At 68.2% G+C, this 57,364-nt stretch carries 56 protein-coding genes and 1 tRNA gene (2 of these 57 cut by a window edge); 30 read left to right on the top strand and 27 right to left on the bottom strand.

All coding sequences use genetic code 11. The features are described 5' to 3' along the window. Positions 1-189: the final stretch of a hypothetical protein gene (locus G6N31_RS27700; protein WP_163722398.1), read on the top strand. 3,297 nt of this gene lie to the left of the window's left edge; only the last 189 of its 3,486 coding nucleotides appear in the window; its start codon lies beyond the left edge, outside the window; it ends in the stop codon at positions 187-189. A 49-nt stretch (positions 190-238) separates the two neighbouring features. Here G6N31_RS27700 and G6N31_RS26465 read toward each other — a convergent pair whose 3' ends face one another. The 5 genes from G6N31_RS26465 to G6N31_RS26445 form a co-directional block, all read right to left on the bottom strand. Beyond that, positions 239-1,873 (bottom strand): fatty acyl-AMP ligase, encoded by a 1,635-nt coding sequence (locus G6N31_RS26465; protein ID WP_098002844.1) that lies wholly within the window; start codon positions 1,871-1,873, stop codon positions 239-241. A 320-nt stretch (positions 1,874-2,193) separates the two neighbouring features. Further along, positions 2,194-3,156, bottom strand: a complete 963-nt coding sequence (locus tag G6N31_RS26460) for a 4-(cytidine 5'-diphospho)-2-C-methyl-D-erythritol kinase (protein ID WP_420090436.1) — start codon at positions 3,154-3,156, stop codon at positions 2,194-2,196. Positions 3,157-3,239: 83 nt separating this feature from the next. Then, positions 3,240-4,181 (bottom strand): 16S rRNA (adenine(1518)-N(6)/adenine(1519)-N(6))-dimethyltransferase RsmA, encoded by a 942-nt coding sequence (rsmA, locus tag G6N31_RS26455; RefSeq protein WP_098002740.1) that lies wholly within the window; start codon positions 4,179-4,181, stop codon positions 3,240-3,242. Beyond that, a complete protein-coding gene (locus G6N31_RS26450; RefSeq protein ID WP_098002739.1) occupies positions 4,178-5,305 on the bottom strand; it encodes a resuscitation-promoting factor in 1,128 nt (375 codons plus the stop codon). Before G6N31_RS26450 ends, rsmA begins: the two co-directional genes overlap by 4 nt. A gap of 78 nt (positions 5,306-5,383) precedes the next feature. Next, positions 5,384-6,247 carry a TatD family hydrolase gene (locus G6N31_RS26445; protein ID WP_179964243.1) on the bottom strand — a complete coding sequence of 288 codons (864 nt, stop codon included), beginning with the start codon at positions 6,245-6,247 and terminating at the stop codon, positions 5,384-5,386. Positions 6,248-6,264: 17 nt separating this feature from the next. Between G6N31_RS26445 and metG the strand changes: the two genes are divergently transcribed. The 7 genes from metG (at position 6,265) to G6N31_RS26410 (ending at position 14,720) form a co-directional block, all read left to right on the top strand. After that, positions 6,265-7,800 carry a methionine--tRNA ligase gene (gene metG, locus G6N31_RS26440; RefSeq protein ID WP_098002843.1) on the top strand — a complete coding sequence of 512 codons (1,536 nt, stop codon included), beginning with the start codon at positions 6,265-6,267 and terminating at the stop codon, positions 7,798-7,800. Position 7,801: 1 nt separating this feature from the next. Next, complete coding sequence (gdhA, locus tag G6N31_RS26435) at positions 7,802-9,151, top strand: NADP-specific glutamate dehydrogenase (RefSeq protein ID WP_098002737.1); 1,350 nt, start codon at positions 7,802-7,804, stop codon at positions 9,149-9,151. 53 nt (positions 9,152-9,204) lie between these two features. After that, entirely contained in the window at positions 9,205-10,362 is a 1,158-nt protein-coding gene (locus G6N31_RS26430; protein WP_098002736.1) for an NAD(P)/FAD-dependent oxidoreductase, read from the top strand. Then, complete coding sequence (gene sigJ, locus G6N31_RS26425) at positions 10,359-11,261, top strand: RNA polymerase sigma factor SigJ (RefSeq protein WP_098002735.1); 903 nt, start codon at positions 10,359-10,361, stop codon at positions 11,259-11,261. The genes G6N31_RS26430 and sigJ overlap by 4 nt, the downstream gene beginning before the upstream one ends. A 101-nt stretch (positions 11,262-11,362) precedes the next feature. After that, positions 11,363-12,511 carry an NAD(P)/FAD-dependent oxidoreductase gene (locus G6N31_RS26420; protein ID WP_098002734.1) on the top strand — a complete coding sequence of 383 codons (1,149 nt, stop codon included), beginning with the start codon at positions 11,363-11,365 and terminating at the stop codon, positions 12,509-12,511. After that, positions 12,508-13,404, top strand: a complete 897-nt coding sequence (locus G6N31_RS26415; RefSeq protein ID WP_098002733.1) for an RNA polymerase sigma-70 factor — start codon at positions 12,508-12,510, stop codon at positions 13,402-13,404. Before G6N31_RS26420 ends, G6N31_RS26415 begins: the two co-directional genes overlap by 4 nt. 62 nt (positions 13,405-13,466) lie before the next feature. After that, positions 13,467-14,720, top strand: a complete 1,254-nt coding sequence (locus G6N31_RS26410) for an aminodeoxychorismate synthase component I (RefSeq protein WP_098002732.1) — start codon at positions 13,467-13,469, stop codon at positions 14,718-14,720. Here the strand turns inward: G6N31_RS26410 and rsmI are convergent. Then, positions 14,690-15,526 carry a 16S rRNA (cytidine(1402)-2'-O)-methyltransferase gene (rsmI, locus tag G6N31_RS26405; protein WP_098002731.1) on the bottom strand — a complete coding sequence of 279 codons (837 nt, stop codon included), beginning with the start codon at positions 15,524-15,526 and terminating at the stop codon, positions 14,690-14,692. The genes G6N31_RS26410 and rsmI overlap by 31 nt on opposite strands. Before the next feature lie 24 nt (positions 15,527-15,550). Between rsmI and G6N31_RS26400 the strand changes: the two genes are divergently transcribed. After that, complete coding sequence (locus G6N31_RS26400; protein ID WP_098002730.1) at positions 15,551-17,092, top strand: dolichyl-phosphate-mannose--protein mannosyltransferase; 1,542 nt, start codon at positions 15,551-15,553, stop codon at positions 17,090-17,092. Positions 17,093-17,170: 78 nt separating this feature from the next. On the opposite strand, the gene arcA is transcribed toward G6N31_RS26400, so the two are convergent. After that, on the bottom strand, positions 17,171-18,379 hold the full coding sequence (gene arcA, locus G6N31_RS26395) for an arginine deiminase (RefSeq protein ID WP_098002729.1): 1,209 nt from the start codon (positions 18,377-18,379) through the stop codon (positions 17,171-17,173). 57 nt (positions 18,380-18,436) lie between these two features. On the opposite strand from arcA, the gene soxR reads away from it, so the two are divergent. Together soxR and G6N31_RS26385 are read left to right on the top strand one after the other, a co-directional pair. Next, positions 18,437-18,871, top strand: coding sequence for a redox-sensitive transcriptional activator SoxR (soxR, locus tag G6N31_RS26390; protein ID WP_098002728.1), 435 nt, complete (start codon positions 18,437-18,439; stop codon positions 18,869-18,871). A 31-nt stretch (positions 18,872-18,902) separates the two neighbouring features. Beyond that, positions 18,903-19,520 (top strand): alpha-ketoglutarate-dependent dioxygenase AlkB, encoded by a 618-nt coding sequence (locus G6N31_RS26385; protein WP_098002727.1) that lies wholly within the window; start codon positions 18,903-18,905, stop codon positions 19,518-19,520. A gap of 1 nt (position 19,521) precedes the next feature. Here the strand turns inward: G6N31_RS26385 and G6N31_RS26380 are convergent, their stop codons facing one another. Together G6N31_RS26380 and G6N31_RS26375 are read right to left on the bottom strand one after the other, a co-directional pair. Further along, positions 19,522-20,187, bottom strand: a complete 666-nt coding sequence (locus G6N31_RS26380) for a DUF5642 family protein (protein WP_098002842.1) — start codon at positions 20,185-20,187, stop codon at positions 19,522-19,524. Positions 20,188-20,215: 28 nt separating this feature from the next. Next, positions 20,216-20,866, bottom strand: coding sequence for a DUF5642 family protein (locus tag G6N31_RS26375; protein WP_098002726.1), 651 nt, complete (start codon positions 20,864-20,866; stop codon positions 20,216-20,218). A gap of 133 nt (positions 20,867-20,999) precedes the next feature. On the opposite strand from G6N31_RS26375, the gene G6N31_RS26370 reads away from it, so the two are divergent. Further along, complete coding sequence (locus tag G6N31_RS26370) at positions 21,000-21,698, top strand: LpqN/LpqT family lipoprotein (RefSeq protein WP_098002725.1); 699 nt, start codon at positions 21,000-21,002, stop codon at positions 21,696-21,698. A gap of 9 nt (positions 21,699-21,707) precedes the next feature. Here G6N31_RS26370 and pat read toward each other — a convergent pair whose 3' ends face one another. After that, entirely contained in the window at positions 21,708-22,706 is a 999-nt protein-coding gene (gene pat, locus G6N31_RS26365; protein ID WP_098002724.1) for an acetyltransferase Pat, read from the bottom strand. 129 nt (positions 22,707-22,835) lie between these two features. On the opposite strand from pat, the gene G6N31_RS26360 reads away from it, so the two are divergent. The 4 genes from G6N31_RS26360 (at position 22,836) to G6N31_RS26345 (ending at position 25,414) form a co-directional block, all read left to right on the top strand. Further along, on the top strand, positions 22,836-23,930 hold the full coding sequence (locus G6N31_RS26360; protein WP_098002723.1) for a GGDEF domain-containing protein: 1,095 nt from the start codon (positions 22,836-22,838) through the stop codon (positions 23,928-23,930). 77 nt (positions 23,931-24,007) lie between these two features. Then, the gene (locus G6N31_RS26355; RefSeq protein ID WP_098002722.1) at positions 24,008-24,433 is read left to right on the top strand and encodes a cupin domain-containing protein; all 426 of its coding nucleotides are present in this window, start codon (positions 24,008-24,010) and stop codon (positions 24,431-24,433) included. Positions 24,434-24,488: 55 nt separating this feature from the next. Continuing rightward, on the top strand, positions 24,489-24,974 hold the full coding sequence (locus G6N31_RS26350; protein ID WP_098002721.1) for a MarR family winged helix-turn-helix transcriptional regulator: 486 nt from the start codon (positions 24,489-24,491) through the stop codon (positions 24,972-24,974). A 20-nt stretch (positions 24,975-24,994) separates the two neighbouring features. Then, positions 24,995-25,414, top strand: coding sequence for a DUF5313 domain-containing protein (locus G6N31_RS26345; protein WP_098002841.1), 420 nt, complete (start codon positions 24,995-24,997; stop codon positions 25,412-25,414). 39 nt (positions 25,415-25,453) lie between these two features. Here G6N31_RS26345 and G6N31_RS26340 read toward each other — a convergent pair whose 3' ends face one another. Next, positions 25,454-26,674 carry a cytochrome P450 gene (locus G6N31_RS26340; protein ID WP_098002720.1) on the bottom strand — a complete coding sequence of 407 codons (1,221 nt, stop codon included), beginning with the start codon at positions 26,672-26,674 and terminating at the stop codon, positions 25,454-25,456. A gap of 188 nt (positions 26,675-26,862) precedes the next feature. Here G6N31_RS26340 and G6N31_RS26335 point away from each other — a divergent pair, with 188 nt between their 5' ends. The 3 genes from G6N31_RS26335 (at position 26,863) to G6N31_RS26325 (ending at position 33,411) form a co-directional block, all read left to right on the top strand. Further along, positions 26,863-27,414: a TetR/AcrR family transcriptional regulator gene (locus tag G6N31_RS26335; protein WP_098002719.1), complete on the top strand. Its 552-nt coding sequence runs from the start codon at positions 26,863-26,865 to the stop codon at positions 27,412-27,414. A gap of 60 nt (positions 27,415-27,474) precedes the next feature. After that, positions 27,475-29,010: an HNH endonuclease signature motif containing protein gene (locus G6N31_RS26330; RefSeq protein ID WP_098002718.1), complete on the top strand. Its 1,536-nt coding sequence runs from the start codon at positions 27,475-27,477 to the stop codon at positions 29,008-29,010. A 705-nt stretch (positions 29,011-29,715) separates the two neighbouring features. Beyond that, positions 29,716-33,411 (top strand): beta-propeller fold lactonase family protein, encoded by a 3,696-nt coding sequence (locus tag G6N31_RS26325; protein WP_098002716.1) that lies wholly within the window; start codon positions 29,716-29,718, stop codon positions 33,409-33,411. Between the two features lie 100 nt (positions 33,412-33,511). On the opposite strand, the gene G6N31_RS26320 is transcribed toward G6N31_RS26325, so the two are convergent. The 5 genes from G6N31_RS26320 to G6N31_RS26300 form a co-directional block, all read right to left on the bottom strand. Next, positions 33,512-33,587: transfer RNA gene (locus G6N31_RS26320), tRNA-Ala, on the bottom strand. Positions 33,588-33,640: 53 nt separating this feature from the next. Further along, positions 33,641-34,678, bottom strand: coding sequence for a divisome protein SepX/GlpR (sepX, locus tag G6N31_RS26315; RefSeq protein ID WP_098002715.1), 1,038 nt, complete (start codon positions 34,676-34,678; stop codon positions 33,641-33,643). A gap of 154 nt (positions 34,679-34,832) precedes the next feature. Next, positions 34,833-35,486, bottom strand: a complete 654-nt coding sequence (locus G6N31_RS26310; RefSeq protein ID WP_098002714.1) for a GNAT family N-acetyltransferase — start codon at positions 35,484-35,486, stop codon at positions 34,833-34,835. A gap of 6 nt (positions 35,487-35,492) precedes the next feature. Then, positions 35,493-36,767 carry a molybdotransferase-like divisome protein Glp gene (gene glp / locus G6N31_RS26305; RefSeq protein ID WP_098002713.1) on the bottom strand — a complete coding sequence of 425 codons (1,275 nt, stop codon included), beginning with the start codon at positions 36,765-36,767 and terminating at the stop codon, positions 35,493-35,495. A gap of 72 nt (positions 36,768-36,839) precedes the next feature. Continuing rightward, the gene (locus tag G6N31_RS26300) at positions 36,840-37,763 is read right to left on the bottom strand and encodes a UTP--glucose-1-phosphate uridylyltransferase (RefSeq protein WP_098002712.1); all 924 of its coding nucleotides are present in this window, start codon (positions 37,761-37,763) and stop codon (positions 36,840-36,842) included. A gap of 65 nt (positions 37,764-37,828) precedes the next feature. On the opposite strand from G6N31_RS26300, the gene G6N31_RS26295 reads away from it, so the two are divergent. From G6N31_RS26295 to G6N31_RS26285, 3 genes are all read left to right on the top strand, one after another. After that, on the top strand, positions 37,829-38,419 hold the full coding sequence (locus G6N31_RS26295) for a 5-formyltetrahydrofolate cyclo-ligase (protein WP_098002711.1): 591 nt from the start codon (positions 37,829-37,831) through the stop codon (positions 38,417-38,419). 72 nt (positions 38,420-38,491) lie between these two features. Beyond that, positions 38,492-38,821 carry an FmdB family zinc ribbon protein gene (locus tag G6N31_RS26290; protein WP_098002710.1) on the top strand — a complete coding sequence of 110 codons (330 nt, stop codon included), beginning with the start codon at positions 38,492-38,494 and terminating at the stop codon, positions 38,819-38,821. A gap of 61 nt (positions 38,822-38,882) precedes the next feature. After that, positions 38,883-39,542, top strand: a complete 660-nt coding sequence (locus tag G6N31_RS26285; protein WP_098002709.1) for an SAF domain-containing protein — start codon at positions 38,883-38,885, stop codon at positions 39,540-39,542. A gap of 51 nt (positions 39,543-39,593) precedes the next feature. Here G6N31_RS26285 and G6N31_RS26280 read toward each other — a convergent pair whose 3' ends face one another. Both G6N31_RS26280 and G6N31_RS26275 read right to left on the bottom strand, forming a co-directional pair. Beyond that, a complete protein-coding gene (locus G6N31_RS26280) occupies positions 39,594-40,013 on the bottom strand; it encodes a hypothetical protein (RefSeq protein ID WP_133117668.1) in 420 nt (139 codons plus the stop codon). A 166-nt stretch (positions 40,014-40,179) separates the two neighbouring features. Beyond that, positions 40,180-40,512 carry a hypothetical protein gene (locus tag G6N31_RS26275; protein WP_133117667.1) on the bottom strand — a complete coding sequence of 111 codons (333 nt, stop codon included), beginning with the start codon at positions 40,510-40,512 and terminating at the stop codon, positions 40,180-40,182. Between the two features lie 214 nt (positions 40,513-40,726). Between G6N31_RS26275 and mscL the strand changes: the two genes are divergently transcribed. After that, complete coding sequence (gene mscL, locus G6N31_RS26270; RefSeq protein WP_098002706.1) at positions 40,727-41,149, top strand: large-conductance mechanosensitive channel protein MscL; 423 nt, start codon at positions 40,727-40,729, stop codon at positions 41,147-41,149. A gap of 66 nt (positions 41,150-41,215) precedes the next feature. Here mscL and mspA (G6N31_RS26265) read toward each other — a convergent pair whose 3' ends face one another. From mspA (G6N31_RS26265) to rpmF, 8 genes are all read right to left on the bottom strand, one after another. After that, positions 41,216-41,866, bottom strand: a complete 651-nt coding sequence (mspA, locus tag G6N31_RS26265) for a porin MspA (RefSeq protein ID WP_098002705.1) — start codon at positions 41,864-41,866, stop codon at positions 41,216-41,218. A 230-nt stretch (positions 41,867-42,096) separates the two neighbouring features. Continuing rightward, positions 42,097-42,747 (bottom strand): porin MspA, encoded by a 651-nt coding sequence (mspA, locus tag G6N31_RS26260; protein WP_163722396.1) that lies wholly within the window; start codon positions 42,745-42,747, stop codon positions 42,097-42,099. Between the two features lie 391 nt (positions 42,748-43,138). After that, on the bottom strand, positions 43,139-43,297 hold the full coding sequence (locus G6N31_RS27105) for a hypothetical protein (protein WP_098006011.1): 159 nt from the start codon (positions 43,295-43,297) through the stop codon (positions 43,139-43,141). A 101-nt stretch (positions 43,298-43,398) separates the two neighbouring features. After that, on the bottom strand, positions 43,399-43,896 hold the full coding sequence (locus G6N31_RS26255) for a MogA/MoaB family molybdenum cofactor biosynthesis protein (RefSeq protein ID WP_098006009.1): 498 nt from the start codon (positions 43,894-43,896) through the stop codon (positions 43,399-43,401). A 77-nt stretch (positions 43,897-43,973) separates the two neighbouring features. After that, positions 43,974-45,329, bottom strand: coding sequence for a S1C family serine protease (locus tag G6N31_RS26250; RefSeq protein ID WP_098006007.1), 1,356 nt, complete (start codon positions 45,327-45,329; stop codon positions 43,974-43,976). Positions 45,330-45,497: 168 nt separating this feature from the next. Next, positions 45,498-46,967: a sensor histidine kinase gene (locus G6N31_RS26245; protein WP_098006005.1), complete on the bottom strand. Its 1,470-nt coding sequence runs from the start codon at positions 46,965-46,967 to the stop codon at positions 45,498-45,500. Beyond that, complete coding sequence (locus tag G6N31_RS26240) at positions 46,967-47,656, bottom strand: response regulator transcription factor (protein ID WP_098006003.1); 690 nt, start codon at positions 47,654-47,656, stop codon at positions 46,967-46,969. Before G6N31_RS26240 ends, G6N31_RS26245 begins: the two co-directional genes overlap by 1 nt. A 72-nt stretch (positions 47,657-47,728) precedes the next feature. Then, positions 47,729-47,902 (bottom strand): 50S ribosomal protein L32, encoded by a 174-nt coding sequence (rpmF, locus tag G6N31_RS26235; RefSeq protein ID WP_098006017.1) that lies wholly within the window; start codon positions 47,900-47,902, stop codon positions 47,729-47,731. Positions 47,903-48,233: 331 nt separating this feature from the next. On the opposite strand from rpmF, the gene G6N31_RS26230 reads away from it, so the two are divergent. The 7 genes from G6N31_RS26230 (at position 48,234) to G6N31_RS26200 (ending at position 57,301) form a co-directional block, all read left to right on the top strand. Next, the gene (locus tag G6N31_RS26230; protein WP_098006015.1) at positions 48,234-49,871 is read left to right on the top strand and encodes an acyclic terpene utilization AtuA family protein; all 1,638 of its coding nucleotides are present in this window, start codon (positions 48,234-48,236) and stop codon (positions 49,869-49,871) included. After that, a complete protein-coding gene (locus G6N31_RS26225) occupies positions 49,868-51,016 on the top strand; it encodes an acyl-CoA dehydrogenase family protein (RefSeq protein WP_098006001.1) in 1,149 nt (382 codons plus the stop codon). Before G6N31_RS26230 ends, G6N31_RS26225 begins: the two co-directional genes overlap by 4 nt. Beyond that, positions 51,013-52,626 carry an acyl-CoA carboxylase subunit beta gene (locus tag G6N31_RS26220; protein WP_098005998.1) on the top strand — a complete coding sequence of 538 codons (1,614 nt, stop codon included), beginning with the start codon at positions 51,013-51,015 and terminating at the stop codon, positions 52,624-52,626. The genes G6N31_RS26225 and G6N31_RS26220 overlap by 4 nt, the downstream gene beginning before the upstream one ends. A 79-nt stretch (positions 52,627-52,705) precedes the next feature. After that, complete coding sequence (locus G6N31_RS26215; protein ID WP_098005995.1) at positions 52,706-54,661, top strand: acetyl/propionyl/methylcrotonyl-CoA carboxylase subunit alpha; 1,956 nt, start codon at positions 52,706-52,708, stop codon at positions 54,659-54,661. A gap of 12 nt (positions 54,662-54,673) precedes the next feature. Beyond that, the gene (locus tag G6N31_RS26210) at positions 54,674-55,834 is read left to right on the top strand and encodes an acyl-CoA dehydrogenase family protein (protein ID WP_098005993.1); all 1,161 of its coding nucleotides are present in this window, start codon (positions 54,674-54,676) and stop codon (positions 55,832-55,834) included. Next, a complete protein-coding gene (locus G6N31_RS26205; protein ID WP_098005991.1) occupies positions 55,834-56,601 on the top strand; it encodes an enoyl-CoA hydratase family protein in 768 nt (255 codons plus the stop codon). Before G6N31_RS26210 ends, G6N31_RS26205 begins: the two co-directional genes overlap by 1 nt. Positions 56,602-56,722: 121 nt before the next feature. Next, the gene (locus G6N31_RS26200) at positions 56,723-57,301 is read left to right on the top strand and encodes a DUF1707 domain-containing protein (protein WP_098005989.1); all 579 of its coding nucleotides are present in this window, start codon (positions 56,723-56,725) and stop codon (positions 57,299-57,301) included. A 6-nt stretch (positions 57,302-57,307) separates the two neighbouring features. On the opposite strand, the gene G6N31_RS26195 is transcribed toward G6N31_RS26200, so the two are convergent. Then, positions 57,308-57,364 carry the 3' end of a VWA domain-containing protein gene (locus tag G6N31_RS26195; RefSeq protein WP_098005987.1) on the bottom strand. The gene runs 1,923 nt beyond the window's last position, so 57 of the gene's 1,980 nt are visible here — the last part of the coding sequence; its start codon lies off the right edge, out of view; the stop codon is at positions 57,308-57,310.

Raw genomic sequence — 57,364 nt, 5'->3', positions numbered from 1 at the left:
GTCACCCAGGTCGACCTCCGACGCAAGATCGTCTACGTCAACGACAGCTCGATGACCAACGACAACAAGAGCGTGGGCCAGGGCAAGGCGATTCCGATCGGCGTCTTCATGGCCGGGTGGCAGGTAGCTGACTACGAGCTGATCACCGTGAAGGCGAAAAGCCCGGTATCGCCGAGCATCGCCGCCTGACGACCGAGTCCCGGACGGCCCCTCCGGGGGGCCGCCGGGGTTCGGCGGGCTAGGTGACCAGCGACACCGAGGTCGAGCGGCGCAGCTTGCCCGAGGAGGTCTTCGGGATGCTGCCCGGGCCGAGCACCACGACATTGCGCGGCCGCACGTCGACCTCGGCGACCACCTCGTGCGCCACCTGATGCTCGATGCGGCGTACCTCGACCGGGTCCTGCCAGTTGTTGGACTCGACAGCGACGGCGAAGGTCTCCCGCGAATGTCCGGCGTCCAGCCGCACCGCGACGGCGCAGCCCTGCCGCACCCCCTCGACGCGGCCCGCAGCACGCTCGATGTCGGTGGGATAGATGTTGCGGCCGGCCATGATGATGACGTCCTTGACGCGACCGCACACCACCACGTGCCCGGACTCGGTGACGTAACCGAGGTCGCCGGTGTCGTACCAGCCGTGCTCGTCCTGGGCCGGGATGAACCCGCCCATGGTCATGTAGCCGGGCGACACGCACTCACCGCGCAGCTCGATCACGCCGACGCCGCGGGGCGGCATCACGTTGCCGTGGTCGTCGATGACGCGCGCTTCGAGATCCTTGAGCAGCGGGCCCAGGGTGGCCAGCCGCTTGGTGTGTCCCTTGGTGGCGGGTACGGCGCGGCGCAGCGCGGCCAGCAGGTCGGCGTCCACCTCGTCGACCACCAGACCGGCGCCGCACGGCGAGAACGACACGGCCAGGGTCGTCTCGGCCATGCCGTAGGCGGGCAGGATCGCTTCGGGGCGCAACCCGAACGGCTTGCCGGCGTCGATCAGATCGTCGACGTCGGCCGGCTCGACCGGCTCGGCGCCCGACAGCGCGAACCGCAGCGTGGACAGGTCGAACTCGCCCGGCTTGGCCTGGCGGCGCAGCCGCTTGGCGAACAGCGCGTAGGCGAAGTTCGGGGCCGCGGTCATCGTGCCCTTGTACTTGTCGATCAGTCGGGCCCACAGCAGTGTGTCGCGCAGGAAGTCCACCGGCGTGACCTTGACCAGTTCGGCGCCGAAATACATCGGGATGGTCAGGAAGCCGACCATGCCCATGTCGTGGAAGCAGGGCAGCCAGCTGACCATCACGTCTTTGTCGACGTCGTACTCGGCGCCGATGAACATCGCCTCGGCGTTGGACCGGATGTTGCGATGGGTGATCTGCACTGCCTTGGGGGACCCGGTGGACCCCGACGTCAGCTGCATCAGCGCCAGATCGTCCTCGCCGACGTCGATCGGGTCGATCGGCTCGGACGCCAACAGCTGATCGACCGTCAGCACCGTGATGCCCTTTTCCTCCAGCACGGGAATGGCCACGGTGAAAGGCTCTGACACGATGACGGCCTTGGCCTCGATCATGCCGATCACGGTCAGGGTGTCCTCGGCCCACAACGCCAGATCGGTGCGCGGGGTGGGCTGGTGCAGCATCGTCAGACTGGCGCCGCGCATCCACAGACCCTGGGCGGTCGGGGCGATCTCGACCGGGAACCCGGCCAGGACGCCGACGGCGTCGCCCAGCCCCACTCCAGCCGCAGCCAGTCCACCGGCGATGCACCGGGCGCGCTCGTGCACCTCGGCCCAGGTGTGCCGCACCGGGGTGTGCGGCTCCCCTGTCACCATGCCCCGCGAACTGTTCCGGGCACTGGCGTACATCTTCTCGGTGAACCTGCTCACGACGACCTCCTCGTCGACATCTGCCCCGGTGCACATGCCCATTTGCCATGCTCCGCCTGACCAGCGGTCTTGTCGCGACGGCGCGCAAACAATTGGGGAGCGGTTGTGTCTCGAATCGGTGATATCCCGAAGGCCAGGTCAGATGAAGGGGAGCCGTCAGCACGCCGCCCACCGTCACCGACGGCGGGCAAGCTGACTGCGTCCACTGCTCGACCGCTGGCACTCACCGTCGATCATCTTAGGCAACTCTTAAGTAGCTGCCAAACGCAAGCGATTTTTGAGTTGCGTGTCACACCGTCGCCGGTACCGCTCAGGCGCCGTCAGGCCACCGGCGATGTCCCCGGCACCACCCTCGCCCCGGGTACCGGACCGCTGGCCACGCGGACGGTGCGGCACACCCCCGCGCCGGCCAGTTCAGCCCCGACCCGCACTGCCGCGTCGGCCGACGCGCACAGGAATGCGCACGTCGGACCGGAGCCCGACACCAGGCCCGCCAGAGCGCCGGCGTCGACGCCCGCGCGCAACGTGCGCCGCAGCGACGCATCGAGATTCAGTGCCGCGGGTTGCAGGTCGTTGCCCAGCAGCGCAGCCAGCTGCGCGGGATCGCCGGACGCCAACGCCGAGAGCACCGGCTCCGGCGACTCCAGCCGCGCCGGCAGGTGCCGCTGCTCCTGCGCGCGCAGCCGGTCGATCTCGGCGAAGACCTCGGCGGTCGACAACCCGCCCGGCGCGAAGGCCAGCACCCAGTGAAAGGTGTCCCGGGCCAGCACCGTGGTGAGATTCTCCCCGCGGCCGGTCCCCAGCGCGGTCCCGCCGTGCAGCGCGAACGGCACGTCGCTGCCCAGCCGCGCGGCCAGGGTGTGCAGGTCGCGACGCGCTACCCCCAGCTCCCAGAGTTCGTTCATCGCCACCAGCACCGCCGCGGCGTCCGCGCTGCCGCCGGCCATGCCACCGGCGACCGGGATGGCCTTCTGGATCGCGATCGCGACGTCGGGTGCCCGGCCGACGTGTTCGGCCATCAGCACAGCGGCCTGCCAGGCCAGGTTGCTCTCGTCGGTGGGCAGTTCGTCGGCGCCCTCCCCCGTCACCTCCAGCGACAGCAGGTCCGCGGTGGTCACCGTGACTTCATCGAACAGCGACACCGCATGAAAGACGGTGGCCAACTCGTGATAGCCGTCGTCGCGGCGGTCACCGACCTCGAGATACAGATTGACCTTGCCCGGGACGCGGACCGTCACCGACCCGGTGGTCACCCAGTCGGTTGCCGTACTGCCCTCACCCACGGTCACGGCACGACACTAACGCCACCGGTGTGCACGCGTGCGCGCCGCAAGGTCGGGTTCAGCACTTGCCCGCGTCGACGGGTTCAGTGCGACGAAACCTGCGCGTCCTCGCCGTCGGCGACCGTCTCGGCGGGGGCTGCGGGCTCGGGCTTGGGGACGATGTGCCAGTCCTCGGAGCGCTGCAGCAGGCGCACGAAGTCGTTGATGGCCAACGTCTCCGGACGACGGGCGGGGTCGATGCTCGCCGCCAACAGCCGGCTGGCGGACTCGTTGCCGGAGCCGGCCCACTCGGCGAACGCGTTGCGGGCGGTCTTGCGCCGCTGCGCGAAGCCCATGTCGATGAGCTCGAACACCTGATCGCGGAACTCGGTGTCGGCCGGCCACGGCGAGGTCTCGAACCGATCGATGCGGACCAGACCGGAGTAGACCCGCGGGATCGGCCAGAACACCGTCGGCGAGACCATCCCGTACCGGCGCACGTTGCCGTAGAAACGCACCTTGGCACTGGGCACGCCATAGTCCTTGCCGCCGGGCTCGGCGGCGAGGCGCTCAGCGACCTCGGCCTGCACCATGACCATGACGGTGCGGATGGAGGGGAACTCGGCGAGCAGATGCAGCAGCGCGGGCACGGCGACGTTGTACGGGAGGTTGGCCACCAGCGCGGTCGGCTCCTCGGTCATCTCCGAACGCTCGAACGTCAGGATGTCGCGATTGAGCACGGTGAGCCGGTTGATCTCGCTGTGCGAGTGGTCGCCGACGGTGATGGGCAGCTGACGCGCCAGCACCGGGTCGATCTCCACGGCGGTGACCTTCGCGCCGCGGTCGAGCAGCGCCAAGGTCAGCGAGCCGAGCCCGGGGCCGACCTCCAGGACGTGATCATTTCGGTTCACGCCGGAGGCGGAGACGATGCGACGCACGGTGTTTGCGTCGTGAACGAAATTCTGGCCGAACGATTTTCGCGGCCTGAAGTCAATCGACTTTGCCAGATGCCGAATCTCAGTTCGCCCGAGCAGCCGTATGGTCACGACGCACCGATCCTCCCGCTACATGTCGGCCACGCCCCCCAGCCCTGGCGCGCCCTGGTTACTTCAGCTATCGCGATCTGCTCTTCTCGAGTTGCCAGATCCGCTCGCTGAGCATACCTCAGACCACCGTTGCGCTCCCAGGTGTTTTGATCAAATTGCACGCCACCGAAATAACCGTTGCCAGTATTGATGGCCCAGTTACCTCCTGCTTCGCAGCCCGCCAGCGCGTCCCAGACCGCCCCGTTGGTCACCGGCGGCACCTCGGTACCCGGCTTCGCACCGATCCTCAGCACACCATCGCGGGCCGGAGTGACGACGACATTGGCTACTGGCAACCTGCCGGTCTCGACGCCGTTGACCGTGGCCACGGAGAACGTCACGTCCTGCACGCCGGCAGCACCGGGATCCTCCACGATCTGACGGCTCTTGTTCAGGGTCTCGTCCTCGATACGGTGGTGGTTCGGCTCCAGCGGCAGACGCTCGGTGACCTTCGCGACGCGCACCCGGGTGACCTTGATGTGCATGCCTTCGACGATCGGCGACGCGGGTGCCGGCTCGACGGTGTCGCTTTGCTGGAGTGGCGCCCCCGCAGCTTCCAGCAAGGCCGCGACGTTGGGGGCGGCGAGTCGCACCGAACGGACCTGGCCGGCGTCGTCGAGGTGCACATTCTTGGCGCTGACCACGGGAAGTGCCATTCCGGCCAGCGGAACGCGGCTGCCGCGGGACGCGGCCAGCGGAGCTTTGTCGGTCATCCGGAGTTGCGCCAGAGCCTCGTCGACCGTCGCCGCGGTGGTCCACACCTGCTCGCTGCCACCGCCGTCGGTGGAGATTTCCAGCGGCCGGCTGCGCTGCAGAACGATGGTGTCGGACTGGTTCACCGGGGTGTCGGCCGCCGGGTACAGGTCGTCACGCTCACCCACCTCGAAGCCGTTCTCGGTGACGACGTCGATGACGCGCGACTTCATCGTCGGTACGGTCATCGACGCGCCGTCAACGGTCAGTGTGACCGTTTTGTGGGACGTCACCGCAGTGGCACCAGCGAATGCCAGTGCGAGCAGAAGCGCTGCAATCACCGTTCTCAGCAACGGCGAGCGGGAGTGGTGCAGTTTGGTCAAAGCATTCACAATGTCGTCTATCCCCGACCAGCGCACAGAGGCGGCGACGGCCAGTCATTTTCGGTCACAGGACCGTAACGAAAAGGTCTACGTTCGGCAACTCGCCAGACCGTAGACCCGCTCCGCGGTTGCGGAGCTCTCTTCGGCGATCGCCTGCGCGGGCCGGTTCAGCAGCTCGGCCAGCGCTCGAACAGTGTAGGGCAGACAGTAGGGCTCGTTTTTCGCACCGCGGTAGGGGTGCGGCGTCAGGAACGGCGCGTCGGTTTCGACCAGCAACTGCTGCGGCGGGATCAGCGGCACCGCTTCACGCAGCTCACGGGCATTCCGGAAGCTGACAGTCCCGGACAGGCTGAGCAGCCAGCCGGCGTCGACGCACGAGCGGGCCATCCCCGGACCGGACGAGAAACAGTGAAAGATCACATTCTCCGGCGCACCCTCGGCGCGCAGCACGTCCAGCACTGCGTCGTCGGCGTCCCGGTTGTGGATCATCAGCGGCTTGCCGGTGCGTTTGGCCAGGTCGATGTGCCACGCGAACGCCTCCCGCTGCTGGGCCGGATCAGCGCAGCCCTCGAGGCGCCCCGGCCAGTACAGGTCCATGCCGGTCTCGCCGATCGCGACCACCCGGGGGTGCGCGGCCAGCCGCTCGATCTCGCCGCGGGCCTCGTCGGTCAGCGCGCCGGCGCGGGTGGGGTGCAGCGCGACCGCGGCGTAGACCCGCTCGTCCCAGTCGGCGGCCGCGGCGACCCAGCGCGCCGAGTCCAGGTCGTCGGCGATGGTGACCACCGCGCACACGCCGGCGGCCGCGGCGCGGTCCAGGATCGCCCGTACATCGGCAGCGTCGACGGCACCGCACGCGTCGAGATGGGTGTGGGCGTCGATCAGGGGTGTGAGGGGTTCCGGCAGAGGCGGCGGCTCGCGCCGCTGCTGTTTAGGGGAGCTCACGGCCCACACTCTAGGGTGAGGTGGTCATGAGCGAGCCCTACTACATCACCACGGCCATCGCCTACCCCAACGGCGACCCGCACGTCGGACACGCCTACGAGTACATCGCCACCGACGCGATCGCACGGTTCAAGCGGCTCGACGGCTACGACGTGCGCTTCCTGACCGGCACCGACGTACACGGGCTCAAGATGGCCGAGACGGCGACCAAACTGGGCGTGCCGACCGCCGAGCTGGCCCGCGCCAACTCCGATGTCTTCCAGCGGCTGCAGGAGAAGCTCGGCATCTCGTTCGACCGCTTCATCCGGACCAGCGATGCCGACCACTACGCGGCGTCCACAGCGATCTGGAGCCGGATGGTCGACGCCGGCGACGTCTACCTCGACAAGTACTCCGGCTGGTACTCGGTGCGCGACGAACGGTTCTTCACCGAGGCGGAGACCACCGTCGGCGACGACGGCGTCCGCGTCGCCACCGAGACCGGCACCCCGGTGACCTGGACCGAGGAGGAAACCTACTTCTTCAAGCTGTCGGCCTACACCGACCGCCTGCTCGCCCACTACGCCGCACATCCCGAGTTCATCGAGCCCGAGGTGCGGCGCAACGAGGTGATCAGCTTCGTCTCCGGCGGGCTGCGCGATCTGTCGATCTCGCGCACCACGTTCGACTGGGGCGTGCCCGTCCCCGACCACCCCGACCACGTGATGTACGTGTGGGTGGACGCGCTGACCAACTATCTGACCGGCGTGGGTTTCCCCGATACCGATTCTGAGGTCTTCCAACGCTATTGGCCGGCCGACCTGCACATGATCGGCAAGGACATCATCCGCTTCCACACCGTCTACTGGCCCGCCTTCTTGATGTCGGCCGGCATCGAACTGCCGAAAAAGGTGTTCGCCCATGGCTTCGTGTTCAACCGGGGCGAGAAGATGAGCAAATCGGTCGGGAACGTGGTGGACCCCAACGATCTGGTGGACACCTTCGGCGTCGACCAGCTGCGCTACTTCCTGCTGCGCGAGGTGCCGTTCGGTCAGGACGGCAGCTACAGCGAGGACGGCATCATCGGGCGCATCAACGCCGATCTGGCCAACGAGTTCGGCAACCTCGCACAGCGCTCGCTGTCGATGGTGGCCAAGAACCTCGAGGGCGTCGTACCCGAACCCGGCGAGTTCAGCGCCGACGACCTGACGCTTCTCGCCCAGGCCGACGCGCTGCTGGACCGGGTCCGCGCCCACTATGCCGCGACCGCGATGCACCTTGCGCTCGAAGCGATCTGGGCGGTGCTCGGCTCGGCGAACCGCTACTTCTCCGCGCAGGAGCCCTGGGTGCTGCGCAAGAGCGATCCGGCCCGGTTCGCCACGGTGCTGTACACGACACTGGAGGTGGTGCGCATCGCCGCGCTGCTCAGCCAGCCGGTGATGCCGGAGTCGATGACCAAGATGCTCGACCTGCTGGGCCAGTCCACGGACCAGCGCACCTTCACCGCGGTGGCCACCCGGCTCATCCCCGGTATCGAACTGCCGGCACCATCCGGCGTATTTCCCCGCTATCAAACGACATGAGATGACTGACCTCCACACAAAACTCCAATACGTCTATGACGAAGTCGCCCATCGCAATCCGGGCGAGGCCGAATTCCACCAGGCCGTCTACGAGGTGCTCAGCAGCCTCGGCCCGGTGGTCGAGAAGCACTCGGACTACGTCGATTCCGCGGTGATCCGGCGACTGTGCGAGCCGGAGCGCCAGATCATCTTCCGGGTGCCCTGGATCGACGACAACGGCGTCGTCCAGATCAACCGGGGCTTCCGGGTGGAGTTCAACTCCGCACTCGGACCGTTCAAGGGCGGCCTGCGATTCCACCCGTCGGTGTATCTGGGCATCGTGAAGTTCCTCGGCTTCGAGCAGATCTTCAAGAACTCGCTGACCGGCATGCCCATCGGCGGCGGCAAAGGCGGCTCGGACTTCGACCCCAAAGGCCGCAGCGACGGCGAGGTCATGCGGTTCTGTCAGTCGTTCATGACCGAGCTCTACCGGCACCTCGGCGAGTACACCGATGTGCCTGCCGGCGATACCGGCGTGGGCACGCGGGAGATCGGTTACCTGTTCGGCCAGTACAAACGCATCACCAACCGCTACGAGTCCGGTGTGTTCACCGGCAAGGGCATGACGTGGGGCGGGTCCCAGGTGCGCACCGAGGCCACCGGCTACGGCACGGTGTTCTTCGTCAACGAGATCCTCAACGCGTCCGGGGACAGCTTCGAGGACAAGAAGGTCGTGGTGTCCGGGTCGGGCAACGTCGCGATCTACGCGATCGAGAAGATCCACGAACTCGGCGGCAGAGTGGTGGCCTGCTCGGACTCCAGCGGTTACGTGGTCGACGAGAACGGCATCGACCTGACGCTGCTCAAGGAGATCAAAGAGGTGCGCCGGGGCCGGATGTCGGACTACGCCGACATGCGCGGCAGCACCGCGTCGCTGGTCGAGAACCGCAACGTCTGGGAAGTCCCGTGCGACATCGCGATTCCGTGCGCCACGCAGAACGAGATCAACGGTGACGAAGCCGCCGCGCTGATCAAGAACGGGTGCCGCGTCGTTGCCGAGGGCGCGAACATGCCGTGCTCGCCGAACGCGATCAAGCAGTTCTCCGATGCCGGGGTGATCTTCGCGCCGGGCAAGGCCGCCAACGCCGGTGGCGTGGCGACCAGTGCGCTGGAGATGCAGCAGAACGCCTCGCGCGACTCGTGGACCTTCGCCGACACCGAGATGCGCCTCGAGCAGATCATGCGCCGCATCCACAACCGCTGCCTGGTCACCGCCGACGAGTACGGCCAGCCCGGCAACTATGTGGTCGGCGCCAACATCGCCGGGTTCATCCGGGTGGCCGACGCGATGCTGGCGCTCGGCGTAGTGTAGTGACCTAGCTCACAATCTGTCACGATCGGTGGGCGGTCGGTGTCCAAGAGGGCATGACCGAGAACAACACCCCTCCCAAGGTCGTCGTCATCGGCGGCGGCTATTCCGGAACTCTGGCGGCCAATCGACTGCGGATGCGCGGCGACTGGCCGATGCCCGACGTCACGCTGCTCAACGCCCGCCCCGCATTCGTCGAGCGGATCCGGCTGCACCAGGTGGCGGCCGGCGAATATGACGCCGCCGTCGACTACCGGACCCTGCTGAGCGAGGGCGTCCGACTGGTCGTCGACACCGCGACGCGCATCGACTGGCGGGCGCGCGCGGTGCACCTGGCGTCGGGCCCTGCCCTGGATTACGACTATCTCGTCTATGCGGTCGGCAGTACCGCAGCGGCACCGCCGTCGGTGCCCGGCGTCGGTGAATTCGCTTACCCGGTCGCGGAACTGGAGCACGCGCAGCGGCTGCGCGAGCGGCTCGACACGCTGGGTCCGGACGCACCGGTGACCGTCGTCGGCGGCGGGCTGACCGGCATCGAGGTCGCTGCCGAGCTGGCCGAGCAGGGCCGTCACGTGACGTTGGTGTGCGGTGGGCAACTCGGCCCGGCATTGTCGGAGCGCGGGCGACGCTCGGTCGGTAGGGCGTTGGCGCGGCTCGGCGTGGTGGTGCTCGCCGCTGACACAGTCGTCGCGGTCCGTCCCGACGCGGTGGTGTTCGCCGATGGAGCCGTACGTCCGACCGCCGTCACCGTGTGGGCCGCCGGCTTCGCGGTCCCCCAACTGGCCGCGGCCAGCGGATTGTCCACCGACACTATCGGTCGCCTCCGCACAGATGAGACCCTGACCAGCGTGGACGATTGCCGCATCGTCGCGGCCGGTGACTGCGCCGCGCCGTCGACCGGGCCGCTGCGCATGTGTTGCGCATCGGCGTCGCAACTGGGCCCGCAGGCCGCCGACACCGTGTTGCGGCGGATCGCGGGGACCCAACCGGTAGCGGCGAGGAGCAGGTTCCTCGGCAACTCGTGCACCAGTGTGGGCCGCCGCGGCGGCATCCTGCAGTTCGGTCGCAGCGACGAGACCCCACTCAATCTGTACCTCGGCGGTCGTCTCGCGGCGGCGTTCAAAGAAGCGGTGTGCAAGGGCACGCTCTGGGGGCTGCGTCAGCAGGCCCGCAGGCCCGAGTCCGCCGACTGGGTCACCGCGGGCAGCTCGTGACGTCCCCGCAGGACCCACGTGCCGAGCACTTCACCTACCTGCGGCCGCTGCTGTTCACGATCGCCTACGAGATCCTCGGATCGGCAACAGAATCCGACGACGTGCTGCAGGACAGCTATCTGCGCTGGGCCGACGTGGACCTGTCGACGGTGCGTGACAGCAAGTCCTATCTGTCGCAGCTGGTGACCCGCGAGGCACTCAATGCGTTGCGCGCCCGAACCCGGCGCCGCGAGCAGTACGTGGGCCCATGGCTGCCCGAGCCGTTGCAGCTCGACGACACGGACGCCGCGAGCGACGTGGTGTTGGCCGAGTCGGTGTCGATCGCGATGCTGGTGGTTTTGGAGACGCTGACGCCCGACGAGCGCGCGGTGTTCGTGTTGCGCGAGGTCTTCGACTTCGACCACGATGAGATCGCCGGTGCGGTGGGCAAGTCCGTGGCGGCGGTGCGCCAACTGGCCCACCGCGCCCGGGGACATGTGCACGCGCGACGCCGACGCTTCGGACCCGCCGACGGCGCGTGGACCACCCAGGTCACCGACCAGTTCCTGCGCGCCGCGCGGACCGGCGAGGTGGAGGGTTTGGTCTCGATGCTGGCACCCGACGTCACGTTCACCGCCGACAGCGGCGGCAAGGCCACCGCAGCGCGCCGGCCGATCGTCGGTGACCGGAAGGTGGCGGCGCTGTTGCGGAAGTTCTTCCATTTCGTCGGCCATACGCCCGACGCCCGTCTCGAGGTCACGACATGCAACTTTATGCCCGCGCTCGCCATTCATCGCGGTAACGCGTTCGAGGGTCTTCTCCTGATCGAGTGCGACGGGCACATCACCAACCTCTACGGCGTGCGCAATCCGGACAAGCTGACCGCATTCTCGGTTCCGCGCACCCTCAGTCGGCAGTGACCTGCGACACAATCGACGGCGAGGTGTCACACTCTGGACGTGCGCGGTGTCTTGGGGGCAGACCGGCGGATCAGCCCGCCGGATGACCCGAGGAGATCGCCATGAACCACCAGCCCCGCGTCGTCGTCGTCGGCGGCGGTTATGCCGGCGTGATGGCCGCCAACCGGCTCGCCCCGCACGCGGACGTCACCCTGGTCAATCCCCGCCGGCAGTTCGTCGAACGAATCCGGCTGCACCAGTTGGCGGCGGGCAACGACGACGCCGTCGCCGACTTCGGGACCGTCCTGCACCCGGCCGTCACCCTGGTGGTCGACACGGCCACCGCGATCGACGCGCCCAACCGGCGGGTCGAGCTGGCCTCCGGCGACGCTGTCGCCTACGACTACCTGCTGTACGCGATCGGCAGCACCGGCGCGGTGGCCCAGTCGCTCCCGGGCGGTGAATTCGTCTATCCGATCAGTGAATTGGAGCAGGCGCAGCGGCTGCGGGCGCGGCTGGACGACGTCGCCGACACCGCGCCGATGGTGGTGGTGGGCGGTGGCTTGACCGGCATCGAGGCCGCCGCGGAGTTCGCCGGGGCAGGGCGCGAGGTCACCCTCGTCGCCACCGCGGTCGGCCCGTCGCTGAGCGCACCGGGCCGGCGTTCGGTAGTCAGGCAACTGCGCAAGCTCGGTGTCCGGATGATCGAACAGACCGTCGCATCGGTGAGCGACGACCACGTGACGCTGGCCGACGGCCGCCGCCTGCCCAGTGCCGTGACCGTGTGGACCGCGGGCTTCGGCGTGCCGGGGCTGGCGGCCGCAAGCGGCCTGACCACCGATGCGCTCGGCCGACTCGTCACCGACGAGACGTTGACCAGTGTCGATGACGACCACATCGTCGCTGCCGGCGACGCCGCCGCCCCGTCGGCACTGCCGTACCGGATGAGCTGCCAGGCCAGTCTGCCGCTGGGGGCGCACGCCGCCGAGACCGTGCTGGCCCGTATCGCCGGAACGCGGCCGGCCGAGGCCTCGGTGCCCATGTCGGCACAGTGCATCAGCGTGGGCCGGCGCGGCGGCACCCTGCAGATCCAGCGCAAGGACGACACCCCGCTGCCGCTCTACATCGGCGGCCGCGCCGGGGCGCTGATCAAGGAACAGGTGTGCCGGTACACGCTGAAATGGCTGGCTGCCGAGGCCGAACAGCCGGGCACCTACGCGCTGCGGCCCGGACCGGACCGGGCCGGGCAGGTCGCGGCGGCCGTCTCATGAGCCTGCCGCGCGACGACGAACACGCTGAGCGGTTCACCCATCTGCGTCCTCTGCTGTTCACGATCGCCTACGAAATCCTGGGCAGCGCGACTGAATCCGACGATGTGTTGCAGGACAGCTACCTGCGCTGGGCCGAGGTGGATCTGTCGACGGTCGCCGACACCAAGGCCTACCTGGCCCGGCTGGTCACCCGCCAGTCCCTCAACGCGCTACGCGCACAGTCGCGCCGGCGGGAGGAGTACGTCGGGCCGTGGCTGCCCGAACCATTGCTCACCGACCACGACCCGTCGGCCGATGTGCTGCTGGCGGAGTCGGTGTCGATGGCGATGCTGGTGGTGCTCGAGACGCTGAGCCCGGACGAGCGAGCGGTGTTCGTGTTGCGAGAGGTGTTCGGATTCGGCTACGACGAGATCGGGTCGACCATCGGCAAGTCCAGCGCCGCGGTCCGCCAGCTCGCCCACCGTGCCCGCGAACACGTCCAGGCGCGCCGCAGACGGTTCGAGCCCGTGGACGCGAAGGTCTCCACCGAGATCACCACGCAGTTCTTCACCGCGGCCGCGACCGGCGACCTGGACGGCCTGCTCGCGATGCTGGCGCCCGATGTGGTGTGGACCGCCGACAGCGACGGCAAGGTCTCCGCGGCGCGTCGACCCGTCGCGGGGGCCGACCGCGTCGCGCGGCTCGTCATGGGCTTCGTGCGGCTGGCCGGCGACCAGGGTCGGGTGCAGCCGGCGATCTACAACAGCGCCCCGGCGCTGGTGCTCTACCTCGGGGAGAGCCTGGAGGGCGTGGTCACCTTCGAGGTGCTCGACGGCAAGATCACCAACTTCTACGCGATGCGCAACCCCGACAAGCTCGCGTCGGTCACGGTTCCCCGGACCATCGGCCGCTAGCAGGTCCGCCGTTGCGCCGGCAGGGGTACGCGGCGACACCATCGGTCTGTCAGGCTGGTCGGGTGCGCATCGACCGGCTCGGTTCCCTGGGTGAGGCCCCGGCGGTGCTGCGTGCGTTGACCGCCGCTACCACGCGTTGGGGCCTGCCCCCGCCGGCGGCGCTGATCGGCGAGTGGTTCTCGTCGCGCGCAGTCATCGCCCCCACGTTGGCTGCGGCCCCCGTGGCGGCCGCCGAGGTGTTCGACGTACCGGCCGGAGCCGGCGAAGGTCCGGTGGGCGGGGGGTGGTTCGGCTACCTCGCCTATCCGGACGCCGGCGCCGACGGGACCGGTCCGCGCGTGCCCCCGGCCGCCGGCGGATGGTCGGACTGCGTTTTGCGCTGCGACAACGACGGGATCTGGTGGTACGAAAGCCTCACCGGCGCAGAGCTTCCCGCGTGGATCAGCGACGCGGTCACCGGCGCGGCAGCGCCGGCCGGCGCAACCATCAGATGGGATGACGCCGACCGCGATGCCCATCAGCGCGGTGTCGCGGCCTGCCTGGACGCGATCGCCGCGGGGGAGGTGTATCAGGCGTGTGTGTGCACGCAGTTCACGGGCACCGTCGACGGCGATCCCGCCGAGTTCTTCGCCGACGCGGTGGCCCGGACGGCACCCGCGCGCGCCGCTTACCTGGCCGGAAGTTGGGGCGCGGTCGCATCACTGTCCCCGGAGTTGTTCCTGTGCCGTCGCGGGGAACTGGTCACCTCGAGTCCGATCAAGGGCACCCTGCCGCGCACGGCCGATCCAGCGGCGCTGCGGGCGTCGGTCAAGGACGTCGCCGAGAACATCATGATCGTCGATCTGGTGCGCAACGACCTGGGCAGGGTCGCACGCACCGGGACGGTCACCGTCCCCGAGCTGCTCACGGTGCGGCCCGCCCCCGGGGTGTGGCACCTGGTGTCGACGGTGGCCGCCTGCGTGCCCGCCCAGGTGCCGATGTCGGCGTTGCTCGATGCCACCTTCCCACCGGCGTCGGTGACCGGGACGCCGAAGGGCCGAGCCCGGGAACTACTGTCCCGGTGGGAGCCCGTCCGACGTGGAATCTACTGCGGGACAATCGGTTGCGCATCGCCGGTCGCGGGGGCCGAGTTAAACGTGGCGATCCGCACGGTGGAGTTCGGCGCCGACGGCAGCGCGGTGCTCGGTGTCGGGGGCGGCATCACCGCCGACTCCGACCCCGTCCGCGAGTGGGAGGAGTGTCTGCACAAGGCGGCGCCGATCCTCGGCGAGCTCAGCGCCGCCGGTCAGCCGCGCGCCCGCACCACCGCGTCGTAGAGTTCGCGCTTCGACGGGGAGCCGGGGTTGGCCGTCACCACCTGCGCGCACGCGTCTTTGACCCGCATCCCGTCGTCGACCAACCGATGCACCTGCTCGACCAGTTCGCCGGTGTCGGCCACCGGCGTCGCACCGGCCAGCACCACGGTGACCTCACCGAGGACGCCGTCGGCAGCCCACTCGGCGAGTTCGCTCAGCGTGCCCCGCACCACTTGTTCGTGGGTCTTGGTCAGCTCGCGGCACACCACGGCGCGCCGCTGCGGACCGAGGACGTCGACCGCGTCGCGCAGGCAGTCGGCCAGTCTTCGCGGTGACTCGAAGAAGACGCAGGTGCGTGGCTCCGATCTCAGCGACTGCAGCCACGTGACGCGCGCCGACTGCTTGCGCGGCGCAAATCCCTCGAAGCAGAACCGCTCGGCCGGCAACCCCGCGACGGCCAGCGCCGTGGTCACCGCCGACGGCCCCGGCAGGCACTGCACGGGGAGACCACGCTCGACGCACGCCGAGACCAGGCGGTAGCCGGGGTCGCTGATCAGCGGCATGCCTGCGTCGCTGACCAGCAGCACCGTCGCGCCACTGCGGATGTCGTCGACCAGCCCGGGCACCTTCGTGGCCTCGTTGTTGTCGAACAGGCTGACCACCCGGCCGGCGATCCGGACCTCCAACGCGGTGGCCAGAGTGCGCACGCGGCGGGTGTCCTCGGCGGCGATCACGTCGGAGCCGGCCAGCGCGCGCACCAGCCGCACGGATGCGTCCGACGGCTGTCCCAGCGGCGTGGCACCGATGAGCAGTCGTCCAGTGGTCATGTCTGACAGCCTACGATCGCTTGCGTGACCGCCCCCGCCGCCGAAGCCCCGCGCCGGGTCCCGGTGACGAGCCCGGCGCCGCTGGTGCCGCTGGCCGATTTCGGCCCGCTGGACCGGATGCAGGGCTGGGTGATGACGGCCGTGCTCACCGCACTCGCGGCGATCACCCGCTTCGTCAACCTCGGCTCCCCCACCGATGCCGGCACGCCGATCTTCGACGAGAAGCACTACGCCCCGCAGGCGTGGCAGATGCTGCACAACGGCGGTGTCGAGGACAACCCGGGCTACGGGCTGGTGGTCCATCCACCCCTGGGCAAACAGCTGATCGCGCTCGGCGAGGCCGTGTTCGGATACACCGCGCTGGGGTGGCGGTTCTCCGGCGCGCTGTGCGGCGTCGTGCTGGTGCTGCTGGTGGTGCGGATCGCGCGCCGGATCAGCCGTTCCACGCTGGTCGGCGGCATCGCCGGGCTGCTGATCATCGCCGACGGCGTCTCGTTCGTCACCTCCCGCACCGCGCTGCTCGATGGCTTCCTGACGATGTTCGTGGTGGCGGCCTTCGGTTGCCTGATCGTCGACCGTGACCAGGTCCGGGCGCGGATGCACGCGGCGTTGGTACAGGGCCGGATCGCCGAGACGCCGTGGGGGCCGAGGCTGGGGGTGCGGTGGTGGCGGTTCGGCGCCGGGGTGCTGCTCGGGCTGGCCTGCGCGACGAAATGGTCCGGCCTGTACTTCGTGATGTTCTTCGGTTTGATGACGGTCGCCTTCGACGTGGCCGCCCGCAAGCAGTACCGGGTCCCCCGGCCGTGGCTGGGCGCCCTGCGCCGCGACGTCGCTCCCGGTCTCTACGCCCTCGTGCTGATCCCGTTCGGGGTGTACCTGGCGTCCTACGCGCCGTGGTTCGCGTCCGAGACGGCGATCAACCGCCACCAGGTCGGCCGCGCGATCGGCCCGGACAGCGCGGTCCCCATGCCCGACGCCATCCGCTCCCTATGGCACTACACCTATGCGGCGTACCGGTTCCATTCCGGGCTGACCAACGCCGACGGCAACTACCACCCGTGGGAGTCCAAGCCGTGGGCGTGGCCGATGTCGCTGCGTCCGGTGCTCTATGCGATCGACACCGAGAACGTGTCCGGTTGCGGAGCGCAGTCGTGCGTGAAAGCGGTGATGCTGGTCGGCACACCGGCGATGTGGTTCATCGCCGTCCCGGTACTGGCGTGGGCGGTGTGGCGCGCATTCGTGAAACGTGACTGGCGCTACGCGGCGTTGCTGGTGGGCTACAGCGCCGGCTTTCTACCCTGGTTCGCCGACATCGACCGGCAAATGTACTTCTTCTATGCCTCGACCATGGCGCCGTTCCTGGTGATGATGATCGCGCTCATCCTCGGCGACATCCTGTACAAACGCGGCCAGAATGCCGAGCGACGCACTCTGGGACTGCTGGTGGTCTGTTTCTATGTCGCGCTGGTGATCACGAACTTCGCATGGCTGTATCCGATCCTGACCGGGCTGCCGATCTCCCAGCAGACCTGGAACATGCAGATCTGGCTGCCGTCCTGGCGCTAGTACCTCTCCCGCGGAATAGCATTCCTGGTCGTCCTCGAGGCCGATCGACAGCCGGGAATGCTATTCCGGCGCGACGGGCTAGAGAGGGTCGCGGGCGGCCGGACACGACATGCAGCGCGGCCCGCCCCTGCCGGTGCCCAGTTCGGACGCGGCGATCGGCAGCACCTCGATGCCCGAATCGACAAGCCGGGCATTGGTTTCGGTGTTGCGCTCATAGGCGACCACGACGCCCGGAGCCAGCGCCAGGGTGTTGTTCCCGTCGTCCCACTGTTCCCGTTCGGCAGTGACCGGATCCAGCCCGGTGTCGATGACACGCAGCTTGCCGATACCCATCGCCTCGGCGGCGGCGGCGACGAACGGGGCCGCACGGTCGATGGTCACCCCGCCCGGGGTCCGCCGGATCGTGAAGGCGGTCAACGAGTCGACGATGTTGGGGTACATCACCACCGCATCGGTGTCGACCATGGTGCACACGGTGTCCAGATGCATCTGGGCGCGACCCTGCTCGATCGGCACCGCCAGCACGGTGTGGGCCAGCTCGTCGTCGAACAGGCTGCGCGCCAGCGCCTCCGCCCCCGCCGGCGTGGTCCGCTGGCCGACGCCGACCGCCACCACCCCGGGTGCCAACAGCAGGACATCACCGCCTTCGACCGGCGCCGACCGCGATTCGTACGCGCGGCGCACCCCGAGGAAACGCGGATGGTGGGCATAGATCAAGTCGGTCAGCGACGTTTCGCGGACCCGGGCGGGCAGCGCCAGCGACGTGATCGCCACCCGGGGCCCGATCCAGAACGACGAGTCCCGGGCGAAGAGCAGGTTGGGCAGCGGATCGATGACGAAGTCGGCACCATGATGCATCCGACGCACCAAGGACAGCTCGTTCTCCCCGAAGGGCAACTCGTCGAACGTCATCCCGGCCATCAGCACCCGCGCGAGTTCAGGGGCGGGCAGTGTCCGCAGATAACCCGAGAGTTCCTGTGCGAGCGGCACCCCGAGCCGACGCGCGTTGACCGCCGCGGAGATGCCGTGCATACGCGCAGCGCCGCTGTGGGCGATCGCCTCGGTCAGCAGATCACCGAGCAGCAGCACCTCGACACCGCGCGAGCGCAGCAACGCAGCGAACGCGTCGTGTTCCTGTTGTGCCCTCGCCACCCACGGTAACCCGTCGAACAGCAGCGAGTCGTTGTTGCGGGGTGTCAGCCGCTTCAGCTCCGGGCCGGGCCGGTGCAGGATGACCACCCGCAGTCTGCCGACCTCCGAGTTGCACCCCAGCACGACCTCCGCCACATCTAGCACCGTAACGCCACAGCCATGCGAACCACGGCCTCAACTATTGTTCAGGTCATGGACAGGGCGCCCGAATTGACCCCGGGTGAGTTGGCCGCGCGCAGTGGGGTTGCGGTGTCGGCGTTGCACTTCTACGAACGCCAGGGACTGATCGCCAGCACCCGCACCGGCGGCAACCAGCGCCGCTACACCCGCGAAACCCTGCGCCGCGTCGCGTTCATCCGGATGTCCCAGCGGCTCGGGATCCCGCTGGCGCGGGTCCGCGACGCGCTGGCCACCTTGCCGACCGACCGGGTCCCGACCAGTAAGGACTGGGCGCGCCTGTCGGCTGGCTGGCGCGAAGAGATCGACGAGCGGATCGCCCATCTCGAGCGGTTGCGCGACAACTTGACCGGCTGCATCGGATGTGGCTGCCTGAGCCTGAAAGCGTGCACGCTGGTCAACCCCGACGACGTGCTGGCCAGTCGCGGACCGGGCGCCCCGGGTCTTTAACAGTCGAACAACTGTGCGATAAGCTGCCGCCATGGAGCAGGCGTTGCAGAGCTCTCTGTTCGACCAGGCCGACCGACGCGACCTCGGCGACGGCGCCTGGCTGGAAGTGCGGTCGGGCTGGTTGTCCCAGGACGGCGCACGCGACGACGACCTGTTCCGCGAGCTGCTCGACACGACTGCCTGGCGCGCCGAACGGCGGCAGATGTATGACCGGGTGCTCGACGTTCCGCGGCTGGTCAGCTTCGTCGACTTCGCGGACCTGTCGGCGTCTCCGGCCCCACATCCGCGCCTCAAGCAGCTGCGCCGGCGCCTCAACGACATCTACGCCGGCGAGCTCGGCGAACCATTCGTCACCGCCGGGCTCAACCTGTACCGCGACGGTGAGGACTCGGTCGCCTGGCACGGCGACAACATCGGCCGCAGCAGCACCCACGACACCATGGTCGCGATCGTCGGCCTCGGCGCGACAAGGGTTTTCGCGTTACGGCCGCGCGGCGGTGGACCGTCGCTGCGCCTGCGGCACCACCACGGCGACCTGCTGGTGATGGGAGGGTCGTGTCAGCGCACCTGGGAGCACGCGGTGCCCAAGACCAGCCGGCCCACCGGCCCCCGGATCAGCATCCAGTTCCGCCCCCACGACGTGCGCTGAGCTATCCCCTGACCAGGCCGACGGCTTCGGTGACGAGGTCGCGCGCCCGGGCGGTGTCGACGTCGGCGAGGGGACGGTCAGCGACCACCAGTGGATTCGCCGTGACGATCACGAGGAAGTTGCCGAACTTCGCAACATAGTTGTAGAGCTGACCGGTGCGCGGACCCTGCGCCGTGGTCGTCTGCAGGACGCGATGCGTGCCGACGGTGTCGGTGTGCTCGATCTGCGGCGCCTCCACCACCTCGACAAGCCCCCGGAGCCCCGCACCGTTGAAGGTGACCTTGTCGCACTGCCCGTCCGGGGCGTTCACCGGCACCGGAGCCGAGGTCTCCACGGCGATCACGATGTAGCGCACGCCCTCACCCTCGGCGGTGACTGCGGCCATGTTGCCCTTGGTCCCCTCCGGAACAGTTCGCTCACTGGCGCTGTCCGCGCATTCGGGCGGGTCGAACGTCAGACCCGGCGGCAGCGTCTGCGGCGCCAGTAGGCGTGGGTCGACCGCGGCGGGTCCGACCGAACTGACCGTGAACTCCGGACCGAAGCCGGCTTTCAGATCCGCGACCCTGGCGATGTCGGCACCGGTCAGGTCCTCGCCCTGCCCAGATTGACACGCCACCACGCCCGCGCACGCCATCAGCGTCGCCACCATCTTGCCCCGGTTCGACATCGGCGCCAATGTACCCGCGGACCGCACCTCAGCCGCGCAACGCCGCGACCGTTTCGGTGAGCAGATCAGCGGCGAACGCCGCTGTCAGAGCCGGATGCGTCGCGCCCGGATCGGTGACCACCGCGACGAACGACACATATCCATCCAGGTACGCCACGAATGTGTCTGCATGCGTGCGGGTTTCGGTACCACCTTCGACCACCGTGCGAGCCTCGGTCCGCATCCCGTTGGTATCGGCCGCCGCCACCGCCGGCGCGTCGACGCGGGTGACGGCGGCACTGCTGCGGGCCGAGGCGATCCGCCAGCGACCGCAGTCTCGGGCGAGGCCGGGTTCCGGTCGGGCCGGCGACGCAGCCACCACCGCGTAGATGATGCCGCCGGGTCCCGACGCCGACCAGCCGCGCACGGCGGCCGGGTCCACCGCGGGCGCGGCGAGAGCAAGGCACTGGGGTGGATCAGCGGAAGCCCCATCTCCCATGCCCCACAACACAACTGGTGACGCCGGGCCGGCGAAAGGGGCCACCTCGTAACCGTCGGGGACGTGTTCGCGGGCGCGGTCGATTCTGGCCGGGTTGATCGGCTGCAACGTCGCGCTGGTGGTCGTATCGGTCGCTTGCGGCGGCGGCTGCCCGCAGCTCACACACAGCGCGAGCATCGCGCCCACCGTGAACCGCCTCACGAGGGCCTTGATACCACGGCGCTCGGCCGCCGGGCGGCTGCGGCGCCGTGTGAACCGGCGGGAATCTTGCCCTCGACCGATATGCTGCGCAGGAGTCCGGCCTTCAGTCGCGGACCCACGAACAGGAGACGACATGACCAACCCCCTGCGAGCTGGTGCCGTCACAGTCGCTGCGGTCGCGCTCGCAATCGGCTTGTCCGCCTGCGGGTCGAGTGACGAGTCAGCCGACGGGAACTCGCCCACCACCACCGCCGAAACCACCTCGGCGCCGGCCGACGCGCCGACGACGACCACCGAATCCGCCGCTCCGGCCACCACACTGGACGACTACATCGCCGAGAACAACCTGGTGCGCACGCCGGTGCTGCCGGGTGACCCGGGTGCTCCGACCATCGAGCTGCCGACCCCGCAAGGGTGGGTCGATATGGGCCCGAACGCACCCGAAGGGGCATACCTCGCCCTGGAAACGGCCGACGAAACCGCGCCGGCCGGCGACCCGGCGACGATCGTTGCGCGGGTCTTCAAGCTGACCGGCAACGTCGATCCGGCCACGGTGTTGGAGGTCGCGCCGAATCAACTGCGGACGCTGCCCGAGTTCGAAGGGCCCGAGACGGCCCAGACCGGCGAGCTGAGCGGCTTCGACGCGACGACGATCGGCGGCCTGTACGTCCGTGAGGGAGTTCCGCGGATGATCGCGCAGAAAACGGTCGCCATCCCCGGCGCGGACGGGCTCTTCGTGCTGCAGATCGATGCCGAAGGCACCGAGGAGCAGGCGGCCGCGCTGATGGACGGAACTCAGGCGATCGACGACGAAACCCGCATCACGCCGTGACGGCCGCGGTCACCCGACCGCACGGATCGCCTGGCGGGCCATGCGACGGATCTTCTTGACCAGTTCCGGCGGCAACGGCAGGTCACCGGGCTTGGGCACGTCGATCTCGGTGGCGACGACGCCCAGGTCGTCGCGACGCCACGTCGCCCCGTAGCGGTCCAGGATGGCGCGCATCGACTGGTTGTTGGCCAGGACGCGCGCGGTGAACCGGCGCACGCCGTCGTCGCGGGCGGCCACCGACAGCGCCCACATCAGGAAGGTCCCGACGCCCCGCCCCTGATAGGCGTCGCCGACGATGAACGCGATCTCGGCTTCGGCCGGGTCCATCCCGTCCCGGACGAACCTCGCGTCGGCGACGACCGGACCGTCGGCGCCGTCGGTCAGCACGAAGACGAAATGCTCGAGGTAATCCACCTCGAACAGGTAGGTCATCAGGGACTTCGTCGGCTTGCGGACCGACTGGAACCGTCGGTAGATCGTCTCGGTGGAGAACTCGACGTGACCGTTGGCGGTGCGCTCGACGTCGCCGGGCAGGACCGGCCGCAGGAACAGCTCGGTGCCATCGCGCATCCGAACCGGGATCGGCGTGATGAAGGCCGCCACCCGCTGCCGCGCGGTGCGCACCATCCGATCGACCATGCCGGGCACCTCGAGCATCGTCGCGAACGCCTCGCGACCACCCACCCAGCCCGTCAGCGGCTCGGTCGCCACCACGGTGGCCGTGCGCGGCGCGTCACGCAGCAACGCGATCTCCCCGACGAGCAGACCCGGACCCAGGTCGACGACGGTGTCGTGACCGTCGTCGCCGACGTGGGTGACCTCCGCGCGGCCGGTCTCGATCAGCAGGAACGACACGGCCAGCTCACCCTGCTGCATCAGCACCTGACCCGCAGCGGCGGACAACGGCCGGAGCTGCTCGGCCAGCGGCGTCAACGCCTCGACCGCAACGCCCGCGAACACGGCAAGCGCGGCCAGATCCTCTGCACACGCTGGTGGCGGGCCCGACATTTCACGAGGTTACGGCGCTCCGCTGACGTCCGGCAAGGATCGGGTGTCGGCCTCGCGGCAAATCGGTGAGCCCATCCCCGGCCGGAGTCTGGTTTGCTGGATGCGGACACTTCCGTACGACAGGACGAGATGCCGAGCCACCCACGACGCGCCGACCACTACGAGTGGTTCAGCACGTACCTCAGCGCACGCGGTGTTACGTCCGCCGTCCGGATGTTGATGGCGGGTATCGCTCTCGCGATGTCGACCGCCGCGCTGGTGTTGATCGTCGACCTCGCGAGCAGCGATGCGGCGCCGCCGTTTCCGAACCTGACCATGATGTGGTTCGCCTTCGGCGGCGGCCTGGTCGGTGCGGCGCTGTGGGTCTGGCGCTGGCCGAGCCGGACGCAGTCGGTCACGTTTGCGGCGCTGACCTCGGCGTCCATCGCGGCGATCTGTCTTGCCTACCCCGATCCGCTGGCCGCTCTGCTCGGTTGTGTCGCATTCGCCACCAACGGCGCGTATCTGGCGTTCTTCCATTCGACCCGCCTGGTGCTGGCCAACTTCGCGGTCGCGGCACTGGTCGGTGGCGGTCGTGCGCTGTCCATGGCCGCCGACGGCCGGACCGCGCTCGCGGCGGTGGACCTGTTTCTGGTGCTGCAGATCAACATCGTGATGCCGCTGGCCATTCAGGTCCTGCTCCGGGCGCTGCAGGGCGACCTGATCCACGCCGACCTCGACCCGCTGACCGGTCTGCTCAACCGGCGCGCCTTCCGCAGGCAGACACTGGACCTGATCGCGCGGCGCTACGACGGGGACCGCTACCTGATCGTTGCGCTGGTCGACCTCGACGATTTCAAGTCGCTCAACGACACCCACGGACACCTCGCCGGCGATCGGGCGCTCGTCGAGGTTGCCGCTGCGCTGCGGGCGACCACCTCCCCCACTGCGGTGATCGCCCGCAGCGGTGGCGAGGAGTTCCTGATCGCCGATGTCGCGCCGTCACATCGATTGACATCGGCCTATCAGGACATCTGTGATGCCGTCGCTGCGCTCACCGCGCGGGTCACCGCGAGCGTCGGGACCGTCTACACCGCGCTCGACGCTCCCCGCCGACGAGCCATGGAGTCCGCCGTGGACCACCTCGTGGCCGCCGCCGACCTGGCGATGTACACCGCGAAACGCAAGGGCGGCAACCAGTGTCATCATTTCGGCGCCTGGCCTGCCCCGGGTACGACGACGTAGCAGCACCCGCGGGCCGGCGCCGGGGCGGTGTGCCGCATGATCGAGTACGACCTGTCGACCTCTGCGGAAGGACCGCCGTGCGCACCTTGATCACCGGAACCGACGCCGAGGGCAGATCGTGCGTCGTCAGCGCCGAAGAACTGACACTCGACACGCTCGCCCCGGGGTTCGCGATGGGGGTGCCCTACCAGACGACGACCAATCCGCCACCGGCGCGGCCCGCAGGCTCCGCGCCCCTGATCGACCAGGGCATCGCACCCGGTCTCGCCCGCTGGATGGTCGTCGACCTCGGACCGGGCTCGGAGACGCCGATGCACCACACCGACACCGTCGATCTGGAGACGGTGCTGTCGGGCACCGTGGAGCTGATCCTCGACGACGGCGCCCACGCGCTCGCAGCCGGAGACCTGGTGGTGCTGACGGGCGTCGACCATGCCTGGCGAGCGGGCCCTGACGGTTGCCGGCTCAGCGCGGTTCTGATCGGCACCCCGTCGCCCGAGTGACGGTGTGAGCAACCCGATATTGTTTGCGCGCTAACTAATCGGGCACGATGGGAACATGTCGGCTGCACCGACGGCTGCGGCCGATCCCCTCACCCTGGAGCGCCAGGTCTGCTTCGCGCTGGCGGTCACCAATCGAGCCGTGCTGGCGGTGTACCGCCCACTGCTGGAACCCCTCGGCCTGACGCATCCGCAATACCTGGTGATGCTGGCTCTGTGGGATCAGCAGCGGAAGTCGCCCGACGCCGCCCTGTCGGTCAAGCAGATCGCCACTTTGTTGCAACTCGATTCGGCCACGCTGTCGCCGATGCTCAAGCGACTGGCCGCTCTCGGATTGGTCAGCCGGTCGCGAAGTGTCACCGATGAGCGCGCCACCGAGGTGCGCTTGACCGACGCCGGTGTCGCGCTGCGCGAGCGGGCGGTGGGCATCCCGGTCGCGGTGACCGAGCGCCTCGGTGTCGATCCGGCGGAACTCGAGCAACTTCATCAGGTACTCACCCGCGTCAACCAGGCTGCGCTGGCCGCCGGAGCGCTGCCGTCGTGAACCACAACAAAGGAGTCGCGATGACCACCGCCACCAAACCGAACCTGTGGCAGTACCTCGGCTACTGCTACGGTCGGCGCCTGCCGGCGTCGATGAAGCGGTGGGTGGCCGAGGATCTGGCCGGCCAAGGCGCGATTCGCCGGCACATGATCCGCTACGCCATTCCCCCGGCGCTGGTGCTCGCGCCGTTCTGGTTGATTCCGGTCCCGTTCTACATGCGCATGGAGATGACCGTCCCGATCTACGTGTGGGCGCTGCTGATGGCCATCGCGTTGAACAAGGTGTGGCGCCGACACCGGCTGGCTCAGCACGGACTCGACCCCAACCTCGTCGACGTGATCAAGCGCAAGAAGCAGGCACGGATGCACGAGGACTACATCCGCAAATACGGCCCGCGGCCGGAAGAGGCGCGCTACCAGGCCAACAGCAGCCCGTTCTGATCAGCGGCCGATTCGCCGGGTAGCCGCTACCCGTCGCCGTCAGCAGAACTCGAGCTCGAGACGTTCCAGGCGGCGCACCAACAGACTCGGCAGCCACCGTCCCGTGTCGACCGCGTGGAACTCGGTGGTGGATTCCAGGAGATGCGTCAGCACCACGCGGGCCTCCAGCCGGGCCAGCGCGGCACCGACGCAGAAGTGAATGCCTTTTCCGAACGCGATGTGGCTCTTGGCCGATGGGCGGTCCATCCGGAACTCGTCGGGGCTTTCGAAATGCTGCGGATCCCGATTGGCAGCGCCCCACAGCAGAAGCAGACGGGACCCCGACGGCAGCGGGGCGCCGCACAGTTCGGTGTCGCGGCGCACGTGGCGATAGTGGCCGCGGAAGGGCGGCTCGTAGCGCAGTACCTCTTCGAGGAACGGCGCCACGAGCTCGGGCTGACGGCGCAGCCGGCGCTGCACTTCAGGGCGTGTCGCGAGAATCCATGCGGCCGAACCGATCAGGGACGCCGTGGACTCACCCCCGGCACTGAACAGGGTGATCATCATGGTCAGGGCGGCGGTGTCGTCGAGCTCGCCGGTGGCACAAGCGGTGGCAAGGTCACCCAGCAGGTTGTCCTGCGGGTCGGCTGCGGCCTGGCCGAACTTCTCGACGATGTAGGCGCCGAGTTCCATCACCGAGGTGCGCGCGACATCGAGCTTGTCCTCGGTGACGAGTCCTTCGACAACCAGCGTGGCGGAGTAACCCCAGCGGGCGAGCGTGTCGATGTCGCTGTCCGGGACACCGATGATCCGACCCACGATCATCATGGGCAGGCGGTTGGCCATGGCGCTCATCCATTCGATCCGGCCGGACTGCGCGTGCTCCGTCCAGATATCGCCCGCGGTCTCACCGACGAACGGCTCGAACGCGCGGATTCGCTTGGCCGCCAGCTGCGGGAGCAGTAGTTTGCGGTGCAGTGCGTGGGCCGGGTCGTCGGCCGTGGCCAGGGCGTGGATCGGCGATCCGAGCTCTGCGACGGGAAACATGTCAACGGCCCCGCCGGGCTGGTACGTCATCGTTGCGGTCAAATTCGACGAGATGTCGTCGCAGCGGGAGACGGCCTCGTTCACGGCCTCCCACCTGCTCACCGCGTAGAACCCGGAGTCGCCGATCCGGTGCACGGGACCGGCGTCGTGCATCCGCGCGTAGAGCGGATATGGATCCTGGATGCAGTCGTCGTCGAACAGTGCGAGTCCGAGGTCGCCGGCGAGCGGGGTCATACCTACACGCTGAGCGGGTGGGCCGCCCCGCGTCAATCGTTGCACGATATCGGCGATTCACCCTGCCCTTCACAGCCCGCTGTTGTCTCACCCATCGCCCTCTAGCTGCGGTGACTCCGGGCCGAGGATCCTGGATTGTCTCAGCGGTGAGAACATGTGACTTCGGCGACACAGGGAGATTCCAGGCGATGGGTGACGACTGGGTGATCGGCGGCGACCGACGGTCCGCCGCCGCGGAGCGCATCTACGCCGCGGCCGCCGACCTCGTACTGCGCGAGGGATTCGAGGCGCTCGACGTCGACGCCCTGGCAGCGCAGGTGCACTGCTCGCGCGCGACGGTCTACCGCTACGCGGGCGGCAAAGCGCAGATCCGCGACGCGATCCTTGTTCGTCTATCGGCGGGGATCACCGACACCGTCCGGCGGGCCGTCACCGGACTCACGGGGCCCGACCGCGTCGTCGCGGCGATCACCGTGGCGCTGGACCAGATACGCACGGATCCGATGCGGCGGCTCATGTTGACCTCCCGCAATTCTGCGGAACTCGGTGAGCTGCACTCGTCTCCCGTGCTGGCCCACCTCGCCGCCGAACTGGCCGGTATCGCCGATGCCGATCCGCAGGCCGCGCAATGGATCGTGCGTCTCGTGGTGTCGCTGGCCTACTGGCCCGCCGGTGACCGCCGCGTGGAAGAGGAGATGCTGCGACGCTTCGTGGCTCCGGCGTTTACCGAGGCGAACTGAGACCTCACGGCGTACGTCCCTGATGTCTTGATGCCGGGGCCCGTTTTTGTCGGTGGTCGAATGTATGTTCGAGTTATGTCGGGTGTGGCTGTGCGGGAGGCGGTTTCGGCGGTGCGCGCCGCCGTGGACGCGCTCGCCGGCTGTGAGGTCGATCTGCTGACCCGATCGGAGTTGGTGGACGCGCTCGACGAGTTGGAGACGGTGGGGTGTCGGCTGCCCGCGATGCGGCATCGGCTGCTGGGCCGGTTGCAGACCGAGACCACCCCGCAGCAGATGGGCGCCAAATCGTGGAAAGAGGTGCTCTCGGTGCGCTGGCGCCTCTCCACCAGCGAGGCCTGCCGGCGGTTGGCCGAGGCCTCGGTGTTGGCCCCGCGCCAGCCGGTGACCGGGCCGGCGCTGCCGCCGGTGCTCGCGGCCACCGCCGTCGCTCAAGCCCATGGCCTGATCAACGAAGAACACGTCGCGGTCATCCGCAAGGCCGTGGACAAGTTGCCCGGCTTCGTCGATGCGGCCACTCGGGAGCAGCTCGAGATCGATCTGGTGCGCAACGCGGTGGGAGTCGGACCCAAAGAACTCAACGACGCCGCCCAACGCACCCTGTTCCTGCTCGACCAAGACGGCCCCGAACCCGACGAGCACGACCGCGCCCGCAAACGCAGTGTCACTCTGGGTAAACAACGTGGCGACGCGATGAGCGCGATCACCGGGGACCTGTCCCCCGAAGCCCGCGCGGTCTGGGAAGTCATCTTCGCCAAGTACGCCGCACCCGGCATGTGCAACCCCGACGACCCCCAACCCTGCACCTCGGGCACACCGACCCAAGCCCAGATCGATGCCGACCACCGCAGCCTGGCCCAACGCCAACACGACGCGATGGTCGCCGTCGGGCGCATCGCCCTGATGAGCGGTGAACTCGGCCAACTCAACGGGCTCCCGGTCTCAGTGATCATCCGCACCACCCTCCAAGACCTCGAATCCCGCGCCGGGGTCGGCACCACCGGCGGCGGTACCGTCATGCCGATCGCCGACGTGATCCGGATGGCCTCCCACGCCCACCACTACCTGGCGGTGTTCGACCGCGCCACCGGCTCCGCGCTGAACCTCTACCGTGCCCGACGCACTGCCTCCCCGGCCCAGCGCATCATGCTGATCGCGCGCGATGGCGGCTGCACCAAACCCGGCTGCACCATCGGCGCCTACGGCTGCCAAGTCCACCACGACACCGACTGGTGCCGCGGCGGCAACACCAACATCGACGAACTCGCCCTGGCCTGCGGCCCCGACAACCGCCTCGTCGACACCGACGGCGGCTGGACCACCCGCATCACCAACGGCGACGTCGAATGGATCCCCCCACCCCACCTCGATACCGGCCAGGCCCGGCTCAACCACTACCACCGCCCCGAACGCCTCCTGCGCCCACCCCAACCGGAATGGCTCACCGACAACGGCGAGGATCTCAACCCGGCGCAACCCGCCGACGACCAAAAGCCGAACGCCGCACCACCGACCGACGACGACATCAGCCAACCCGACGAGGCAGGCGACCCCGGCCAACCCGGCGGACCCGCACCCCCCGACAACCACGCAGCCTGAATCGCCGCGGACTCGACCGGCGCAACACCGCACTGGTATACCCGACGCATCCACGAGCGGATACGGGATGCGGACGCGCGGAGATGAACCGCTGAAAGCCACCGCTCAGACCCATCGAGAACGTGGCGTGTGCTGGGGGCGGATTGCGTTCAGCCCGTACCGATTGGTTCACGACGGCGAGCAGTTTCCGGGCCGCTTGGTCCGGAGCGTAATTGCGGGGTACCCCGGGGCTTGGGATGCGCCGTACGCATTGTTCGTAGGTCTTCGACCCGCACAGCGATCTCGACTCGCTTGGAGCCTTTGGAACCGAGACGCCGAACGCCGGTGGATTGCAGTAGTGCACTACTGAGTTCTCTTCACGGATCGGGAGCCACGATCACCCCATCACAGCGGAAGAATCGGAGGCCTGTCGTGAGGACTGGGTGTTTCATCGGCCGCGTCGGCGGGTTGGCGATCGCGTTGGGTGTCGGTGTGGCGGTGGCGAGTAGTCCGGCGGTGGTGTGGGCTGAGGACGGCAATTCGCCGAGTGCGGACTCGGCCTCACCATCTTCGACGGCTGCCGGGGGGCGCGCCGGCGCGGGCAGCTTTGGACCCTCCGAATCCGAGGGTGCCTCGACGACCATCGGAACCACTGTCGAATCTGCAACCACCGGGACCGTCGCTGACAGCGGAACCGAGGAGACCTGGACGCCCGGGGTTGGTTCGGTGAACGCCGATGATTCGGACACCTCGGCGTCGATGGACGCTGGAACGCACCAGCTGCCAGTGGAATCGGCGACGAGAAGGGGTGGCACCGATGCGTTCGTGACGTCGAAGGACAATTCTTCACCAGACGCCGACGTGGCTGTGGCGTCGCCCGCCGATGAGTCGATCGTGCCGAGTCGCGTCGAGGTCTCGATGGCGACAGCGCCCAAGGCCCCAGCAGCTACCAAGACAGCGTCAACCGGACCCCGAGACGGCTCGGATGACAACCAGCGGTCAGAGATCCACCTGATCGGAGCACCGCGCGTGGAAGCCAATACCGCCGAGGCGCCCGCAGCCGCGCTGCGACTGGAGCTCCCAGACCTTGCCCATGCGCGCGTTGATGATGGCGCAGTGGCTCAGCCTGCATCGCTGCAGACGGTCACCGCTCGAGCCTTCTTGTCGCCACGTGCCAACGTCGATGCTCGAGCTACTTCGGTTGCCCGCACCGAACCCACTTCGACCGACGGAACGGTGAGCTCAGTTGTGTTGGCTGCGCTGGCGACGGCGGGTCTGGGTCCGCTCGCCACCAACGGACCGCTCACACCGTTCGACTCGCCGCTGGGGTTGGCGCTGGCAGCATGGGGCACTCGTCCCCGCCAGTCCGGGCAGCCGATGGTCGAGGAAAACCGAAGCCCCGGTGTCGGCTCCACGCTGACCGGCCAAGGCAGCGAAGCCGAGACCTTCGCAGCCGCGGCGCTTCTGGCGGTGGTGAATTCACCGCCGTCTGTTCCTACGCAACCCGTCGGCAAACCGAATGCGGTGACCGGGGTGGTGACCGGCGCAGTGATCGCGACCGATCCTGACAGCGACGCGCTGACCTTCTCCCTCTCCGAGAATCCGACCGCTGGGACGGTGACATTGAATCCGCTGACCGGCGCCTACAGATACTTGCCTGCGACTACAGCACGGCTAGCCGCCGCGGCGACCCCGTCGGTCGACACCGACTCGTTCATCGTCTCCGTCAGTGACGGGCAAAGCGCCACCACGGCACCGGTATCGGTATATATAGCTCCGATCCGCCTGCAGAATCAGACTTCCATCGCGGTAGGGTTCAGGCCGTCGGCCGCTGTGGTCAGCCCCGACGGTCAGCGGCTCTACGTCGCCAACGCGGGCAGCCGCACCGTTTCGGTGATCAACACTTCCACGGGCCGAAAGATCGACGCCAATCCCAGGAATATCTTCTCGACCAGCATCTCGGTGGGCTCTTCACCCGGCGCATTGGCATTGAGTTCCGATGGCAAACGGCTTTATGTGGCCAACACCGGCAGCGGCACGGTGTCTGTGATCAACACCGACACGTACGCACGCATCGACGCCAACCCGAGAAACATCTTCTCGACCACCATCACCGTCGGCTCGTCACCCAGTGCGCTGGCTTACGGCCCCGACGGCAGGCTCTACGTCGCAAACCGCGGTAGCAAGACGGTGTCAGTGATCGACACCGCCACCAACACCGTGGTCGATACAAATCCCAGCACCTCGGGGAAACAATCGATTTCGGTGGGCACCTCTCCCAGCGCGCTTGCGCTGGGGCCCGACGGCAGGCTCTTTGTGGCCAACAGCGGGAGCGGCACGGTGTCGGTCATAAACACCAACGATTACTCCGTCGCCACCATCTTCACCGTGGGCATGCAGCCCTCAGGTATGACGCTGGGCGCAGACGGCCGTCTGTATGTGACCAATACCGGCAGCAACTCGGTCTCGGTCATTGACACCGTCACCAACACCGTAATTGACGCCAATCCCGATCTGTCTGGTGCGCAGACAATCTCGGTTGGCCCTGCGCCGACCTCGGTAGCGCTCAGTCCTGCCGATGACCTGGCGTATGTGGTCAATGGCAACGACACGGTGTCGGTGATCAGCACCACGGACTACAGCGTGCTCAGCACTGTCGCGTTCGACTCTGACACCAGCGGCGGTCACGTCGTCGCCGTCTCTTCGAGCGGCACCGTCTATGTCACCGACGCCGTCGACAGGATGGTGCGGGTACTTGCGCTCAACGCCACAGTCACCCAGGCGACCACGCTCACCCTTCTCGGCGGCAGCGTGACCATCACCGGCGACGTGACTCCGCGGCCGCTGATCACTGCCGACGGAACTCGGGCGGTGATCGTCACCCCTGTCACCAGCTCAACCAGCCAGTTCACTCGTGTCGCGGTGATCGATACCGCCACCGGGCGACAGGTCGGCAGCACCCTCACCCTCGCCGGCGGCGCTCCGTCGACAGTGCTGAGCAGCGACGGCACGCGCGCCTTCGTCACCACCAACTCCACGCTGGTGACGGTGATCAATACGGCGACCGGCACGCTGGTCGGAACCACCACGTCCGCCACTGGATCTACCAGCACTGCAGAGCTATTGGGCGCTGCAGAGAGCCGCTACCAGGTCATCACCCAAGTCGACCCAGAAAGTCAGTCGACCCAGGTGACCGTGGTCGACACGACCACCGGCACCGAGACCGGCAGTGTGCTCGTCACCGGTGTGCTGATGGCCGCCCAGCAATTGGGCGTCGACGGCACCCGCATACTGGTGACCACCCAGTCCTATGACTCGATCTACGACTCGACCACCGCTGTCACCCGGGCGGTGGTGATAGATGCCCCCAGCGGCACACAACTCGGCACGACCCTCGAACTGACCGGGTTTCCGGGCGGGCTGATGGTCAGCGCGGACGGCAAACACGCTCTCATCACGAGCCAGGTCTCCCTCCCCTATGACTGGCACGTCCAGACCACATACATCGCGATGTTGGACACCAATACCGGCACTCAGACCGGCGCTACGATCAGCGGCTCCGGCGAATCGGGGGTGACAGCTCGGTTCAGCGCCGACAGTTCGCGTCTTCTGTTCACCACCTATGACAGCGCCACCGACAAAACAAGAATTGCGGTGGTCAACACCAGCACGGGCGCCGAAACCGCCATCCCCATCGCCATGAGCGGCCAGACCACGGACGTGTTCGTGAGCCCTGACGGCGTCCGGGCCGCAATTGTCACCACCCGTGCGGTGGCGGTGGTGAACGTTCTCACCGGTGCTCAGATCGGTAGCACCCAGGGCCTGATCGGCCAGACATCGAGCACGTCCTACTTCTCGCAGTTCACTGGAGACGGTGCCCGTCTTGTCCTGGCGACGCCCGTCTACAACATGTCGGGAGGTTCGTCCGATACCCGCATCGCGGTGCTCAACATGATCGACGGCACGCTGGTGGGATCCCCAGCTATCCTCCCCGGCGGATTCGCGACCGGTGCGCCGTTCCTCACCGTCGATGACACTCGTGTTCTGGTCGTCACCGACGCCTACAACGGGCAGAACCGCACCTACTCCACCAAGGTCGCGGTGTTCGATACCCTCACCGGCAACCAAGCCGGCAGCACCCTGACGCTTGACGGCCGCGTGCTTTACCGGCCAATGCTGTTGAGTGAGAACGGCACTCACGCCGCGATGGCAGCCACCACCAGTTCCATCTTCGGTTCCACTACCCGGTTGGTGGTGGTCAACACCCTCACCGGTGCTCAGACGGTGAGCATCTCAATACCCGGAGCCATCTCGGGAGACCCCGTGATGACCCCTGACGGCACACACCTGCTGGTTACCACCACCACTGCGGCCACGCTGACGAGCAGGACCACCAGGGTGTCGGTCTTCGCGATCTCCTAGCCCGGCGCAGTCGATGCTATCTCGCCGACCACCCAGATCGGCGCACCGCGGCTCACCATGACCTCGATGGCGTACATGAACGCCAGCAGATTGTTCTTCCTGGTGGAGCTAAGGGGAATCGAACCCCTGACCTACTCGATGCGAACGAGTCGCGCTACCAACTGCGCCATAGCCCCTGGTGCCGGTACAGGCTATCAGCCTGTACGCACCGGTCGAAATCGCGAGGTGGCTACTGGCCGGCCGCCCGCGGCAGGTCGTAGTGCCGGGCGAAGGCGACGTAGTCGAGGTGCTCGAACTCGGGATCCTCATCATCGATCTCGAGCACCGCGGCGCCCGGCCGGCGCAGCCGCGCCGGGACGACATCGAACTCGCGGTCACCGGTGTTCTCCACCCCGAGTCGCGATCTGGCCATCCGCTGCGCGCGCCGACGGCGCACCTGCTCCTCGATACGGGTCTGGCGACGCAGGTAGGCCAGATACAGCGCGGTGACGGCGCCGACCGTGACACACACCCACCACATCGACGAGGACCACGTCAGGGCCGCGACCGCGCTGCTCAGCAACAGCACCGCCATCACCGTCAGCGTCCGGGTACGGAAGCGGTACTTGCGCGCCGACACCGCTGCGGCGGTATCGGTCTCACGCCGACGCCGGCGGGCTTCGCTGATCGAGTCCGCGATGCGCAGGTCGGCTTCCGACGGCGCCTCCAGACCGGACGAATCATCGACGTACTCGTACTCGTCCTCGTCGCCGTCAGCAGCGGCGTGATCGTCGGCGTCCCGCGCCTCCGCGATCACCGCGGGGTCCTCGTCGTCGACGTCGGCCCCGCCCTGCGCCACATCGTCGACGTCCGCTTCTGCGGGCGCGGGGCCATCCGCGTCGGCGGTGGCCGCCGACCCGACCGGCAGCGCTCCGGAGTCCTCGACGACATCGACGTCGAGGTAGTCGGATTCGTCATCGGCCACTCGTTGCTCGGCAGCCACCATCACCACCGACCGGCGCGGTTCGGCGGTGTCGTCGACATCATCGGCATCGTCGTCGAGGTCGTCGGCGGTGTCGGCAGGCTGCCAATCCGGATCGCTGCGATGGCCGGCGGCTGGTCCACGACGTCGCAACCGTGCGCTGCCGCTGTTGAGCACCCGAGTGGCCAGCGCCACGTCACTGGTGCGGCGCACCGCGTCACGCTTGCTGATCAACATCGGCACCAGCACGAACAGCCAGAGCACGACGAGAGAGATCCAGAGGAGAGATTGGGGGATGCTTGGCATGGCGCCTGCTCCTTTCCCCATCAGGCTAGGTCTGTCGACCAGCGCATCCGTGGGCGGCGCGCCGAGACAATTACACACCTGTAATTCATCACGAGCAAGCACCAAACGTCACTTGTGTCACATCTGCAACACCCGCAAGCGGGCGCCACGTCTGTCACGCCCAGGACGCGTGCCCACCCCGCACCAGCGCCGAGCTGACCGAGCCGTTCACTTCCTCGATCGTGATGGCGACCAACAAGTGGTCCCGCCATGCGCCGTCGACGTCGAGATAGCGTTTGAGCAGCCCTTCCTCGCGGAATCCGGCCTTCGTCAACACCGCTCTGCTGGCCGTGTTCTCCGGGCGGACGGTCGCTTCCACGCGGTGCAACATCACCGGCCCGAAGCAGTGGTCGACTCCGAGTGCCAACGCCGCCGTGGCGACCCCACCCCCAGTCGACGCGCTGGACACCCAGTAGCCGATCCAGGCCGAACGTAACGCCCCGTGCGTCACATTGCCGATGGTGAGCTGGCCGACGAACTGGCCGTCCAGATCGATCGCGTAGGGCAGCATCCGACCCTTCCGGGCCTCCGAGCGCAGACCTGAGCACACCGAAGGCCACGCCGAGACAGCGTGGCGCACTTCCCAATTCATGTCGGTCGAGGGTTCCCACGGCTCCAGGTGACGGCGATCGGACAACCGGATCCGGCTCCACTGCGCCGCATCGCGCAGACGCACCGGCCGTAGCCGGACCACTCCGGCGGCGACGCGCAACGGCCCGACTGCCACCGGCCACCCGGGGTGCTGGGAACGCGGGCTCAGAAGGTTCACCGTGGGCTAGCCGCGTTGCGCCAGGAACGCGACGTCGACGAGCTCACCGGTTCGAATCTGCTCCGCCTCGCTGGGTACCACCACCAGACAGTTGGCCTCGGCCAACGTGGCCAACAGATGGGACGCGCCGGGCGCGCCGCCGAGGGCCTGCACCAGATACTCGCCGGTGTCCTGATCGCGCATCAGTTGTCCGCGCAGATACCCCTTGCGACCGTGTACGGAGTCGATCGGCGACAGGGCACGCGCCCGCACGATGCGCCGCATGGGCTGCCGCTTGCCCAGCGACAGCCTGATCAGCGGCCGCACCATCACCTCGAAGACCACCAGCGCGCTGACCGGATTGGCCGGAAGCAGGAACACCGGCACCCGGTCGTTGCCCAACTGGCCGAAGCCCTGCACCGAGCCCGGGTGCATCGCGATGCGGGTGACCTCCATGTCACCGAGGTCGGAGAGCACCCTGCGGACGCCCTCGGCAGCTGCTCCCCCGACCGCGCCGGCGATGACGACGACCTCGGCACGATTGAGCTGCCCTTCGACGACCTCGCGGAGCAGTTTCGGGTCGGTGGGCACGATGCCCACACGGTTCACCTCGGCCCCGGCGTCTCGGCCGGCAGCAGCCAGCGCATAGGAGTTGACGTCGTAGACCTGCCCGTTGCCGGGAGTTCGCGAGATGTCGACCAGTTCACCGCCCACCGACATCACCGACAGCCGCGGGCGCGGATGTACCAGCACCCGTTCGCGGCCGACCGCGGCCAGCAGTCCGACCTGCGCGGCACCGATGATGGTGCCGGCGCGTACCGCCACATCTCCGGGCTGGACGTCGTCACCGGTGCGCCGAACGTAAGCCCCCGACCGCACACCGCGCAGCACCCGGACCCGGGTGTCGCCGCCGTCGGTCCAGCGCAGCGGCAGCACGGCGTCGGCCAGAGTGGGCATCGGCGCCCCGGTCTGCACCCGGGCCGCCTGCCGGGGCTGGAGGCGACTGGGCGTGCGTGCCCCCGCCTCGATCAGCCCCATCACCGGCAGGCTGATCTCCCGGTCGCCGGTGTCCTCACCGTCCTCGCGATCCTCGTCGTCCTCATCGCCGCCGGTCCCGAGGACGTCGACGCTGCGCACCGCGTACCCGTCGATGGCGGCCTGGTCGAAGCCCGGCAGCGGACGTTCGGTCACCACCTCTTCCGCGCACATCAGACCTTGAGCTTCGGCGATCGCCACTCGCACCGGACGCGGCGCCACCGCGGCCGCCACTACCCGAGCCTGTTGCTCCTCCACCGAACGCAAGACATGCCTTTCTCCCGTCAGACCGGCCGTCGACGACCGGCTCCGATGCGATTGCGCTCGGCGCAGCAGCCGCTATTGCCCGGTCGTCTCGGGAGCGAGTCCCAGCCGCTCGACCAACCACTGACGTAGCTCGGGGCCGTAGTCGTCCCGCTCCAACGCAAAGTCAACCGCAGCCTTCAGGTAGCCCCCGGGATTTCCCAGGTCGTGTCTAGATCCGCGATGGACCACCACATGCACCGGATGACCCTCGTCGATCAGCAGCGCGATCGCGTCGGTGAGCTGGATTTCGCCGCCCGCACCTCGCGGAATGCGCTTGAGAGCGTCGAAGATCGCCCGGTCGAGAATGTAGCGCCCCGCCGCGGCATACGGTGACGGCGCCTCTTCGGCCTTGGGCTTTTCCACCATGCCCTTGACCTTCAGCACGTTGGGGTTGGCCGCGTCGGGCACGGTCTCGACGTCGAACACGCCGTAGGCGCTGATCTTGTCGGGCTCGACCTCGATCGCGCACAGCACCGACCCGCCCCGCTTGGCCCGCACCTTGGCCATCGTCTCCAGCACGCCGGTCGGCAGCACCAGATCGTCGGGAAGCAGCACCGCGATGGCGTCCTCGTCAGGGGACAGTCGGTCCTCCACGCAGCTCACGGCATGGCCCAGCCCGAGCGGTTCGGCCTGCACCACCGACTCCACCTTGATCAACGCCGGAGCGCGGCGCACCTTCTCCAGCATCGACTTCTTGCCACGCGCTTCGAGCGTGCCCTCGAGCACCAGATCCTCGACAAAATGTGCGACGACGCCGTCCTTGCCCTCCGAGGTGATGATGAGCAGCCGCGAGGCGCCGGCCTCGGCGGCTTCGGCGGCCACCAGTTCGATGCCCGGCGTGTCGACGACCGGCAACAGCTCCTTGGGAACCGTCTTGGTGGCGGGCAGAAACCGTGTGCCCAGGCCCGCTGCAGGCACGACAGCGGTGTAGGGCATAGGGACTTCGGACCGACTCATCGTTCACACATTAACCTCTCTGGGGCGGTTGTTCTCCGCTTACCCGCCGTTCGGAGGCTTACCCGGTGCCACGCACGAAAACACAGGTGCGCAGCACAATTCTGGCCGCGCGCAGGTCGTTGAGTGAGCAACAACGACAGGCCGAGTCGGCCGCGCTCGGTCGCCATCTCGAGATGCTGATCGCCGCCGGATCGACGATCTGCGCCTACGTTCCGGTCGGCCGGGAACCCGGCTCGCTGCCCGCGCTCGACGCGCTCGTCGAGCGCGGCGTCGTGGTGCTGCTGCCGGTCGCGCGCACCGACGCCGATGGCGAAGCGCAACCCCTGCGCTGGGGACGCTACCGTCCCGGCGCTCTGGTCGAGGCGCCGTTCGGGCTGCGCGAGCCCGCGCCGCCGTGGTTGCCGCCCGAACACGTCGCGCACGCGTCGACGGTCCTGGTCCCGGCCCTCGCGGTGGACCGGTTCGGCACCCGGCTGGGCCGCGGCGCCGGCTTCTACGACCGCACGCTACCGCTGGCCGCCCCCACGGCGCGGTTGGTCGCCGTGGTCCGGGACGACGAGGTCGTCGATCACCTGCCCGCCGATACGCACGACGTCCCGATGACCCATGCGGTGACACCGCAGCGCGGCGCGATCGAACTCACCGTCCGGGAATGACCGACCGCAGCTGGCGGTTCTAGCACTTGAGCCGGTAGAGTGCTAAAGACTTGGACCACCTCGGAGGTTTCTGTGCCGACCTATTCGTATGCATGCACCGAATGCAGCAACAAGTTCGACGTGGTGCAGGCGTTCACCGACGACTCCCTGACCGAGTGCCCGCAGTGCCACGGCAGGCTACGCAAGGTGTTCGGCAAGGTCGGCGTCGTGTTCAAGGGCAGCGGCTTCTACCGCACCGACAGCCGGGAATCGTCCAAGGGTTCCAGCGGCTCCAACGGCAGCACCGCTGCGGCGTCGTCGACCTCGTCGGATTCCTCGACCAAATCCTCCTCCGGGTCGTCGGACTCGTCATCCAGCTCGTCGAGCAGCGCGTCGACGCCTGCGGCCGCCGCGTCGAGCTGACTTATCCACAGGCCCACGATCGTCGGCTGACCCGCCGCGCGCCGGGTCCTACCGTGGCCGCATGGGGGATTCTCTGAACCCGACGCCACTGAGCCGCCTGGCCCAGCGTCTCCGTCCCGACTGGTCACGGACACTTGCTGCACGCCGGGCGCTGGCCGCGGGTCTTGTGGTCCTGGCCGCAGTCGCGGCGTGGCGAGACGATCCGCACTCCGATCAGGCCGACGTCGTCGTCGCCGCCCGTGACCTGGCCCCGGGGACACGACTGACTGCTGAGGACATCCGGCTCGAAAACCGAAGAGCTAGTGAGCTTCCGGAGGGCACACAGACCGACGTACACCCCGTCGTCGGCGCCACGTTGGTCGGCCCGACGCGCCGCGGCGAGATCGTCACCGACGTTCGGCTGCTGGGTCCGCGGCTGGCCGAATCCGCCGTCGGACCCGACGCCCGGATCGTGCCGCTGCCGCTGGCCGATGCCACCGTGGTGGACGTGATCCGAGCCGGCGACGTCGTCGACATCGTGGCGGCTCCGCCATCGGCCGACGCCGACACCGACGCCCGCCTGATCGCGACCGACGCCGTGGTCGTGTTGGTGTCTGCGGAAGGAGGCGGACTCTCAGCTTCTCGCGGCGACCGGGTGGTGTTGGTGGCACTGCCGGCCGCGTCGGCACGCGCGGTCGCCGGCGCGGCGCTCGTGCAGGCGGTCACGGTGACTTTGCACTGACACGAAGACGCCCCCGGTGCCGGGGCACCGAGGGCGTCTCTGAAGTGTCGGTCAGAAGCCGCTGGCCGTCACCGGCGAGCATTGCGGCCCGGTCCCCACGTTGCGCGGGTCGAAGGCGCCGCCCCACGGGTTCGAGCGCGTCAGGCCCGAGGCCTGCCAGCCGTCCGAGCCGACCCATTCCGGGCCGGCTTCCGATGCGGTCTGCTTCGGCGTGCTCACGTCGGTGACCCGCACGTCGGAGGTGCCGGCCGTACCAGTCGAGGTGACGCACGGTTCGCTGCCTGAGACGCTGGCCGCCTGCGAGGACCGGACCTGCCCGTCGGGCGAGAATTCTTGATGCGCCGGATCGTTCGGGTCGGCACCTGCGGTGCCGGCACCGAAGGTCAGAGCGGCTGCGGTGAGCGCGAGCGCGCCCACTCCGAGAACACCGAATCTCGCTTTGCGAGTGACGGTGCGGGCATCAACGGCCATGCGCCTGCTTCTTTCTGTGACGGTTGAGTCCAGCGAGCTGGTGGGGGGGTGAAGCTGATCGAAGATTATCAGCACAACCGACACCCTGCACGGCGTCTGACTAGGAGATACCTAACACCTCACCAGTCCGGAGAACGAAGCGTGGCCCCATGCGACTCAGATCTCGTCAGCAGAAATCGTCCCAATGCTCGCGACATCGATAATGATTGTCACCGAGATTGCCGAACGCCTTTGCCCTGATTTTCGGCACCGCTTTCAATGACGCTCGAACCTCTCCCTGGTCTCCGTTCTTGCGTACCTCACCTTGAACGGCTCTCTTGCGGATGCCCTTCTCGGCCACCGGACCCGCCACCGGCGTGCTGGGGTCAGCCTTCAGGTCGTGGTCATCGGCGCTGGCCACGCCCGTCCACGACATCGCGACCACGCAGACCGCTCCCGCAGCCAATGTCATCCTGCGTGCCCCACGCAAGAGCGTTGACTTCGCGATCTGCTTTTCCATCTGGTCGAACCATCCATTCTCAACGCGCATTTCAGTCTTATGTCTTCGCTTCGATCGTATTCAGGAAGACTGGCAGCAGCCGCCCGCCGCAGCGTTCTGTACTTGATTCGAAAGGCAATTCACAGGTCACGCAACATTTGCGACGCCGGCGGTTAACGTTTGATTCACCCAACGGACACCCACATACCGCTTCACCCTCCGAAAGGACGCGGCAATGCTCAAAGGCTTCAAGGAGTTCATCTCCCGCGGAAACGTCATCGATTTGGCCGTCGCGGTGGTCATCGGTGCCGCGTTCACCGGTCTGGTCACCGCGTTCACCGAGAACGTCATACAGCCTCTGATCGACCGGATCGGCGCCGGCCCGGACGCCGAATACGGGGTCCTGCGGATTCCGCTGGGCGGCGAGCAATTCGTCGACTTGAACGCGGTGCTGTCGGCGGCGATCAACTTCTTGATCGTGGCGGCCGTCATCTACTTCATCATCGTCGTGCCGTTCAAGAAGCTTAAGGAACGAGACAAGAAGGTGGAGAGCACCGAGACGGAGTTGACCCTCCTGACCGAGATCCGCGATCTGCTCAAGGCCGACGCCGACGGTGCCAGCGCCGGCCGGCACGGCACCCCACCCGAGACGAAGTAGCCGGTCGCCCACACGACATCGGCCCCCGGCGGAAGCCGGGGGCCGATGGTCGTCTAGGAAGCTAGGTCAGTTCATGTTCCAGGGCTCGCCGTAGGTGGTGACGCTGTCACCGGTCGACGAGACCAGCCGGGCGAACGGACGCAGCAGCACACCACCGGCCGCACCGGTCACCGTGCCGTGCGCGTTGGACACCGCCACCGAGCCACCCGGACCCTCGACATCCACCGAGAACGTCGCGACCTCCTGGATACCCGGGCCGTTGCCCAGATCCGCGCTGATCGACACACCCGGGAACAGCGGCGGGGTCACGATGCCGGAGAACTCGTTACCGAACACCGGATCGAAGAACCCGACACCCTGCAGGCCGTCGAAGGCGATGTTGGGGGTGGTGTAGCTGAAGTTGATGCCCACACCCAGCGACCACGGGAAGCCCACCTGGTAACCCAGCTCCAGCGTGCCCTCGAAATCGTCGGCACCCTCACCGGCCACGATGTAGGTGGCCTTGCCCGAGTGGAACCACTCACGGGTCAACCGGTTGCGGTCCAGCGGGAACACCCCGTTGAGGAAGGTGTCCCACTGCTGAATGGTCAACGTCCGACCCTGGCCGTCGACCAGGCTCAACTCGTTGTCCAGACCTGCATGAGATGTGCCAGTGCTCACGAACAACGCCGCGATCGATGCAACCATTGCGATCAATACCCGACTGATGGTTTTCATTATCTCCCTAGCTTCGTTACCGGCGTCCCGCTCGGGCCACCGCTGATGTTCGTGCCTGGCTTGCATCACTTCGCCGACGACTCTGTGAACACGAGCAACATATCGGGGCCCCACCCGGACAGGCAATGCGACCCTAAGAATCGCAGCCCACTCGCGCTGAGAGAGTCAGCGTATTCAGTTGTGATGCGCCGGCCCCCGGGTTTCCCCGGGGGCCGGCGACTCTGACTAGGTCAGTTCATGTTCCAGGGCTCGCCGTAGGTGGTGACGCTGTCACCGGTCGACGAGACCAGCCGGGCGAACGGACGCAGCAGCACACCACCGGCCGCACCGGTCACCGTGCCGTGCGCGTTGGACACCGCCACCGAGCCACCCGGGCCCTCGACATCCACCGAGAACGTCGCGACCTCCTGGATACCCGGGCCGTTGCCCAGATCCGCGCTGATCGACACACCCGGGAACAGCGGCGGGGTCACGATGCCGGAGAACTCGTTACCGAACACCGGATCGAAGAACCCGACGCTCTCGAATCCGTCGAAAGCGATGTTGGGGGTGGTGTAGCTGAAGTTGATGCCCACACCCAGCGACCACGGGAAGCCCACCTGGTAACCCAGCTCCAGCGTGCCCTCGAAATCGTCGGCACCCTCACCGGCCACGATGTAGGTGGCCTTGCCCGAGTGGAACCACTCACGGGTCAACCGGTTGCGGTCCAGCGGGAACACCCCGTTGAGGAAGGTGTCCCACTGCTGAATGGTCAACGTCCGACCCTGACCGTCGACCAGGCTCAACTCGTTGTCCAAACCTGCATGCGAAGTGCCAGTGCTCACGAACAACGCCGCGATGGACGCCACCATCGCGACCAGCACCCGACTGATTGCTTTCATCTTCTCCCTAGCGACTCGAGGTGTCCCCGGGATTGGGGCACCGGCGGTTGTCCGTGCCTGGCATACCTACACCACACACTTCGCGAGATTCGGATGTGAAGTGAATGAGGAACTTCACATCCGGGTCTTACGAATCACTCATCGTCTCGACACGAGGAACATAACGGTGGGGCATCGGACCGGCAACGCGAGCGCTGGGTGGTGTTAGGCAGCACACAGGGTGCCGATCGCCCACGGATGAATCTTCGTGACTGTCGACCCCCTTCAGCGCGACGGCGGGGATTGATGGGAGGAACCGTCGCTGATTTCGGACCCCGCAGTCAGTTGTTCGTAAACAGTGTGAGGTCCGTTACAGCTGAGTCGCAAGTGAAGCGATGCGCGAAGGCACAGGTCAGTCGTGGTGCGGGGGAATGTTGTCGCGCAGCCAGCGCTCGTGGGAGGTCGCGTCGTCCGCCGACGAAGGTTCGCGCTCGTCGGCTGTGGTGTCCGGCAACGGGGCGCCGAAGATCTTGTCGAGCGCTGCCTTGGACGGCTTCGAATGCTCGCTCATCGGCCCCTGCCCTGTGATCAAGATCACGAGATGATCGAACTAATTGTTCACCTGAATTTAACCATGCAGGTCAGGTGCGGTTTCGCTCCAGCCGTCGGAGGTCAGATCTCCAGGCTCGAGAGCTGTCCGATCACCTGGGTCGCCAGCGGACCGAGGGTGGCCATCCCATCGCGGACCGCGGCGCGCGATCCCGCCAGGTTCACCACCAGGGTGCTACCGGAGACGCCGGCCAGCCCGCGGGAGACGCCCGCGTCGGTGATACCGGCCGACAGACCCGACGCCCGCAGCGCCTCGGCGATACCGAGCAACTCGCGATCGAGCAGGTCGCGGGTCGCCTCGGGCGTCACGTCGCGCGGGGTCACACCGGTGCCACCGACCGACACCACGAGATCGACACCGCCGATGACCGCCGTGTTGAGGGCGTTACGAATCTCGACCTCGTCGGAGGAGACCACGACGACGCCGTCGACGACGAACCCCGCCTCCCCGAGCAACTCGGTGACCAGCGGGCCGCTGTGGTCTGCTTCGTCCCCGTGAGCGGCCCGGTCATCGACGACCACGACCAGAGCGCGGCCCACCAACGCATGCGGCTGTTCCATGAGCTCAACCGTATATGTCGGGGTCGACGCCTCTGAAGTCAGACGGACACTGACGAGAGGACGCTCGCTCGTCGACGTCACTGGGCGGCCCTGCCGAGGGTGACCTCGATGGTCTGTTCGCGGCCGCCGGACTCCAGGTAGGTCAACGTGACCTTGTCCCCGGGGGCCTTGGAACGAACCGCCGCCACCAGCGCGTCGGCGCTGCCGATGACGCGCCCGTCGAACTTGGTCACCACGACGTTGTTGGGCAGCCCGGCTGCGGCGGCCGCGCCGTCCCCGGTGACCTCGACGATCCTGGCGCCGTCGATCTCCGCGTCGTTGCCGACCTGCACACCGAGCGACGCCCGCGACGCGGTGCCGGTCTGGATCAGCTCGTCGGCGATGCGTTTGGCCTGGTCCACCGGGATTGCGAAACCCAGACCGATCGATCCGCCCTGCGGACCGCCGGCGCTCGCACCGAGCGTGGCGATCGCTGAGTTGATGCCGACCAGTTCACCGTTCATGTTGACCAGCGCGCCACCCGAGTTCCCGGGGTTGATGGCCGCGTCGGTCTGGATCGCGTCGAGCACCGTGTTCTGGTTGCGTGCATCACCGCCGGCGGCGACCGGACGGTTCAAGGCGCTGATGATGCCGGTGGTGACGGTGCCGTCCAGGCCGAGGGGCGACCCGATCGCGACGACCTCCTGGCCCACCCGCAGATCGGCCGAGGAACCCACGGTGATGGGCGTCAACCCGGACACGTTGCGTGCCCGCACCACGGCGATGTCGCTGCCGGGGTCGGTGCCGACGACGGTGAACTCCGCGGTGCTGCCGTCGTGGAAGGTGACCTTGGTGGCCGACCGCGCTGCGGCGTCGGCGGCCGCAGCGACCACGTGATTGTTGGTGAGAATCAGCCCGTCGGCGGAAAGGATCACCCCCGAGCCTTCCTCGGTAGAGCGGCCCTGGTTCACCTCCAGCTTGACCACGCTGGGCACCACCTTCAGGGCAACCTGTTCGACCGCCCCGGCGGGCACGGAGGCTGCAGGCCGGCTCGGCGCCGCGCCGAGAGCACTGATGCCGCCGCCCCCGTTGTGATCGGGGTGCACCAACATCGCCACACCGCCCCCGACACTCGCTGACAGCAGCGCGAGCACCGTCGCACCCACCGTCAATGCTCCTACGCGCGAACGCTTTCGGGGCGGTGCAGCCACACCGCCGGGCATACCGGGCGACGGGTACTGACCCGGCGCAGCCGGCATGGGCGCGCCACGGTACGGGTCGTAGGACGCCCGAAATGCTTGGCGCTGTTGCTCCGTCGCGTACCGCCAGTCGTAACCCCCGACGCTGCCCTGCTGCTGGTAGCCGCCGGACCGTTGTGGGTCACCGTGACTCCCGGGCATACCGGGCTGCTGCCCCTGATGCGGGTTCGGTGAATACCTCGGGTGGTTGGTCATTTGCTGCGGCGCTCTCTCCCTGCGAAGTGTGGTGTCGCTTGGTCTAACGATCATTGCTGCTCCAGCGTGCCCAGCGGGACTGAGAATCCCCTTAGAACTGCTTCGGGAAACTCGCTCAACCGGACCTCACCATCGTCGCTGGTGTCGAGGTTCACCGCTGAGATCGGCCTACCGCGTGTCGCGGGATACGTCGGACTCGGAGTCGGAGTCCACCGCGTATCCGGACGGACGGCCAGGAAACAGCACATGCATCGACGTGCCCGGCGGTTGACCTCCGGGCACGGTGTCGGTGACGTAGAGGGCGCCGCCGTGCCGGACAACGACCTGTTTGACGATCGCCAGGCCCAGTCCGGAGCCTGGCATCGCCCGTGCGGCGGTGGATCGGTAGAAACGCTCGAAGACCAGGTGGCGCTCTTGCGGGGGGATTCCGGGGCCCTGATCGGAAACCACGAGTTCCGCGCGCAGCGGATCCACCTGGGTCAGCCGCACGTCCACCCGCCCCCCGGGGGGACTCCATTTGGCAGCGTTGTCGAGCAGATTCAAGACCGCCCGCGCCAAACCGGCCGCGTCACCGTAGACCTGCCAGGGGGTGACCGCGACGTCGAAGTCGATGTCGTTGCGCCGTCGTCGGACTCGCTCCAACGAACGTTCGATGACGTCGCCCATCTCCACGGTTTCGTGGATGACGCCACCGGCGTCGGCGCGGGTGAGGTCCACCAGATCGCCGACGAGCGTGGACAGTTCCTCGATCTGGGCGATCACGTCTGCCTGCAGTTCGGCCATCTCCTGTTCGGGCAGCCGCGGTGCGCCCGGCTTCTGTGACGCCATCAGCAATTCGACGTTGGTGCGCAGCGACGTCAGCGGCGTGCGCAATTCGTGACCGGCGTCGGCCACCAGCCTCGACTGCCGGTCCCTTGATTCGGCCAGCGCCCCGAGCATCATGTTGAACGTCTCGGTCATCCGCGCCAGCTCGTCACTGCCGAACACTTGGATCGGACGCAGGTCGCTGGTCCGCGCCACGCGTTCGGCCGCTTCGGTCAGCCGCGCGACCGGCCGCAGCGCCGCACGCGCGACCATGCCGCCGGCGATCGCCGCGACCGCCACGCCCACACTGCCGATGATCAGCAGCACGCTGCCCAGCCGCTGCAGGATGACCCGGGTGGGTTCGAGGCTCTTGGACAGCAGCAAGGAACTGCCCGTGCCCTGGATGTGCAGCGCGAGGACCCGCTGACGGCTGACGCTACGCAGCGACATCAGCAGCTTGCCCTCCATGACGTCCCGCTCCGGACCGCCGATCGGCAGCGTCTGACCCGGCTGCTGATAGGTGTACTTCACCCGGCCGGGCACGTAGTAGATCGCGTTGATGTCCGAGAACGCGGTGCCCTCGATGGCCTTGGCCGGATCCACCGACAGCGATCCGCTCTCGACCAGCAGCTGCGCGCGGGTGCGCAACTGTGTGTCGATGTCGTCGTAGAGCGCCCGGGATACGACCGCGTACACCGCGACGAACATCGGCAGGACGACCATCACGACCATCGACATCGCGAGCAGCATCACCCGCCAGCGCACCGACAGCGAGCTGGTGGGGGGCGGTGGGCGCAGCCGGGGCGGCCAGGGCCCGGCGTTGCCGTAACTCATCAGGGCGGCGTCTCGCGCAATACGTAGCCCACCCCGCGCACGGTGTGGATCAACCGCGGCTCTCCCTCGGCCTCGGTCTTGCGCCGCAGGTAACCGACGTAGACCTCCAATGCGTTGCCCGAGGTCGGGAAGTCGAAGCCCCACACCTCCTCGAGGATGCGGCTACGGGTCAGCACGCGTCGCGGGTTGGCGATGAGCATCTCCAGCAGAGCGAACTCGGTGCGGGTCAGGCTGATCTGCCGGTCACCTCGGGTGACCTCACGGGTGACGGGGTCCAGCGACAGGTCGGAGAAGGTCATCGCCGCCGACTCGGTCGAGATGTCTTCGGGCGTGGTGCGTCGCAACAACGCGCGCATCCGGGCCAGCAGCTCCTCCAGCGCGAACGGCTTCGGGAGATAGTCGTCGGCGCCGGCGTCGAGGCCGGCCACGCGCTCGGACACCGAGTCACGTGCGGTCAGCACCAGAATGGGCAGATCGTCACCGGTGCTGCGAAGCTGTCGACACACTTCCAAACCGTCCAGCCGCGGCATCATCACATCCAGGACGACGGCGTCGGGCCGGTTGCTGGCGATCATGTCGAGGGCTTCGCGGCCGTCCTGAGCCAGTTCGACCGAGTACCCGTTGAAAGCCAGCGAGCGCCGGAGGGATTCGCGTACCGCGCGGTCATCGTCAACGACAAGTATGCGCACTGGCACAGTGTCGACCCCGCGACTGAGAGTGACCTGAGAGGCGCGCCGCTGGCGTACGCGCCTTTCGGGAAATCAGCGCCGGTCGAGGTCGATCAGACCCAGGCGCGCGGCCTTGAGCAGGCGCCGCGGCACCTTGCGCTGCTGACCTGCGACGGTGACGCCGACGAGGTTGGTCCGGGTGGCTTTCCACTGCGCGCGCCGGCTACGGGTGTTCGCGCGCGACATCCTGCGCTTGGGCACAGCCATGATCGAGCTCTCCATCGTTCGGGGGTATCCGGCAGGGGCACTGCCCGTGAGCCTGGACTACCGGGCGCCGGCAATTGCTGACCAGGATAGCCGCTGCGGGCGGCGGGCTCCAAACTCCGGTCCCGCGTCGGCCGGCGCCGACTGTCTGGCCGCTGCCGGCGGTGCGGCGATCTGGCCAAAGCGCCACTCGATACCGACGGTACCCACTAACCTACCGACTGGTTGGGTGAGCCTTCAGACGGGAGAGTGCGTGACGGACAGCCGCGACATCCGGCGTGCCCCGGTCCGCATCGGCAATTGCTCGGGGTTCTACGGTGACCGACTCGCGGCGATGTCGGAGATGCTCACCGGCGGTGACCTGGACTTCTTGACCGGCGACTACCTTGCCGAGCTGACCATGCTGATCCTGGGACGCGACCGGATGAAGAATCCGGAGCGCGGCTACGCCAAGACCTTCCTGCGGCAGCTGGAGGAGTGCCTGGGGCTGGCCATTGAGCGCGGGGTGCGCATCGTGGCCAACGCGGGCGGTCTCAACCCGGCGGGGCTGGCCGACGCGATCCGCGCGCTGGCCGACCGGCTGGGCCTGACCGTCGCGGTCGCCCATGTCGAGGGAGACGACCTCCTCCCCCGTGCCGCCGACTTGGGTCTGGGCACGCCGCTGACCGCCAACGCGTACCTCGGCGCGTGGGGCATCGTGGAATGCCTGACCGCCGGCGCCGACGTCGTGGTGACCGGCCGGGTCACTGACGCGTCGGTGGTCGTCGCTCCGGCCGCCGCTCACTTCGGCTGGCAGCGCACCGACCACGATCGGATCGCCGGTGCCGTCGCGGCGGGCCATGTGATCGAGTGCGGAACCCAGGCGACGGGCGGGAACTACGCGTTCTTCACCGAGATCGTCGATCTGCTGCACCCCGGCTTCCCGATCGCCGAGATCAGCGAGGACGGCTCGTCGGTGATCACCAAGCATGCGGGCACCGGCGGTGCCGTCACCGTCGACACCGTCACCGCCCAGTTGCTCTACGAGGTCGGCGGCGCCCGCTACGCCAATCCTGACGCGACCCTGCGGATCGACACCGTCGAGGTGGCGCCCTACGGACCCGATCGAGTACGCATGCGCGGTGTCCGCGGCGAACCGCCCCCGCCTACCCTGAAGGTGTCACTCAACAGCCTCGGCGGGTTCCGTAACGAGATGACGTTCGTCCTGACGGGTCTGGACATCGACGCCAAGGCCGCGCTGGTGCGCCGGCAGGTGGAGTCGAGCCTGCGCGCCCACCCCGCGGAGCTGCAGTGGACGCTGGCCCGGACCGATCATCCGGACGCCGACACCGAGCAGACCGCCAGTGCCTTGTTGCGTTGCGTGGCCCGTGATCCCGACCCGGCCGTCGTCGGCCGGCAGTTCTCCTCGGCCGCAGTCGAACTCGCGCTGGCCAGTTATCCGGGTTTCACCACGACGGCACCGCCCGGGGACGGTCAGGTCTACGGCGTGTTCACCGCCGCCCACGTGCCGGCCGAAGAGGTGGACCATGTCGCGGTGGGGCCCGAGGGGACCCGCGTCGAGGTCGCTGCGACGCCGGTCACCGCGGTGCTGGAACCGGTGCCCGCGCCGGCAGCGCCCGGACCACGAGCGTGGGGCGCGACCCGGCGGGTTCCGCTGGGCACCATCGCGGGAGCCCGCAGCGGCGACAAGGGCGGCAGTGCCAACGTCGGGGTCTGGGTCCGCACCGAGGACCAATGGTGCTGGCTGGCCGAATCCCTGACGACCGACACCCTGCGCCAGTTGCTGCCCGAGACCGCGGACCTGCCGGTGACCCGCCACCTGCTGCCCAACCTGCGCGCGGTGAACTTCGTCATCGACGACATCCTGGGCGCCGGCGTGGCCTATCAGGCTCGATTCGATCCGCAGGCCAAGGGGCTGGGCGAGTGGTTGCGCAGCCGGCACATCGACATTCCGGAGGAACTACTGCCGTGAGCATCTGGACCACCCCCGAGCGGGACGAGCTTCGAAAGACTGTGCACGCCTTCGCCGAACGCGAGGTCCTGCCCTACTCCGACGAGTGGGAACGCGACGGTGAGCTGCCCCGGGACCTGCACCTCAAGGCCGCGGACGCGGGCCTGCTCGGAGCCGGCTTCGCCGACGCGGTCGGCGGAGAAGGCGGTGACGGCGCCGACGCCGTGGTGATCTGCGAGGAGATGCACCGCAGTGGCTGCCCGGCAGGGGTCTACGCCTCCCTGTTCACCTGCGGGATCGCCGTGCCGCACATGATCGCCTCGGGGGACCCGCACCTGATCGACACCTACGTGCGGCCGACCTTGCGCGGCGAGAAAATCGGCGCGCTGGCGATCACGGAACCGGGCGGCGGCTCCGACGTCGGGCACCTGCGCACCCGCGCCGAACTCGACGGCGGGCACTATGTCGTCAACGGAGCCAAGACCTACATCACCTCCGGCGTGCGCGCCGACTACGTCGTCACCGCGGTGCGCACCGGCGGCCCCGGTGCTGCGGGTGTGTCTCTTCTGGTCGTCGACAAGGACAGCGCCGGTTTCGAGGTGACCAGAAAACTCGACAAGATGGGGTGGCGCAGCTCCGACACCGCCGAACTGTCCTACACCGACGTCCGGGTACCGGCCGCCAACCTGGTCGGTCCCGAGAACAGCGGCTTCCTGCAGATCGCCGCGGCGTTCGTCAGCGAGCGTGTCGGCCTTGCCGCGCAGGCCTATTCGGCCGCGCAACGTTGTCTTGACCTGACCGTGCAGTGGTGCCGGGACCGCGAGACCTTCGGCAGGCCGCTGATCTCCCGCCAGGCGGTGCAGAACACCCTCGCCGAGATGGCGCGCCGCATCGACGTCGCCCGCGTCTACACCCATCACGTGGTAGAGCGTCAACTCGCCGGTGAGACGGACCTCATCACCGAGGTGTGCTTCGCCAAGAACACTGCGGTGGCGGCCGGCGAGTGGGTGGCCGACCAGGCGGTGCAGCTGTTCGGCGGCATGGGCTACATGACCGGCACCGAAGTCGAACGCCAGTACCGCGACATGCGCATCCTGGGCATCGGTGGAGGTACCACCGAGATCCTCACCTCACTGGCCGCCAAGACCCTGGGATACCAGTCATGACGTCAGCGAGAAGCGCAGCAGCTCTGACTTCGACACTCGACGTTCGTTCGACCGCATACCGCGAGGCGGCCGACTCGATGGTGGCCAAGCTCGCCGAGCTCGACGCCGAGCACCTCAAGGCGCTGGCGGGCGGCGGCGCCAAATACGTGGCGCGCCATCACGATCGCGGCAAGATGACCGCACGCGAACGCATCGAGGCACTGGTCGATCCCGACTCACCGTTCTTGGAGCTCAGCCCGCTCGCCGCGTGGGGCACCGACTTCACCGTCGGAGCCAGCGTGGTGACCGGCATCGGCGTGGTCAGCGGGGTGGAGTGCCTGCTGGTTTCCAACGATCCGACCGTCAAGGGTGGCACCAGCAACCCGTGGACGTTGCGGAAGATCCTGCGGGCCAACCAGATCGCGCTGCAGAACCGGCTGCCGGTGATCTCGCTGGTGGAGTCGGGCGGTGCTGATCTGCCCACGCAGAAGGAGATCTTCATCCCCGGCGGGCAGATGTTCCGCGACCTCACCCGACTGTCGGCGGCCGGGATCCCCACTGTGGCCATCGTGTTCGGCAACTCCACCGCCGGGGGCGCCTACATCCCGGGCATGTCCGACCACGTCGTGATGATTCGGGAACGCTCGAAGGTGTTCCTGGCAGGACCACCCCTGGTGAAGATGGCCACCGGCGAGGAATCCGACGACGAATCGCTGGGCGGGGCCGAGATGCACGCCCGTACCTCGGGCCTGGCCGACTACTTCGCCGTCGACGAACTCGACGCGCTGCGCATCGGCCGTCGTATCGTGGCCCGGCTGAACTGGCGCAAGCTCGGGCCCGCCCCGAAACCGGCCAGTCCGCCGAAGTTCGACGAGAACGAGTTGGTCGGCATCGTGCCCGCCGACCTGCGCATCCCGTTCGATCCCCGGGAGGTGATCGCCCGCATCGTGGACGGATCGGAGTTCGACGAGTTCAAGCCGCTCTACGGCGGATCCCTGGTCACCGGCTGGGCGACGTTGCACGGCTACCCGCTGGGCATCCTGGCCAACGCCCGCGGCGTGCTGTTCAGCCAGGAGTCACAGAAGGCCACCCAGTTCATCCAGCTGGCCAACCGCTCCGATACGCCACTGTTGTTCCTGCACAACACGACCGGCTACATGGTGGGCCGGGACTATGAGGCAGGCGGAATGATCAAGCACGGCGCGATGATGATCAACGCCGTGTCCAACTCGACGGTGCCGCACATCAGCCTGCTGATCGGCGCGTCCTATGGGGCGGGCCACTACGGCATGTGCGGACGCGCCTACGACCCGAGGTTTTTGTTCGCTTGGCCGAGCGCCAAGTCCGCGGTGATGGGCGGACCTCAACTGGCCGGTGTGCTGTCGATCGTCAGTCGCGCGGCGGCCGAGGCCCGCGGGCAGCAGGTGGACGAGGCCGCCGATGCGGCGCTGCGCGCTGCGGTGGAGGCGCAGATCGATGCGGAGTCACTGCCCATGTTTCTGTCCGGACGGCTCTACGACGACGGCGTGATCGACCCGCGGGACACCCGCACCGTGCTGGGGTTGTGCTTGTCCGCCATCGCCAACGGTCCGATCGAGGGGACGTCGAACTTCGGCGTCTTCCGGATGTGAGCGCCCCCATGCCTGCGATTTCGGCGTGCTTTTCGCCGCTGAGCGTAGGAAAACACGCCGAAATCACACGGAGGTCGCGATGATCGCGAAGGTGCTCGTCGCCAACCGTGGGGAGATCGCTCGCCGCGTGTTCGCCACCTGCCGGCGACTCGGCATCGGCACCGTGGCGGTCTACACCGACCCCGACGCGGACTCCCCGCATGTCGCCGAAGCCGACGCCCGGGTACGGCTGGACGGCACCCGCGGTTACCTCGACATGGGTCAGCTGATCGCGGCCGCCCACGCGGCGGGCGCCGATGCCGTCCACCCCGGCTACGGATTCCTATCGGAAAACCCGGATTTCGCAGCCGCGGTGCAGGAAGCGGGGCTGACCTGGGTGGGCCCGCCGGTGGCCGCGGTGGCGGCGATGGGATCGAAGATCGAGGCCAAGAAGCTGATGGCCGGCGCCGGGGTGCCGGTGCTCGAGCAGTTGGATCCCGACACCGTGACCCCGGACATGTTGCCGGTGCTGGTGAAGGCCTCCGCCGGCGGCGGCGGCCGGGGGATGCGGGTGGTGCGCGACCTTGCCGACCTGCCCGCACAGGTGGCGGCCGCCAGTCGGGAAGCCCAGGCCGCGTTCGGAGATCCGACCGTGTTCTGTGAGCGCTACCTCGAAACCGGCCACCACGTCGAAGTACAGATACTGGCTGACCGGCACGGCACGGTGTGGGCCGTCGGGGAGCGTGAGTGCTCCATCCAGCGCCGCCATCAGAAGATCATCGAGGAGGCGCCCTCTCCGCTCGTGCAACGCCATCCCGGCATGCGCGACCGGCTCTTCGACGCCGCCCGGCTGGCCGCCACCGCCATCGACTACACCGGTGCGGGCACCGTGGAGTTCATGGCCGCCGAGGACGGGTCGTTCTACTTCCTGGAGATGAACACCCGCCTGCAGGTGGAACATCCGGTGACCGAACTGACCACGGGCCTCGATCTGGTCGAGTTGCAGTTCGCCGTCGCCGACGGTGCGCGGCTCGAGGCCGCGCCGCCGCCGATGCGCGGGCACTCGATCGAGGCCCGGCTCTACGCCGAGGACCCGGCGCGGGACTGGCAGCCCCAGCCCGGGCCGGTGCACCGGTTGACGGTCCCGCACGTCGTCAGCGAGTTCGGGCCGGTCGACCGCCTCGGGGTTCGGTTGGACTCCGGGGTGTCCGACGGTTCGCAGATCTCGGTGTTCTACGACCCGATGATCGCGAAGGTGATCTCGGTGGCGCCGACCCGCGCACAGGCGTCGATGGTGCTGGCCGACGCGCTGATCCGCGCCCGTGTCCACGGTGTCCGCACCAACCGCGACCTGCTGGTCAACGTGCTGCGCCACTCCGCTTTCACCGAGGGGGCGACCGACACCGCGTTTCTGGACCGTCACGGTCTGGCCGAACTGGCCGCGCCCGCCGCCGACGCCGACACCGTCGCGCTGTCGGTGATCGCCGCTGCGCTGGCCGACGCCGCGTACAACCGCAGCACGGCAACGGTTCTGGCGGCGCTGCCCAGCGGCTGGCGCAACCTGCCCTCCGGTCACCAGGTCAAGCGCTACCGCGACGCCGACGACGTGGTCCACGAGGTGCAGTACCGGCACACCCGAGACGGCGTGCAGATCACGGGTCGCGACGACATCGTCGCCGCCGCCGCGACCCCGCAACGCGTGGTTCTCACCGTCGGCGGCGTGGACCGGCCGTTCGACGTCGCCCGGTACGGCGCCGACGTCTTCGTCGACTCCCCGGGTGGCGCCGTCGCTCTGAGCGCCCTGCCCCGCTACGGCGACCCCGCTGACGCGCTGGCTCACGGCTCGCTGCTGGCGCCGATGCCCGGTTCGGTGCTGCGGGTCGGGGCCGGGGTCGGGGACCGGGTCAGCACCGGGCAACCGCTGGTCTGGCTGGAGGCGATGAAGATGGAGCACACCATCAGCGCACCGGCCGACGGGGTGCTGGCCGAGATCAACGTCGAACCGGGCCAGCAGGTCGAACTCGGCGCGGTACTGGCCCGCGTCGAATCACCGTAAAGGAGACACCGCATGAGCGGATTCATCGAAACCGAGGAACAGCAGGCGTTGCGGCACGCGGTGGCCGCGATGGCCGCCAACTACGGGCAGGACTACTACCTGGAGAAGGCCCGGGCCGGGCAGCACACCGACGAATTGTGGTCCGAAGCAGGAAAACTCGGCTTCATCGGGGTGAACCTGCCCGAGAAGTACGGCGGCGGCGGTGCCGGAATGTACGAGCTGAGCCTGGTGATGGAGGAGATGGCCGCCGCCGGGTCGGCGCTGCTGATGATGGTGGTCTCCCCAGCGATCAACGGCACCATCATCGCCAAGTTCGGCACCGAGGAGCAGAAGCAGCGGTGGCTGCCCGGTATCGCCGACGGGTCGGTCACCATGGCGTTCGCGATCACCGAGCCCGATGCCGGCTCCAACTCCCACAAGATCACCACGACCGCCCGCCGCGACGGCAGCGACTGGATCCTGTCCGGCCAGAAGGTCTACATCTCCGGCGTCGACCAGGCCCAGGCGGTGCTGGTCGTGGGCCGCACCGCAGACCACAGGACGGGCAACCTCAAGCCTGCGCTGTTCATCGTGCCGACCGACACACCGGGGCTGAGCTACACCAAGATCGAGATGGAGATCCTCAGCCCGGAGTTCCAGTTCCAGCTGTTCCTCGACGAGGTCCGCCTGCCCGCCGACGCGCTGGTCGGGTCTGAGGACGCCGCGATCGCGCAGCTGTTCGCCGGGCTGAACCCGGAGCGCATCATGGGGGCGGCCAGCGCCGTCGGGATGGGTCGCTTCGCGATCGGCAAGGCCGTCGACTACGTCAAGACCCGGCAGGTGTGGAAGACACCGATCGGCGCGCACCAGGGCCTGTCACACCCGTTGGCGCAGAACCATATCGAGATCGAGCTGGCCAAGCTGATGATGCAGAAGGCCGCGGCGCTGTACGACAGCGGCGACGACGCCGGAGCGGCCGAAGCCGCCAACATGGCCAAGTACGCCGCGGGCGAGGCGTCGGTCCGCGCGGTCGATCAGGCCGTGCAGTCACTCGGCGGCAACGGTCTGACCAAGGAGTACGGCATCGCGTCGGTGCTCACCGCGTCGCGACTGGCCCGCATCGCGCCGGTCAGCCGGGAGATGATCCTGAACTTCGTGGCCCAGACCTCGCTCGGCCTCCCCCGGTCCTACTGATGGGCGCGCTGGTCACCTATGAGGTCGACGGTCCCGCGGCGCGGCTGACGCTGGACTCGCCGCACAACCGCAATGCGCTGTCGACCGCGTTGGTCGAGCAGCTGCACGACGGCTTCACCCGCGCCGCGCACGACCCGTCGGTGCGGGTGGTGGTGCTCGGGCACACCGGATCGACGTTCTGCGCGGGCGCCGACCTCGCGGAGTCCGCGGGCGCTGACGTTGCCGAGACGGCCGTGGCCCGAGCCGCGGAGATGACCCGGCTGCTGCGCCGCATCCTCGAGTCCCCACTGCCGGTGATCGCCGCGGTGGACGGGCACGTGCGCGCGGGCGGTCTGGGCCTGGTCGGCGCATGCGATATCGCGGTGGCCGGTCCCGCCAGCACGTTCGCGCTCACCGAGGCGCGCATCGGCGTGGCGCCGTCGATCATCTCGCTGACCCTGCTGCCGAAACTGACGGCGCGGGCGGCCGCACGCTACTTCCTCACCGGCGAGAAGTTCGGCGCCGGCGTCGCCGCCGAGATCGGACTCATCACCGTCGCCGCCGATGACGTCGCAGGGACCGTCGCTCAGGTGGTCTCGGAGGTGCGACGAGGATCGCCGCAGGGGCTCGCCGCGTCCAAGGCGCTGACCACCGCGTCCATCCTGGCCGACTTCGACCGGCTGGCAGAGAAATTGACGCGGGAGTCGGCCGCACTGTTCGGCTCGGCCGAAGCGCGGGAGGGGATGCTGGCGTTCCTCGAGAAGCGCTCCCCTACCTGGGCGGTCTGAGCGCTTACAGTTTGGTGAACGCCCTTGCATGTATCGGTGTTCGTCGTAGGCTCGTAGCCGATGTATGGCTGTACAGCGAGATGCTCTCGGGCGAGGAACCGTCGATGAAGAGAAGGTCGCGATGAACACGCCCTCCGCGAGGAACGGGGCGATGCGTGCCGCTGACACCGATCGGATTCAGGTGGCGCAGCTGCTGACGGATGCCGCGGCGTCGGGCAAGCTCGGCGTCACCGAGTACGAGCAGCGCCTGACCAGGGCGTACGCCGCGGAAACATACGACGAGCTGGACCGGTTGTCTGCCGATCTGCCCGGCGCGGTGACCCGTGGCCGGGGCGGCCCGTGCCGGCCGGCCCCGTCGAGCGTGCTGCTGGCGATCTTGAGCGGCTTCGAGCGCCGCGGCCGGTGGAACGTCCCGAAGAAGCTGACCACCTTCGCGCTGTGGGGTGGCGGTGTGGTCGACCTGCGCTATGCGGACTTCACCGCCCACGAGGTCGAGATCCGGGCCTATTCGGTGATGGGCGGACAGACCATCCTCGTCCCGCCGGAGGTCAATCTCGACGTCCAAGGCCGGGCGGTGATGGGCAGCTTCGACCACCACATCGACGGCAACGGTTCACCTGGGGCGCCGTGCGTCCGGATCACCGGGCTCTCGCTGTGGGGCAGCGTCGCCGTCAAGCGCAAGAAGCGCAAGGGCTCCTGAACGCCCTCAGCGGCGGCGCCGCTTGGCGTTGAGATAGTCACCGACCACCGCAGCGCCCAGCCC

The sequence above is a fragment of the Mycolicibacterium duvalii genome (genome assembly GCF_010726645.1).
GTDB classification, from domain to species: domain Bacteria; phylum Actinomycetota; class Actinomycetes; order Mycobacteriales; family Mycobacteriaceae; genus Mycobacterium; species Mycobacterium duvalii.
Note: the sequence above shows the minus strand (reverse complement) of the source record. Positions and strands in the feature narration are given on the sequence as shown.

Coding starts and splice junctions, on each gene's coding strand:
- G6N31_RS27105 (WP_098006011.1), bottom strand. CDS start 43,297: ATGAGCGAGCATTCGAAGCCGTCCAAGGCAGCGCTCGACAAGATCTTC.
- mspA (WP_098002705.1), bottom strand. CDS start 41,866: ATGAAAACCATCAGTCGGGTATTGATCGCAATGGTTGCATCGATCGCG.
- G6N31_RS26345 (WP_098002841.1), top strand. CDS start 24,995: ATGACCACCGCCACCAAACCGAACCTGTGGCAGTACCTCGGCTACTGC.
- G6N31_RS26230 (WP_098006015.1), top strand. CDS start 48,234: ATGTCGGAGATGCTCACCGGCGGTGACCTGGACTTCTTGACCGGCGAC.
- G6N31_RS26200 (WP_098005989.1), top strand. CDS start 56,723: ATGAACACGCCCTCCGCGAGGAACGGGGCGATGCGTGCCGCTGACACC.
- G6N31_RS26430 (WP_098002736.1), top strand. CDS start 9,205: ATGACCGAGAACAACACCCCTCCCAAGGTCGTCGTCATCGGCGGCGGC.
- G6N31_RS26245 (WP_098006005.1), bottom strand. CDS start 46,967: ATGAGTTACGGCAACGCCGGGCCCTGGCCGCCCCGGCTGCGCCCACCG.
- G6N31_RS26210 (WP_098005993.1), top strand. CDS start 54,674: ATGAGCGGATTCATCGAAACCGAGGAACAGCAGGCGTTGCGGCACGCG.
- G6N31_RS26360 (WP_098002723.1), top strand. CDS start 22,836: ATGCCGAGCCACCCACGACGCGCCGACCACTACGAGTGGTTCAGCACG.
- G6N31_RS26380 (WP_098002842.1), bottom strand. CDS start 20,187: ATGTCGAACCGGGGCAAGATGGTGGCGACGCTGATGGCGTGCGCGGGC.
- G6N31_RS26215 (WP_098005995.1), top strand. CDS start 52,706: ATGATCGCGAAGGTGCTCGTCGCCAACCGTGGGGAGATCGCTCGCCGC.
- G6N31_RS26205 (WP_098005991.1), top strand. CDS start 55,834: ATGGGCGCGCTGGTCACCTATGAGGTCGACGGTCCCGCGGCGCGGCTG.
- G6N31_RS26280 (WP_133117668.1), bottom strand. CDS start 40,013: ATGGCCGTTGATGCCCGCACCGTCACTCGCAAAGCGAGATTCGGTGTT.
- rpmF (WP_098006017.1), bottom strand. CDS start 47,902: ATGGCTGTGCCCAAGCGCAGGATGTCGCGCGCGAACACCCGTAGCCGG.
- mscL (WP_098002706.1), top strand. CDS start 40,727: ATGCTCAAAGGCTTCAAGGAGTTCATCTCCCGCGGAAACGTCATCGAT.
- G6N31_RS26330 (WP_098002718.1), top strand. CDS start 27,475: ATGTATGTTCGAGTTATGTCGGGTGTGGCTGTGCGGGAGGCGGTTTCG.
- pat (WP_098002724.1), bottom strand. CDS start 22,706: ATGTCGGGCCCGCCACCAGCGTGTGCAGAGGATCTGGCCGCGCTTGCC.
- mspA (WP_163722396.1), bottom strand. CDS start 42,747: ATGAAAGCAATCAGTCGGGTGCTGGTCGCGATGGTGGCGTCCATCGCG.
- G6N31_RS26275 (WP_133117667.1), bottom strand. CDS start 40,512: ATGGAAAAGCAGATCGCGAAGTCAACGCTCTTGCGTGGGGCACGCAGG.
- G6N31_RS26385 (WP_098002727.1), top strand. CDS start 18,903: ATGGAGCAGGCGTTGCAGAGCTCTCTGTTCGACCAGGCCGACCGACGC.
- gdhA (WP_098002737.1), top strand. CDS start 7,802: ATGACTGACCTCCACACAAAACTCCAATACGTCTATGACGAAGTCGCC.
- G6N31_RS26220 (WP_098005998.1), top strand. CDS start 51,013: ATGACGTCAGCGAGAAGCGCAGCAGCTCTGACTTCGACACTCGACGTT.
- G6N31_RS26415 (WP_098002733.1), top strand. CDS start 12,508: ATGAGCCTGCCGCGCGACGACGAACACGCTGAGCGGTTCACCCATCTG.
- soxR (WP_098002728.1), top strand. CDS start 18,437: ATGGACAGGGCGCCCGAATTGACCCCGGGTGAGTTGGCCGCGCGCAGT.
- sepX (WP_098002715.1), bottom strand. CDS start 34,678: ATGCCAAGCATCCCCCAATCTCTCCTCTGGATCTCTCTCGTCGTGCTC.
- G6N31_RS26420 (WP_098002734.1), top strand. CDS start 11,363: ATGAACCACCAGCCCCGCGTCGTCGTCGTCGGCGGCGGTTATGCCGGC.
- G6N31_RS26340 (WP_098002720.1), bottom strand. CDS start 26,674: ATGACCCCGCTCGCCGGCGACCTCGGACTCGCACTGTTCGACGACGAC.
- G6N31_RS26250 (WP_098006007.1), bottom strand. CDS start 45,329: ATGACCAACCACCCGAGGTATTCACCGAACCCGCATCAGGGGCAGCAG.
- G6N31_RS26370 (WP_098002725.1), top strand. CDS start 21,000: ATGACCAACCCCCTGCGAGCTGGTGCCGTCACAGTCGCTGCGGTCGCG.
- G6N31_RS26350 (WP_098002721.1), top strand. CDS start 24,489: ATGTCGGCTGCACCGACGGCTGCGGCCGATCCCCTCACCCTGGAGCGC.
- G6N31_RS26255 (WP_098006009.1), bottom strand. CDS start 43,896: ATGGAACAGCCGCATGCGTTGGTGGGCCGCGCTCTGGTCGTGGTCGTC.
- G6N31_RS26335 (WP_098002719.1), top strand. CDS start 26,863: ATGGGTGACGACTGGGTGATCGGCGGCGACCGACGGTCCGCCGCCGCG.
- metG (WP_098002843.1), top strand. CDS start 6,265: ATGAGCGAGCCCTACTACATCACCACGGCCATCGCCTACCCCAACGGC.
- rsmI (WP_098002731.1), bottom strand. CDS start 15,526: ATGACCACTGGACGACTGCTCATCGGTGCCACGCCGCTGGGACAGCCG.
- G6N31_RS26285 (WP_098002709.1), top strand. CDS start 38,883: ATGGGGGATTCTCTGAACCCGACGCCACTGAGCCGCCTGGCCCAGCGT.
- G6N31_RS26300 (WP_098002712.1), bottom strand. CDS start 37,763: ATGAGTCGGTCCGAAGTCCCTATGCCCTACACCGCTGTCGTGCCTGCA.